Genomic DNA, 54,386 nt, shown 5'->3' with positions numbered 1-54,386 from the left:
CTTATTCTGGAATTGATGTATTGGTCAAAAATAACATCATTGTAAATTCCAAAGAACATCCTGCTTTACCGGGTTCGGGTTATGGAATTCAAAACTGGGAGCCTTCGACCCACAGTGTTGTTGCTGAGTATAACGATGTTTACAACAATGTTGGAGAATATAGTGGAGGAAGTATCACATATTCAAACAACATGAATATTGATCCTTTATTTGTGGATGGGGCAAACCATGATTATCATTTACAGGAGGGTTCAGGCAGCTGGTATGAACCTGGATGGGTAATTAGTGATAGCTTAAGCCAGCTCATGGACTCCGTATTCCCATTGTTAAGTCACAGTAATAATCAGGGGCTAAATTCTAAAAGGGTGAGCATCGGAGTATTTGGTAATACAGCCCAAGCATCCAAGGGCATTATTGACAAGTTCATCTCTCTTGCAAATAGTAATTTTATTATGAATATATTTGGAAAAGAAGATGTTCCTGAGAAAATCGGTGTTTCAGATAAAGCTGCTGTTTCTGATACTTTCTGTGATGGCATGAATATCACTTACGGAACGGTTTCTATTGATGGGGATCTAAGCGATTGGCAAAGCACGGCAGGTGTTACAGTCTCTGGCAAAGGCTCAGAAGATGATACTTCAGCAACAATAAAGGCAATGTACGATGATACATATCTTTACCTTGTCTACGATGTTTCTGATTCTGATTTCCAGGCAAAAAGAGTGCTTAGTCAGGGTGGTTTACATTTAGATGACAGCGTTGAGCTATATATCGATACCCTGAATAATGGTGGAACCTCAATGCAGACAGATGATTACCACTTCATAATAAACTTAAATGATGGGGTAATAGATGATGTAGGTACTGGCAACGGAAAAGATTATGATTATGTCATTAATATGATAAAAAAGGTGAATTTACAGGGCACGGTTAATAATGCCAGTGATGTAGATACAGGCTATATCATCGAGGTTGCGGTACCCTGGAGCGATATCGGCGGGAGATCTACAAATGACATTGTTGGTATGCTTATTGCTGTAAATGATATGGATATTGAAGATAGTTTAAATAAGTTCAATTATTGCAATATCCCACTGGATTCCTATGCCAAACCAGATAACTGGTTTGAAGCAACAATTGTCGTCCCGGTAAAGTGAAATTGCTCAGGCGGTTATTGCTGTTAAATCAAAAAGAAAATTGTAAATTGAGGCGCATATTTTGCGCCATCTTTTTTTATGGTTTGGTTCTCTCAATATCCTTATATATTCATGCGCATTTTACCTATGACCATGCCTTATCCAATTGCACATGTTACGTTCTTTGACTATAAAATTGCATACTAATAACCCTATATATTTTCGTTCAGTTTCTTTTTTTAGATCTGCACAGGTTACATTCTCTATTCATATATTATCTATTAAACAAAGAATTCATTTAAATATTAATAGTGTTGAATGTTTATTATAATAATATGGTAATTGATGAGTGATACAATGAATGAAGAAAAAAGAAAACTCACATATGTGTTATTGGCAGTTTTTGTATTGATTTTAGTTAGTGTATCCTGGGTATATGCAAGTTTTTCATTACTTGGACCTAAAGATCTCGGGGTTGAATATACTACAGAGGATTATTTGAGCGCTCTGGAAAAAACCGGTATGCAAATAGAATTTGAAGGTATGAATGGTGTAGAACTGGAAGAATACATGGAAAATGTGGGAAAAGAATCAATCGATGATTATAATTTTGAATTCTCAGAATATGAGAGAAGACAGTTTGCTTTAAATGCAGCAGAGTCAACAGCTTTGTTGAATGAAATTGCACCTGCATTTTGGTGGTTTGATGACCTTCAGGTAAAAGTTTCACCAGATGGAACCATGGAAGGATCAAGCACAGCTGACATAAAAAGACTCAAAGAAGATCTGTATTCAGATGTTGCAGGTGATGTGCCTATTCCACTGCCAGATACTCTAAATATTTACAGTAAGGGAAAGATCAGCATTACGAACAATCAATTGAACGGAGAACCGGAAGAATTTAAGCTAGGGGCCGTTTCACTTCCTGGTAAATATATGGAAGAAGAAAGTGTAGATATAATGGAAGATTATTTCCCTCGGATCTATACAGTTGTTCCAGGACTTGAAATAACCAGCCTGACCTCTAATTCAGATGGTGAGTTTGTTTTTGATGGAATTATTCCGCAAAAAGTATCTGTGACTAAAAAACAGGTTTGAGGTTTTGCAATTGAAATACCTAATGATCAACGGGAAGAAGGAGCAAATACCTTCCTTCCCGCATCATAAAGCTTACATCTACAGGAGCAAGCAATTTTTTTCAGCTAAAGGAATAGCAACTCATCTGACAATGGGTGATTTCATCACTTTGAAAGAACTGTATAATGGATTTAAGAATAAATGCTCTCTCCCCAGGGTCCTTCTTGTCGATCCTACCAGTAACTGTAATTTGAGGTGTAAAGGATGCTGGTCCCAGGATTATGAAAGCGGTCACAACATTTCATATGAAAAGTTTGACGATATTTTAAACCAGGCTGAAGAATTAGGAATTATGGATTGCCTGATGACCGGTGGCGAACCTTTACTCAGGAAAGAAGATATTCTTAAATTATGCAAAAAGCATAATAAAATGACATTCGGTGCATTTACCAATGCCACTTTGATCGATGAAGAATTCGCCGATGCGATGGCTGAATTGGGAAATTTGAATGTTTTCATTAGTATTGAAGGGACAGCTGAAGAAACTGATTTTAGAAGAGGGGCGGGCGTTTACGATAAAGCTATTCGAGCCATGGATATTTTAAGATCCAGGGATATTGGTTTTGCTTTTTCAGCCTGCTATCATTCAAGAAATTACAGAACCATAGCCAGCGATGACTTCCTTGATAAAATGCGTGAACAGGGTGCCTGGTTTGGATGGATGTTCCAGTATATCCCGGTGGGAAGCGATGCCGATACTTCCATGGTATGTACTGCCGAGCAGAGGGCATACGTTCTGGAAAAGATCAGGGATTACTGTGTAAAACACGACTATGTTATCGTTGATTTCTGGAACAACGGACATCTGTCTTTCGGTTGCATTGGTGCAGGTGTTGGTTTTGCTCATATCAATGCGAAAGGTGACGTTGAACCATGTGCATTCTGCCACTATTCAGATTCAAATATATATGATGTGTCGCTTGCCGAAGCCCTCAGGTCTAAATTCTTCACTGCTTTTAGGGATGCCCAGCCTTTTTCAGATAATCCCCTGAGACCCTGTCCTTTAATCGATAATCCACAGGCAATTATTGATGTAGTAAATGCCGGAGGGGCAAAATCAACCCATTTAGCAAATCCTGAATCACCTGAAGATCTTGCCAGGAAAAGCTTTGACCGGGCCAAAGAATGGGAAGCATTGGCAGGAGAGCTATTTCAGAAAATGCCAGAACATAACAGGAAGAACTTTCCTCTGTTTTTAAAGTATCTTTCTTTCAAGAAAGGAATAACCGATGGCAGAAGAAAAAAGATTTAGTGCTGAAGTTCACCATAAAAACGATTATGTCGATTGGATTGTATTTGTTCATGGTTTTGGAGGCAGTGCCAGAACCTGGAAAAAACAGACAGAGTTCTTTTCAAAACATTATAATCTGCTTGTGCTGGAAATGCACAAGGATAAAGTAAATGGAGATATTGACCTGAATAAAGTCTGTAAGCTTATTTATAATACGTTAAATTTCTATAATATCGAAAAAGCCCATTTCCTGGGTTTTTCCTTCAGTTCTCTAATTTGCCTGCGATTTGCTGTATTATTTCCTAAAAAAGTAACTTCATTAATTATGGGTGGAGGAATTGTTAAGTTCAATCTGAGAACAAAATTCCTGCTTTTTTTAGCGATTAATTTCAAACAAATGATAAATTACATGATCCTTTACAGGTTTTTTGCCTACATTATACTTCCAAGGAAAAACCACAGGAGATCACGGAGTATTTTCGTGAATGAAGCAAAAAAAATGGGTTATAATGAGTTTTGTAAGTGGGTGGATCTCATCCCACAAACAAAGAATAGTTTAACATGGCTGGATGAACTAAATGATGATATCAAAATCCTGTTTGTTTCAGGAAATGAGGATCATCTGTTTTTAAAAGACACTTTAAGGCACACTAAGAAAAGAAGTAATTCCAGGGTTGAAATAATTGATAACTGCGGTCATGTATGCTCGATCGAGCAATATGACAAGTTCAACGATATCGTTTTTGGGTATTTGAATTCAACATTTGTTTAATTTTATTTTTTAATGACAATATTTTCCCGGTTTATTACTTTGAATATCAGGAACTTATTTAAGCAAGTGAGTTTCAAATATTGATAATTAAGGTCAAGTTGGGAGTGAGTAAGATGACTATACGAACATACATAAATTTTAACGGGAACTGTCGTGAAGCTGTAGAATTCTATGCTGATGTTTTTGAGACTGAGAAACCTGAGTTCATGCTGTACAGGGATATGCCGGATGATGACGACTCTTTTTCTGTTACAGAGGACAATGCGGACTTCATATTGCATACCTCTCTTGACATAGAGGGAAGCACCGTGATGTTCTCTGACATTCCACCTGGCATGCCTTTTACTGTCGGGAACAATGTCAGTCTTGTGATAATTGGCAACGATATGGAAAAGATAAAGAAGATGTACAACAGGATCAGGAAAGATGGTGGCACCGTGGGCATGGAACTTGAGGAAACGTTCTGGGCCAAACTATATGGTTATGTGACTGATAAATTCGGGGTTGGCTGGCAGTTCAACTATGATGAAGAAGTAGAATGACCCATTGTCAGATGAAAAATGGATAATTGGTTAATAGGTTAATGCTTGATATTCAAGCTTCTTCAGGGAACATGTCCGCAAGATAACATGCAAGAACCTGCTGCACATTTGTATCCTTAGCTGGCATCTTGCCACATTCCATGTATTCCATGATAAATTTAGGGAACACATAGACCCATCCACCGCCTATGCTATCCATAATCGCACGGAGCTTACTTCCTCCGGCCATGAGAGCAAATCTGAGTTGGGACAGGCTGGTCATGCTATCAGGTACTATCATTACGATGGAACCTGAGAAGAAATTGTATATGAGGGATTCTTTTATTGCAGGGTCATACTCAAGGGTGAATTTTGCATTGGCGGATGTGTTTTTCCTGATGTAATCAAGGCATTCATTATAAAGGCTGGAGGTTCGGGTAAAAGGTGAAATGAACTGCAAGTTTTCCAGATCATCACTGTATGAAAGCGAACCTTCATTGTCAATAACTGTGGTTTGAATGTCTGATCTGGTCATACCAAAGTCTTCTGCACCTTCCAGTATCTTCGTTACGGGGATTGAGAATGTAACAGGTTCTTTGCTGATCATTGAAGAGGATTGATATTCGGTATACTGTTTGATGACCGCTTCAATGAGTGCGTGCTTTATAGGTACAGGTAATTTCATTGTGGAGGCTCCTTAACGAGGATTGATGGTTGATATTAGTAGACAGAAGTCATATACCGAAGTTCTATTATTTATATATTTGGAACAATTAAATAGATCCTGTTCTCTATTTATACCAGTATATTCCAGTTCGTATCGAAAAACATCATTTGTCAAGGGTTATTACGACATTTCCCTTTTTATGTCCAGTTTCAACATATCTTTAGGCTTCTACTATCTGCTCCAGCGAATATTTCCTATCAATGACTGTTTCTACGTTCCCTTCCTCAATAAGCTCTTTGAAAAAGAGAATATCCTTTTTGAGAGGATATCTAATTAGCTCCCAAATCCACCCATTCTAATTAGACTAAACATTTTCAATAAAATCTCCCAAATGAATTCCTTTTCTTAAACCCATGATGGACTTCTGCAAGTACAAGCAACTGATACGATACAAAACTCAGTAGAGAGTAGAGTTTTCTACTCTTTACTCTAACTCTTCTTATATCGAACCTAACCACATATTTATTTTATTTGAGTGAGTTTAAGAAGCCTTTCAGCAACCAATATCATTATTTCATTTAGTCCTTCATCACCTAGTCGGTATTTGACAAAGTGATGTAATGTCTTTAGTGAAGGAAGTCTTATGATATCATTGTCATCAAAAAATGCGAGCAGTATTGCTTCATCTTCTGTTAGTGGAGCAACTATTTTTTCATAGGATAGCTGCCTAAAACACATCACAATGAAGAGTTTTATCATTGAAGAAATGCTATATTTTTAATGCCAACGGTTGTTGGCATACACAGTACGTTCTCTAAGTACTGTGAAATATCGTCTCTGCAGAGGAAGTGCAGGAATTGGCAAATTGAGGTGCGTTCTCTGTTCAGATAGTTTTCAATTAAATCCTCAAAGCAGACTCCTCTATACATAATAGATTTTTTAACCATGAAGTGGGCCATATTTATGTTATATATAGCTACTGCCCCTACAAAAAAATGTGTTGATGTTAACAAAAAAAAGGATAAGCTTTTATGCAAAAATTCTAACTAGACGGCCCCTATATATGTGTATGTTCAGAAACACATTTGACATTTGAGCCTATCAAATTAGGTCATAATTCCCTCCATTCTAATTTGGTGATTCTTTTGTTTGAAAGTATCTGGCTAAGTCAATCTTCTTGATAATATTTTGCAAATTTGCTAGTGTCATAAACTGGTATACCACAAATCTTACAACTGAATAAAGTTCCCTGCTATTCTTCTATCTTTTTCTCACATCAAATGTTACCCTGCTTTTGCTGTGTCTATTTGATTATTCGATAGCTTGTCACGTCTTTATCTTTTCCTCCAAATTATCATCTCCCTATCCCTTTCTCAATCTCCAGCACCTTCAGCGTGATCTTCATCACCGAATCAGGATTCAGTGAAATAGAATCTATTCCCTCTCTCACCAGAAACTCAGCGAACTCCGGGTAATCACTGGGAGCCTGACCACAAAGACCACTGTGCTTATTGTTCCTTTTAGCGCCTTGTATCGCCATTGAAACTATCTTCTTTACGGCCTCATCACGTTCATCAAAAGATGATGCAAGGATTTCGGAATCTCTATCAATACCAAGAGTTAGTTGTGTCAGGTCGTTGGAGCCGATGGAGAAGCCATCGAAGTACTGGCTGAACTCGTCTATCAGCAGGACGTTGCTTGGAATCTCGGTCATCATGTAGACCTGGAGGCCGTTCTCTCCTCTGACGAGACCGTTCTTTTTCATTTCTTCGAGGACTTTTTCGGCTTCTTCTACTCGGCGGCAGAACGGAATCATAAGTATGAGATTGGTCAGGCCCATTTCATCTCTCACTTTTTTCATGGCTTTGCACTCAAGAGCGAAGCCTTCCCTGTAACGCTCGTCATAGTACCGGGATGCTCCCCTGAAACCAATCATGGGGTTGCTCTCCTTAAACTCGAAGTACTCACCGCCCAGAAGAGTCTCATACTCGTTGGACTTGAAATCGCTCATACGCACTACTACCGGCTTCGGGTGGAATGCTGCTGTAATGGTTGCCACTCCTTCTGAGAGCTTCTCCACGAAAAAGTCTGCTTTATTCTCGTACCTGCCTGTGAGTTCCTCTATCTGTTTTAGTACTTCTGCATCCTTCACCTTTTCAGGATGCACAAGCGCCATAGGATGCACTTTGATATAGCTGGTAATGATGAACTCAAGTCTTGCAAGTCCTATACCGTCATTTGGTATCATGGACATCGTAAAGGCTTCCTCGGGATTGCCCAGGTTCATCATAATCTCAGTTTTTGCCTTCTCCAGGCCCTTGAGATCAACCGTTTCAATGTGGAACGGAAGGATACCTTCATGCACTTTACCTGCATCCCCTTCTGCACAATTCACCGTGACTTCCATACCATCTCTCAGTTTTTCCGTTGCATCCCCTGTACCTACAACCGCCGGGATTCCAAGTTCACGACTCACAATAGCTGCATGGCAGGTCCTTCCACCTTTATTGGTTATGATGGCAGCAGCCCGCTTCATCACAGGCTCCCAGTCCGGTGTTGTGGTATCAGCAACAAGTATTTCCCCTGTCTTGAAATCAGGAAGTTTTGAGACATCGGTGATGACATGGACGTTGCCGGCAGCTATCTTCGAACCCACACTTCTTCCCATGACAATGACATCCGTACTCTCATCAAGGTAATAAGTCTCAAGAACATCCTTTCTTTTCTGGGACTGCACGGTTTCCGGTCTTGCCTGGACTATGAACAACTCTCCGGTTTCGCCATCCTTGGCCCACTCCACATCCATAGGCACATGTTTCTTTCTCTTTTTAGAATAATGGTCCTCGATGGTCACTGCAAATTTTGCCAGCGTCAGGGCTTCATCATCCGTAATACAATAACGCTTCCTGTCTGCCTCCGGCACGTCTACGTTACGGGTCATCACACGGGAATCGCCCCGGCCGTAGATCATCTTTATCTCTTTACTGCCCCTCGTTTTCTTAATGATAGGCTTGAAGCCTTCTTTCAGAGTAGGTTTGAACACATAGAACTCATCAGGATTGACAAGTCCCTGCACTACATTCTCTCCAAGACCGTAAGCTCCGGTTATGAATACTACATTCTCAAAACCCGATTCGGTGTCGATGGTAAATATCACACCGCTTGATGCTAGGTCCGAGCGCACCATCTTCATCACGCCTATTGAAAGGCCGACTGTAAAGTGATCGAATCCGTTGTTCACTCTGTATGATATCGCCCTGTCGGTGAAAAGTGATGCAAAACACCTGTTGCAGGCATCTTTTAATGAATGGTAACCATGAATGTTCAGGTAAGTCTCCTGCTGACCTGCAAAGGATGCATTAGGAAGGTCCTCTGCGGTTGCAGAACTGCGCACTGCCACGTCCGTATCCTCTCCATACTGCTGGCAAAGTTTGTCATATGCCGTCTTTATTTCATCCCAGAGATCATCAGGGATGCCTGCATCAAGTACGATATTCCTCGCTTTCTTGCCTCTCAGTGAAAGGTCGGTGATATCATCGATATCAAGTCCTTCAAGTGACGTTTTAAGATCATCAAGTACGCCTGCAGACTTCAGGACATGCCAGTATGCATCTGCAGTAATCGCAAAACCATTAGGTATCTTGATATCTTTATCTGTCAGTTCCCTGTACATCTCTCCAAGGGATGCATTCTTTCCTCCCACAGAAGGAATGTCATCTATACTTATTTCGTCAAACCACCGGGTATACTTACTATTTCCTGTCATAGTCCCACTCCATTTATATTTTAATTAATTTAAATTCAATTGTGTAATTCAACATTATTTTTATTCATCATTTCCAATGGCACCAACCGGACAAATACTCAATGCTTTTTCGCAAACATCTTTTTCTGCATCAGTTTTTGGCTGTTTGAAAACAAAGGCATTCGAATTAATATCAGTCATTTTAAAGTGTTTTGGAGCCTCATCTGTACAGATTTGGCATGAAATACAACTTTCATCAACATAATATGGACCTGGAACATTTTTCGGCAGTTTGCTATTTTTGTCTGCTATACTTTACTCCCCCTTAAATGAACAATAATGATAATATTTAATTTCCATAGTACATAAGACATTAGTCTTGAAAGTAAAATCAAATAATAGTGCTTTTTGGATACTACTATAAACCAGAATGACCATTGAAAACAAAATACCAATGTATAAAAGGAATACTAAAAAAGGAAAATCATCATGGGCACACAAATAGGAATATTACTCACAAAAAACCCTATAACTTACGAAGAACTCGGTGGTAAAGTGATAGCTATCGATGCTTACAATACTATTTACCAGTTCCTGAGTGCCATTCGCCAGCGTGATGGTTCATTGCTCACGGATTCTTCGGGGAATCCTGTATCTCATCTTACCGGTCTGTTCTCAAGGACCAGCAAACTCCGGGAATCTAACATCAAACCCGTCTTTATCTTTGATGGTAAGCCACCAGAGATGAAAAGAGACACACTGGAAAAGCGCAAGGAATGCAAAGAGAATGCAGCCCTCAATTATGAGATAGCTAAGGATGAAGGCAATCTTGAGGATATGAAAAAATACGCACAGGGAACTTCCAGGATAACACCTGATATCCTTGCCAGCTCAAAGAAGCTTCTTGAGATCATGGGCATCCCGTGGATACAGGCAGAGTCAGAAGCAGAGGCTCAGGCAGCTTTCATGGTCTCCAATGGGGATGCCGACCTTGTTGGTTCACAGGATTATGATGTTTTCCTTTTTGGTGCAGAGGATGTTGTCCGCAATCTTGGAAGTACCGGAAAACGGAAGGTCCCGGGACAGAACAAGTATGTGGCAAAGACACCAGAGCACATCTCTCTTTCTGGCAGTCTTGCAGAACTTGACCTGAGCAGGGACCAGCTCATTGATCTTGCTATTTGTATAGGTACAGATTTCAACGAAGGAATGCACCGGGTAGGTGCAAAAACAGCTTTGAAATTTATTCGCCAACACGGTGATATTGCTACTGTGATAAAGGAAGAAAATAAGGATATTCGAGCTTGCACTTCAGTTGAAGAGATCAGGGATTTCTTCCTGAACCCTCCTGTTACCACTGATTATAATCTCAAATGGTGCAAACCATGTTCTGATAAATTATTTGATTTCCTTGTCACTGAAAAGGGATTCTCTGAAAAGCAGGTCATGAAAAACACTCAAATACTTGATGAAAGGGCTGCTTCTGAGTGTCAGTCGTGTCTTGGTGACTGGTGAAAAAGCTTATATTAAATATTATAAAAGGCAGCTTTCCTTCTGATTGATATTTACATTTTTCGATATTTTCTTTTTTTCTGTTACCCTATTATTTACATAGTTAAAAAAATATCAGTTCATATTAAGAAATAATGTATGTGTCTCTTTGGAGGAGTAAGTCTTTTAAACTCATGAACAAAGCATCTGAGTGAATGTTGTAAATATAACCTCAATAAGTAAGTTTGGATTAAGCATGTTAACAGCGTTAACACTGTACTATAATTCGTGTTGTTTTAACTGTGTTATATATACTAAGAAACAGGCGGATAATCAGTCCAAACGGGCACAAAAATTTATACTAGCAAAACAAAATAATAATAGGGAAGTTACAATGAAGGCCGAATTAATAAGTACGGTGTTTCTGTCGGAAAAGAGAAAGAACACTCTTCTAATGTTAATGGACGGACCAGCTTCCGTTGATGAGATAAAAGATTCTCTGACAGGAACTACCAGTGCTATAATGGCCCAGGTGAAGATACTCTTTGAACAGGGACTTATTGAACAGAAGGATGATCAATGCAGGCTGACAAGCATTGGAAAGCTGATCATGAAAAAGATAAGACCTCTGATCGAGACCCTGAATGTCGTGGAGGATAACAAGGATTACTGGGACAGCAGAAACCTTGACCCTATACCTGAGTTCCTTCTTGACAGGATTGGGAACCTTGGTGAGATTCTGATACATGAACCTGACCTCAACCACCTTTTCGAGCCTCCAAAAGCGCTGCTGACCAGCCTTAAGCAAACAAGGAATGTTTGCACCTTTTACTCCTATTTTTGCCCGACATGCCCTTATAATTATTCTGAACTGGCAAAGAATGAGGTCAACTATAATCTCATCCTGACACGCCCTGTCTACGAAAGACTGAGGGATGAATATACCGAACAACACGATGCAATGATTAACTCGAAGAACTCTCATATGTATATCTGTGATGATGAATCCATGAAATTAGGTGCTCTCTCGGTAACCGATGATCTGATGCTCATAGCTTTCTTCAACAAGGATGGTTTCTTTGATCACAAGAAGGTCCTGAGCTTCGAGGAAAGTGCCCGTAACTGGGGACAGGATCTTTTCCAGTATTATAAGGAGAGATCTGAGAAGATAAAGTAGAATTTTGTTGTCTCGAAAAAGATTGTCATTTTAAGAATTAATGATTTGGTTCAAATCTTATCTATCTCATAGCAAATTGGGGATATCGGTAAGCAGAAAATGCCATTCTTTGCATGAACGACACAATTTAAGTGATAATCGGTAAAATATTCGATAATAGGTGCATAGGAAAGCACGAAAATCCTATGCTACCCACACAAAATTAAAATTATATCAATCCATAAACGATTTTGATAGCCATTATCCACAAAACCACACCAAACATCTGTTTGATTGTTTCTGATTTCATTTTGCTGTGCATTAGATGAGAACCTACCTGTCCTCCTGCGAATGCAGCTACAGCTGTATAGATCATGAGAGTCATGTCTAAATGTCCTGTGGTCAGATGACCAAAGAACCCTGAGAAAGAGGAGAACAATACAATAAAAGCTGATGTGGCAGAAGCACGTTTTGTCTCATACCCAAGTGCTATTAAAATGGGGACAATGAATACGCCACCGCCAAGTCCGAGAAGTCCTGCAAAAAAACCTATCAAAAATCCAAGAACGATACCAATGATGGATCTGTTTTTTTTATTCGTGACACTAGTAGATACATCCTTTTCTCCTTTTTTTCCAAAAAATAACATGCGTGATCCGGCAAAAATCAACACAATGCTGAGTATCCATAGTAGTATCTCAGTTGAAATGAACTTAGTAAAGTAAGCACCGAGTGGAGCCCCTATGATGGAAGTCAATACAAAAGGAGCGGCCACTTGTAAGTCTATCATTTTTTTTCTGTAATACGTGATTGCTGCTGAGCTGGCAGTTATACCATTGAGAAGCAATGCTGTAGGTATTGCTATGAGCATATCAATACCAAGCCAGTAAAATAAAGGCACATATACCAAGGAACCACCTAGGCCAAGCATTGAAAATATAACAGCTAAAAAAAAGATAATAACAGCAATTATGATAATATCCATATAATCAATTCCAGACTTTGTAGCAGTATATTATGTAAATTATGTAAAAATGGTTGGTGCAATTGCACCTAAAGCTTATACACTTTTTCCAAATACGGATGGCAGACTATCTTGTCATCGAGCATACATGCATATTTTTTGATTACCATTTCTTCGCATTTGGAAAATTGTACTCAAATATGAATTCGGCAAACAATTCGATCATAACACCAACTGCTCCAGTTTATCTACTACTTATTTGTCAGCACAGGGTTTGCAAAGCATTTTGCCATTAACATCCTGCAATTTATGAGCAAATGTACGTTCACCGCATTCCTCACACAATGCTGTATCAAAAACCCCTTTTTTCTTTTCAAAAGGATAATCGAAAACTGGGCTGATAACGAGGAAGTTTTCTTCCGGTATGCTTAGTATTTTGTTAACCAATGGCTCAGCGATCTCAGAATTAATGTCCTGTGGCGGTACACCCATTTTCCTCTGTTCAACAAAAGGAGATTTTAGCATATTTCCAAAGAATTCAGGCTTTATATATGCTCTGACTGCCTTTTGATTAATGGTATCGATGAGTGTAAAAGCCATTTTACCATAGTAGGTCTTCTCAATATTGCTTTTTCCATAAGTACAGCCAGTAATAGCCATAAGGCCATCAACAAAACACCCAGCTGCATGATCATTTCCGGTCTCTGCAATCAGATGGAGTTCCTTATCTTTCGATCTGTCAACCCCTAGTGCATTCATAGCAGCAGCTCCGATTCTCATTCCAAGTGGCATAGCAGGGCACCTATGGCCGTGAAAAATAAATCCTGTTTCAAGATAGTCATTTACGTCAATCATTTTAGCATCCTCTTTTTGCTCTTAATATGCCAAGATTTTCCATGGCTTTCCAAGCTAGTCTCAATTCAAGTAGCATTCCTGGACAACGGTATCCGTGGGATTTGAATCCAAGTTCAAGCATTTTCTATTTTCCACATTTAATATCTCCAGAAACTCATTTGCACGGTATTGGATTCTACCTACAAAACCGATATTATACAATTTATTTGTCTATATTTAAAGATAACGGTTTCAAAAAGATTTGAAATACAGTGATGTTCAATATATGCTGTCGTAAAACATAAAACTCAATTATTTGCCAATTATTGTGGAGGAATTCAAGGCTATGTAATTAATGACGAAATATTGCATTTAACGAATGTACGAATTTTCATCAATGAACACCTGAGCAAATTCTACATTTAATTCCTGTTCATCAATATTGTTAGCTTCCTTGCCGATATAAACGATAGAATTAGTCTGAATATGCCTCTTTTCCAATACTCCTATCTCTCCATCAAACTTAGCTTCAGGATGATTAGCATAGTTCATTATTGTCCTACTCAATGGCTTGAAATACTGAGAACCTTGCTTTATCGCCCCCTTTCTGTCAATATCCAAGCCCTTGATAATATCAAAGGTCCTTTTTTTTTCTCTATCAAAGTCTTCCTGCATGGTATCGTTCTGGAGTATGGTGTTTGTTATAATCATTATTTGAACGTGGAATATACTATTGATAATAATCCTAATGTTGATTAATTACCTGAAGTTATTATATATAACTCCAGCTTGCTATTTCTCTTTAGTCAGTAATTGCGGACCTTGGTCTGTTTTACCGACCATCAGTAATTAATAATTAAACCGGAGGCAGTAACCGGAAATGTGTTATTTTCGTTGTCTGCCGACCAAACAAGAACATGGGTGATCAAATCATGCCAGCAAAAGATTATGCACCAATAGATCAAAATTGGCTCGAAGATGCAGGAAATTTGTGGACAACACCTTGGGTTGACAAGCCTTCTGAAAGAGTTATCGTAGACCCGATCATCTTGTCCCATGCTGCAAGCTTGTTTAGGAAAAATGCAGGATATTTTTATCAGAATCCCGATGAAGCGATACGAATGGTATGCCATGCATGTGAACTCTATGATGTCACTCCTGTTGGCCATTATTTGTATGCTGACTACTGGGGACAGGACTATGGAGCTGAAATAAAGATCCAGACCAACTCACCACCAGGTATCACAAAGCGTCCTATCAAGACAGCCGAAGATGTAGACAACTTCGAGGTCCTTGATGTTGATGAACTGACCAAAGGTCCAACTCTCACAACACACTACAAGGCACTAGATACATGCAAAGAAGAATTTCCTCATATGTTCGCTCCTATCACACAGTTAGGAGGAACAATGGAAGTAGCAACCAACTGGGCTGCTATCGAGGACGTCTTCATGTGGATGATAACAGAGCCGGAACTCGTTGACAAGCTCTGTGTAAAGGCCGGTGACCACATGGTGAATGCCTGTAAAGCAACATCAGAGAGGTACGGTGCCAACGTAATGATCACAGGATCAGTAATTGCCAGTGGTGACCTCATGGACACAGAACAGATCAAAAGGTTCAGTTTCCAGCCCGTTTCCCGTGCAGTGAGGAAAGTCTTGAATTCCGGAGCAGGACCCGGTGTCTACTACCACCTTTGTGGAAATCACACTGATGACTTCCAGATGTGGAAGAACGCTCCAATGAGTCCTTTCACCATTGTGCAGATCGGATATGACGGACAGAACATCTTCCCTACCTCCAAACTGGTAGAACATTTCGGTGACAGATGCACCTGTTTCGGTACAGTTGATACTAAACTTGTAGACCGTGGAACCCCTGCACAGGTATACGAACAGGCCAAAGAACAGGTACTTGCCGGAAAGGACAGTCCAAGAGGATTCATCCTGGGTACTGCATGTGAATGTCCGACCAACGCACCACCTGTAAATGTCCATGCACTGGTAAAGGCTGCAAAAGACCACGGAAAGTATGAGAAGTTCTAAGGATGGGGATCGCAGCAAATAAGTAAAATTAAAGGAGTGTTTCAAAATGGATATCAAGATAACTGAAGAACTTGACAACACACTGAAGGACAACGGTTTCAAAAAGGAAGAAATCCAGGAGCTCATCGCAAATGCAGAGGCCAGCGGTACAAAGCTAAAAGCCAGAGATGGCGATATAGCTATTGCAAAGGGCGTCTCTGACAACCTTACTGTCTATGCGGTCTACTCACCTACCGAACTCTTAGACGTGTACGCCCACAAAATGAACATCATCGGTCTTACAGGCGGAGAGCTTAATGACATCGACTATGACGATGCAAGTGAATGGGCATGTGCAAAATGCGGTGAGATCGCACTGGAGAGGAACGTGGACATGACATACATGGGTGTCACAAGACCGGGACCTGGTCTTGTATGTCCAAAGTGTGATGAATTCTACGTATCCGATGGTGTAGCAAAGACACTGAAAACCGCAGAATCGATTCTGGAAGAAAAGAGAGCTTAAATTATAACCCAAGTCTCAGGATTCCTGAGATAAATACCATCTTTGAGAGGGATAAAAATGGAAACTATCGAAAAAGTACAGAGTCTGTGTCCGGAGTGTCTTGCTAAGATCGAAGGCATCAAATATGTTGAGAATGGCAAGGTCTACATAATGAAGAACTGTGCTGACCATGGCAACTTCATAACCCTTGTCTCAGAAGACATTGACCATTATCGTCAGATGGATGAATGCTTCGATGTTGACAGAGCAAAGGCAAGAGCGCCTTTAACGGATACACAACGAGGCTGTCCTTTCGATTGTGGCCTGTGTCCCTCTCACAAACAGGATACATGCCTGGCAGTGGTCGAGGTCACTGACAGGTGTAATATGAAATGTACATATTGTTTTGCAAATTCATCTATGGATGAGAGCCTTGATCCTGATATGGATACCATCAGGCAGATGTTTGAGACTGTAAAGAAATGCCAGAACGAACCCACATGCATCCAGATATCCGGCGGAGAACCAACCCTTAGAAATGACCTCCCGGAAATCATCAAAATGGGAAAGGAAATAGGTATCAGCCACATTGAGCTGAACACTAATGGTGTCAGGATAGCTAGCGACCAGAAGTATTTTGACAGGATTGCTGCTGCAGGTATTGATGCAGTCTATCTCGGATTTGATGGAGTATCGGACGAGGTCTACATGCAGAGGACCGGAAGGAAGATGCTTGATGTTAAGACTGAGGTCATTAACAGATGCGAGAAGGCCGGTATTGGAGTTGTGCTCGTTCCGCTTGTGGCCAAGGGCTACAACCTTCATGAGGTTGGCAAGATCATAGACTTTGCAGCAAGCAGAGTCCCAGCTGTCAGAGGTGTACACTTCCAGCCAGTATTCCACTCAGGAAGATCACCATCGGACAGGGCAGATAAGGTAACTATACTGGAGCTTCTTCGGGAGATCGAGACGCAGACAGAAGGACAGCTTAAGGTCAGCAATTTCACACCTTCGCTAATGCCACATGCACATTGCGGAGCTACATGTCTCACACTGATCGATAATGGCGGATACCTGCCACTGACAAACGTTTCCATGGGTTCTGTAAAATCCGCATCCGACGTGGCAAGCAAGACCAAGAAGTCAATCATGGGCAGATGGAAGGGTTTTGAGAAGGATCCAAAGCCAGCATCTTCATGTGGTGATCTGCTGATAAAGGGCTCGTGCTGTGAAAAGCCTCTCCGCGAACTGACCGTGAAGGGATCTTGTTGCGAGAAACCACTTATCGATGTCCTTTCAAAGAACTCTGGCTCTAACAAGGATAAGAGTGGGGGCTGGGCTGATTTCATCGAGATGAGCAAGAACAATTATCTAACCATTTCAACCATGGCATTTCAGGATGTCTGGTCATATGAACAGGACCGTGTTGAGAACTGCTGTATACATGTTGTCACACGTGACGGACGATTTATCCCGTTCTGCAATTACAATATGACAGACTGTAATGGCAATTTTCTCTACAGGGATGCTGCCTGATATATCAAATTCATTCGTTTTTATTTTTATTATTTTACTTCTGGTACGGGACAGGATGTCCATAAAGATACAGGAGGCAAAAAAATGAGTATTCGAGCAAAGATCAATACGTCTGTTCGCATGAGTGTGGCAAAAAGGAAACTTGATTCAAGAAAGATAACTATCAAGCAAGGTAACCCGCTTGAGCAGTGGGGGCTTACCAAGATTCGAAGCGACATAAAGAATAATAAGGAAATGCGTGAGTTTTTTGGTAAAAAGGAACTTGACAGAGGATCGATTAAGGATTACAAGCTCTTAAAGTTCAGGGAACTTCTGGCATATGTACTTGAGAACAGTCCCTATTACCAGGACCTGTATGAGAATACTGGCATTGATGCTTCTACGATAAAAAGTTATGAGGATCTCGAAAAGTTACCACTTACCGAGCAGGAAGACCTTGCAAACAAACCCTATCATTTTCTTTGTATACCAAGAAAGGACATTATCAGAGAGTTCACAAGTTCCGGAACAACTAATATGCTAAAAAGAATGGCATACACCCAGGACGAACTGTTAGAGATCGTTGATTCGGTCATTTCCGGCTTGAAGATGGCAGGTATGAATTCAAAGGATGATATATTACAGATAATGTATCCGACGATAACAGCAACGTGGGATCCCGGACTTGTTCTTAGCAAAGCATGTGCTCTTGGAGGTTTTGATTCTGTTATCGAGGATTCACTTGACGTTAATGACCAGATCAGGACAATGAGAGAAAACGGTACTACTTTCATAATCGGAACATCATCTTTCCTCTATGATCTTTCAAAACAGGTACGCAGCTTTATTGAACCCGGAGAACTGGGTATCAAGAGGATTATTTGTTCATCTGAGCCACTGACTGAGGAGATGAGGGAAGAGATTGAAAGCGTGTGGGGATGCAAGGCCCTGCGGCAGTGGGGAATGACGGAAATTGGTCTGGCAAATGCCATTGAGTGTGAACAGCAAAAAGGTTTCCACCTGAACAATCCTGATTTCCTCGTAGAGGTCATTGACCCGAAGACAGGTAAGGTCTTACCGGCAGGGGAGAAGGGTGAGCTTGTGGTCACGACCCTGAGGAGAAAGTGCATGCCTCTTATCCGCTACAGGACACATGATATTACTTCTATCATCGATGAGCCATGTCGTTGTGGTGCCTGTGTGGACCAGAGAATAAGCGACATTGAAAGGTGGAAAGGTAATTGAGGTAATAGAATGTCAGGTCCGGCCCGAAAATATCTGGCAGAGTTCATAGGGACATTCGTACTGGTATTCATAGCCGTTGGTTCCAATGCCATCAACCACCTTTCCAACGGTTCCCTGGGTCTGACCGGTATGGCGATTGCCACCGGAACCATTGTCATGGTGTTGATATATGTCATCGGTCATATCTCAGGTGCCCACATCAATTCCGCTGTAACGATTGCAATGACAGCAACCCGAAAGATAGATGTCGGGGATTGTCTGGCCTACATCATATCACAGGTATCCGGTGCCTGCGCTGCAAGTATAATGCTTCTGGAACTGTTCCCCTCTGCAGTGATGAGTGTGAATCTTGGTGCTACAAGTCTTGGAACAAATATTGTACCTAAAACGGGAATACTCATTGAGGCCATCCTCACTTTTCTGCTGGTCTTCGTAATCTTCGGTGTTGCAGTTGACAGTCGTTCCCCTCCTTGTCGCAGGCTACTGGACAGATTATTTGGTCTACTGGATCGGTCCGATAATTGGTGGAATCGTTGCAGCATTGTTGTATGATAATGTATTCATTCGGGATGATGTATTCGAGGAATATGTGGATGCTGTCATCGAAGGAATCTGAGATTTTTGGATTTGGACTTTAAAAGGAAGAGTAGTCCATTTAATTTCAATCAGGCAGGATTTGAGACTACGGAAGAAAACAGAAAAGCTGCAAAGAAGCCAACAACATTGATGAAGAAGAATTAGAGCTTCTGAGAGCTCAGACTTTCACTGATGAGGAAATAAATTTCTGGATAAAAGAGGTGAGAAAATTGGTAAGTGCATTTTAGCACTTACAATTTTTAGTTCTGTCTTTTTCTACCTATTCGTGAGCATTAAAATGATTCTTAGTAAACTGGATTCTCAAGATATTGGACTATTTCATTCCCATAATCAGTGAGTCTGTTTTCAAGTGGATATATTCCCCTTCCCATAAGAGATACATTGATTTCTTTTGTTCGATGAATTCCTTTGTTATAAAAATCAACCCAAGTTCTTTTTATTTGACCAGAAGTCCAATTCGGTAATAATTTTTTAAGAATGTGTCCTATACTTGTACTTAAATGATTGCTAACAACATTACCCATCTCTTCATTTGCTTTGCTAGGATTTGCTAATATTTATAATATATCAATCCCCACATCCCCTCAATACTTCCTATAAATATCACTCCTATGCCCAACCTCAATAACGAAAAGTATCATCTTATCGCCTTCGATACTCATGATTACACGGGAATCTCGAATTTTAGTGAATACAGGGGAGATTTTTGAAATATTTTGAGCTTTTTGATGTGTACTTTCGGGTTCTCGTCGTTTTCCATAGTCTTAGGTAAGTATACTTTCATTAGCGACCGGTAAGAACGTCTGCATGGACTATAAGTACTACTGGGTATATTTTGATAGTAGAAGTAGAAGTTATGTGTCTCTACTTTTCAGGCCACCTTAACATTGTCGGGCTGAACTAAAAAACGTATACAACATCTTTAGAACAGGTCTCGATTGCAAAAATATAGCCCACTCAGGAGAGAAGATCATGAATAAGATCCTTATCATCTTTGCCCATCCGACAAAAACACGTTCGAAGATCAATAGTGCTCTTCGTGCTGCTGTTGAAGATCTTGAAAATGTGACCATCAATGATCTCTATTCGAACTACCCGGATTTTCTGATAGATATCAAAAGGGAGCAAAGTCTCTGTGAAGAACATGATGTCATTATTTTCCAGCACCCGTTATATTGGTATTCACCCCCTTCAATAATAAAGGAATGGCTTGATCTGGTGCTTGAGCATGGCTGGGCCTATGGTTCAAAGGGCAAGGCACTCGAAGGAAAGATCTTCCTGCAGGCTATCACAGCAGGTGGTGACGACAGTACCTATCAGAAAGATGGTTGTAACATTTTTACAATTGGAGAACTTACCTCTCCCTATTGTGCTATGGCAAATCTATGCAACATGAACTGGCTTCCTCCATTCGCAGTTCTTGGAATTCACCAGGGTTTGTCTGAGGATGAAGTTAAATTCCATGCAGAAGAATATCGCCGTGCAGTCATTGCCCTGCGGGATGGTACGCTGGATATTGAGAAAGCAAAGCACGGTCAATATCTGAACAGCGACCTGAATTCAATTATCAGGAGGTTGTAAAGGTGGAAAGTTTCCTATTTCAGCTCTTTATTTTCCTGGCTGCAGCAGCTATTGCCGTTCCTATTGCCAAGAAACTGGGTCTTGGTTCAGTGCTCGGCTATCTCATAGCAGGTATTATCATCGGACCCTTCGGCCTCTCTCTCATTGCTGACATTGAGGAAGTCATGCATTTCACGGAGTTTGGCGTAGTTATGATGCTTTTTCTGGTTGGACTAGAACTCAAACCATCACTGCTCTGGGAGATGCGTACACCTATATTGGGAATGGGGGGAATGCAGGTTCTTTTTTCGAGCATTATTATTACCGGTATAGCACTCATCTTTCTACCATGGCAACAAGCAGTAGCCGTTGGTCTTATCCTCTCTCTCTCCTCTACAGCCATAGTTTTACAGACTTTACGGGAAAAGGGACTGATGAATACATCTCCCGGAAGATCCATCTTTTCGGTTCTCCTTTTCCAGGATCTGGCAGTCATTCCTATGCTTGCTGTTCTACCATTTCTGGCAACTATCGCCATTCATGACGATGGCCACTATGCGTCCGTTCTGTTTGATATCAGTTCACTGCCTCAATACATGCAGATCATTGTCATACTACTTTCAATTCTATCAATTTTCTTCCTTGGTAAATTCGCAAGCAGACCAATATTCAGGATTATTGCAGCCACACGGGTCCGAGAAATCTTCGTTGCTGCTGCTTTGGCTCTTGTAGTTGGCATATCGATACTTATGACTTCAGTTGGTCTTTCTCCTGCCCTTGGGACCTTTCTTGCTGGTGTTGTCCTGGCAGACAGCGAATACCGACATGAACTTGAAAGTGATATAGAACCATTTAAGGGCCTGTTACTTGGTATCTTCTTCATTTCAATAGGGGCCAGTCTCAACTTTATATTGATAGGGGAGAAGATCCTGCTGATCGCAGGACTCACAGCAGCTCTGATAGGTTTCAAATGGCTGGTGCTCGTCGTTACTGGTTCCATCTTCAAAATGGAGAAAAAAGAACGTTCACTTTTTGCTATTGCCCTTGCCCAGGGAGGTGAATTTGCGTTTGTCCTTTTCCAGTTTTCCAGGACCAACGGCGTATTGCCAAATCAAACCATAGAACCCCTTATTTCCGCAGTTGCAATTTCCATGTTCCTTACTCCATTTCTCTTCCTGGCATACGAAAAATTCAGTTCAAGTGCTCAGGGAGATGAAGAATCCAGACGTGATTCTGACATAATCGACCATACTGGACACAAGGTCATACTTGCCGGATTTGGTCGTCTTGGGACTGATCTTGGTCGTTTCCTCATTTCTGCTGGAATCAAACCGGTCATTATCGATTATGATGCAGACAATGTGGATGTTCTTAAAAAATTCGGATTTGAGGTGTATTACGGTGACATTACACGACTTGACCTGCTTGAAGCCGCCGGAGCCGCTGAAGCTGAGCTCTTAATAATCGCCATCGGTGACATTGAGAAATCAAGAAAGCTGGTTGAATTAGCAGGTAAACACTATCCACATCTTAAAATAGCAGCCAATGCTTCAGACCGTACCTCTGCCCATGAACTCATGGATCTGGGAATTACACAAATAAGAAGGGAGACTTTCGGCAGCGCCCTGGCACTTGGACAGGATGCCTTGAAGCTTCTTGGGTTCGACCCTTATGAAGCACACAAATTGATGCGTATTTTCCGGAAAAAGGACGAAGATACGATGCCTGAATTACACAAAATGCGCCATAAAGATAAGAAAAGTTACATATCAATGTATCAGAAGCATAGTGAAGACCTTGAGAAATTAATGGCGCTCGATCTGAATCTGGACATGGAAGAGATCGACAAAGCCTGGACTGCTGCAAACACGGAAAAATAATGAACTATAATGAAATTTAGGATGGGGTATGTGGGTATCCTTCATTAAGCGAATTTCAATAACAATCGAGATACGTCCGTTTCCTTCGGAGCCGGATGCCTGCAAAAACTAGAAATCTGATGCACACAGATTTAATTTTACAGAGGTGTTCCAGTGAATAAAGAAGTCAGGACTTCAATAAAAGTATCAAAGAATGGACCATATATTGTGAAAGATCTTAAAACACTCAGGAATTCAAAGGGTGTTTTCATTGAGACAAAACCTGTTATGACACTTTGCAGGTGTGGAGGTTCGGCGAATATGCCATTCTGTGATGGAACACATGCAAAGAACGGTTTTTCCGGGGAAAAAGAAAAAGACCTTGTTGCCGACAGAGTTGAAACTTACATCGGGAAGCATATTAGCATCCACCGTAACAAAGATGTGTGTTGTCATGTAGGTCACTGTGTTCGCAATCTGCCTTCAGTTTTCAAAAAGGGTAAAGAACCCTGGGCAGACCCTGATGCTGTAAACCCGGAAAAAATAGCAGCTCTCATCAGGACCTGTCCGTCTGGTGCACTGAGTTATACTATCAACGGAGAACTGTATAAGGATTATATACATGAGCCGGAAATCTTTATTCTTAAGGATGGACCTTACAATGTTACAGGCATAAGGCTTGATGACCCCGATGGTTCAATGCCTGAAACCCAGGACCATTATTCTCTTTGCAGATGTGGAGCCTCTCAAAATAAACCATTCTGTGACGGCAGTCACTCCGATGTTAAATTCAAAGATGATAAGAATTGAATCCACTTGATTTTTTGATACGGTCTTCCACAGATAATTTGAAGAGCAATAAACAGTTTAGTTTGAATGATTATTTACAGGACAGGCTGGAGAGTTTGAGTTTTCAGAGAAACAAGTAGAGAAAATATCACGCTTTTTAAGGACAGGATATAAGAAGTAATAGTAATCGAAAATCGGATTTCTACAGAGCCCACAACCATAATATACATATATAAGTCATTAAAACCTAATATAATTTACTTAATGGGAGAGGGTAATATAGTACAAATAGAAGGCACATGCAAAGAAATTCTAGATAAAACAGAATGGGTTGCAATTGCAACCTGTGGAGACAGTGGTCCACATTTGGTGGCTACGTGGGGCGGATATATGAGAGCATTAAAAACTGAAGATAGTGGCATACTCGTAATTCCTGCCGGGTTTTATAATGTAACCGAGGAGAACCTTAAAAAGAATCCTCAAGTAGAGTTACTGATAGCTTCAAAGAAAGTCCAGGGGACCAATACTCTTGGGCAGGGGTGCTGTATTTCTGGGAAGGGGGAAGTTCAAACTTCAGGGAAATATGCAGATCTGGCAAAATCAAAATTTTCTTGGGCAAGAGGGGCATTGGTCATTACAATGGACAAAATCAATACGCAACTATGAATATAATTTATTAGTATGACGACCTACGTTTCTTTTGTATGCGTCATATGCGTCCTGTAGAAATGGCTTTGTAGAAAACCTATTTCCTATTTTATTTCAAGATAACAATTTAAAAAGGATTAATCCCCTTAGCATTATCTGCTACCGAAAAGACATAGGGGATGATTGTGTTTGTTCCAGATTGAAAATCTGGAACTCCCATTAAATCTTTGATTAAATGGCTAGTCTAATAAGTACTTAAAGTTTGTTGATACAGCGCTAGCTGTATCAGGAAACTCACATATTCAGATTTATAGTTGTAAATATTCTAAAAGGAAATACACTCAACACCAGCTGCTAGTCCTTGTTTTGTTGAAGGAATACCTCAATGAGGATTATCGAGATATAGTTGAAATTGTAGAATTAATGGATAAAGTAAAGGAGAAAATTGGACTTAAACAGGTACCACACTTTACTACACTTCACAAATTCATTACAAGATTGAACTCGATATATTTCAGTGGATTGTTACAACAAACACTAAAACTGTTCTATTCCCGTGGAGAGCGAATCGAGATCACTGCCATCGATTCAAGTGGGTTTACTAGTGGTCATTGCAGCTATTATTATTCCTGGAGAACTGGAAAGAAACGAAGATCGTTCCTGAAAACAAGTATCTCTGTTGATACTGCAAAGTTCATTGTTACTGGTTTCAAGATATCAGGTAAACTTATTGTCAAAGTGAGAATTTCTACAGAGCTGATTTTCTGGTTTTTGCATGAGAGGCTTCCTTAAATTACGTTTAAAGCTATGCTTTAAAGTATGTTTATACGGAAGAAATTTACTGATTTTATAGGCCTTAATGCATTTTATTATTGGTCAAGCGCTTTATGTATTTATCAAAAAATTATTTACATTAAAAATCATGGTTTTGCAGAACGTAATACAAAACATACGTAAATTATAAATAACATAAACTCAGTACATGATTGCTGACTGCCGGGCAAATGCAAGGCAAAAAGAAGCTAAAAGCGATCAACTAAAAAGGAGAAACGACTATGTCTGAAAAAAATGAAGAACGAGTATTCACTCCCTCACCATTGCCACCTGTTTTACATGGGGTCAAACTGAGAGATGTCAAAAATAGAAACAAGTGATATGATTATGTATTTTATGCAACCATTGCTGAATGATAGTTGTTTTTCTATCTGTCGATACTCATTATCGATGTCGTGCGAACTCTCTTTCATTCAATGATTGGTTAAGGTCAAAATTAATAGCAAAAGGATGTTTGTGAGATATGTTCTCTCACAATATCTTTTTCAAATGGCACGTCGTGAATTTTGATCGGTTATTCAAGTACTTTACTTCCATTTTATTCTCATACGTGACCAATGAAAGTACTAAGAAGTAGGAAATCTCATCGTTTTCCAGTTATAGTTAAAATTAAGAGACATTAACTTGAGGTTTGGATGTTCATCCTCAAATAATTAACAGTTACCTGACCGCTAGTTGCTTATATTATAACGTACATATTTACACTTGGTCATGAGGGAGTAAGCTCTAAAATGAGGCAACATTCTGGAAGGGGACGAAAGTGAAACCGTACCACAACAAACTTCATTTACGCATGATTTGAATGAAGCAAAATTCAATTAGGAACGAGATAAAGCTCGTTCATCAAGACGCTTCATCACCGCTAGCTGAAATGAAGTGAAATTCAGGACGGGATAAAACCCGATCCCGTAATAACCTTCAACACCTTGTGACCACCTTTCTAACTATTCTAATCAACTTAGAGTGTATCATGTCATTTTTCGTTCTTCATGAGCACGATTTCAACAATATGGACCTATATTTTTTATTTATCCTTTAAAAACACTATATTTAGCCGTTTTGACTCAAAGCTTGATAGAGATGCAGGAATACTTGAAAGTTTTGAAGCTGAGTGCTTACGAGCAATCAATGCGTTTGGTCTTGATGCTCATATCGGGTTCTTGCATGAGATGAATCCAAGCAAGAACAGTTTAGCCTATGATTTGCAAGAGACTTTCAGATTCCTTGTTGATTTATCGGTTATCAGTCTGATTGAAGCACCCGGGACCATTTTATCTCAACCCCTGTGTATGATAAAAAGGGTATAAGTTACATAAATAACCAAGAAAATTAGGGCTTCCCATCTTTCAAATTTATGCTTCTTTCCTGTAAACATGAAGACAAAGAACAACAATGTTGCAATTGCTAAAACAATTAAGTCTACATTGATACCGATTGGTACTGTCAGAGGAGATATTGTTGCGGAAACTCCCATAATGAAAAATATATTGAAAATATTTGAGCCAAGGATATTGCCAACAGATATATCCATCTCTTTTTTGAGAGCTGCAGTGATTGATGTAACTAACTCCGGAAGTGAGGTACCTGCAGCAACGATTGTTGACGATATGAGAAACTCGCTTATTCCCATTTGTCTTGCAATGGACACTGCACCATCAACAGTCAGCTTCCCTCCTATAACTAAAAAGATAAATCCGGCAATAAGCATAAATGAAATTTTTGCAACGGAATGTTCCTTAATGGAATCAGATGATTCATTTGTGCTATTTTTAATCGTTTCAAATATGTAATACAGAAAAATTGAAAAGAAAAAGAGTAATAGTATTCCGTCAGCTCTCGTAAGGATATTTCCTGAGTCACTTGCCAGCAACATTTTGTTAGACATTGTTGCTAAGACAAGGACAGCAAGTAAAGCAAATGGTATTTCTTTCCAAACGCTTGACTTTTGAACAAGTATGGGAGTAATTACTCCTGTCAAGCCAAGAATTAGCAACATATTGATAATATTGCTTCCAACGATATTACCAAACGCTACGTCACTGTTTCCTTGAATTGAAGCAAAGAAATTAACGACGAGTTCGGGCATCGAAGTTCCGAATGCAACAACAGTTAATCCGATTACCAATGAGGATATTCCGAAATACTTAGCAAGAGCTGATGCACCTTCAACAAACCAGTCTGCTCCTTTGTATAGCAATGCAAGACCTATCAAAACAAATATGTAATCGATCATGAGTTCAAGGTATATATGCATCAATGATTATAAAATGATCTAATCACCCACTAACAGTTAGAATTGCATTTAGAATTATGCTTATAGGGCTGGGTGTTAATCAAGAAGAAATATTTTTATCAAGTTGTAAATACCTTATTTGATTGGTATTTGCCCGAAACGCACATTAAGGGAACGGCTGGAGTTGTGGGAAGATCTCTTTAAGTTGCACTATGGGGTTTATCTCAGAGCTTGATATTGAAGAGAAGTATTCTAATGTGTATGTTATCACTAAGCGTGCTGTCAGTACTCCTAATGTGTTACATAGGTTTGATAAGATCAATAAAGGGAAATCATGGGGAGATCAAGCAGGAATCTTACTATTTCAAGCAACTGAGCAAGACAATTATAGAATACGCTAATCATCCTGAATCAAAGTTTGATGGGGATATTGGAATACTTGAAAGAAAGCATGTTCATGCTTATTCTGTTGTTTACATAGGCAAGGAAGCCAATAACATAGATGAGTAGGCTCTTGATGTGAAGAAGGCTCAGGAATTTGACAATAAGCAAGAGATAATGAGTAAGATTCTCAATATGGCACAATCAAGGGCTGAAGCTCTGGGAGTTTTTAGGAGTAGGTTTTCAGGAGATTAAGCAGCGAATAAGAAAGAATGGAAATCTTAATTTGAACATTCTTGCTGTGAGGAGGTTGATATAATGTATCTATTCAAATAATAAATGTGCAAAAGACACTTTCCTAATAAATCAGCATCGGTTAACACTGTTACTAAAAAAATATATATGCTATTAGTATTATATTGAGAAAATAATATTATTTAACAAATGGTGATTAAAATGACAGAATGTGAATTACTTTCGAAATGTGGGTTTTTTAAAAAACACCAGTCAAACAAAGAAAGTGCTTGTAAAGGTTTTATTGCAATGTATTGTAAAGGTACAAAAATGGAAGCGTGCAAAAGAAAAATTTACAGAAAAGAGAATGGCGTTGCACCTTCAGATGACATGCTACCTACAGGTCATATGATGAAAGCCTGATGTTTATAGAAGTTTTTATTTTTTGGCTCTTTGACATCAGCTTTAAGGAGAGCCTGACCATAATTAATTAGCACATTAGTCTTATTTCCTGCTCCTGCTGCGTTTTTGTATTGGGCTATCCTAGCACAAAAATCATGTTCTTCAGGAATAGCCTTGTTAACCTTATTCCAGTACTTGTAGGCAGCACCACCTTCAACACCCATTATTTTCTTAATGGTCTTTGCCTTCTTCAGTTTTTCAAAATCCTCTGTAAGTCTATTGCAAGCGCAGGCTTTCCAAATACAGTAACCTTTTAACGGCCTGTAAAACCAATTACGTACTCCACATATGTAAATAACAAGTAATCTCAATAGTAACAGGTAGTTTATCCATATCACTGTTGGTGGTTAATAAGAAAGGGCGGCGTTTCAGATCGTATTGAAACGCCTTGCTCATATGTATTGATAGCCTCCGCGAGCACTCAAAATATGCTTTAAAAGCCCTCGGAGACGTTGATGCCACAATCAGGCTAGCTCGAAGCGGTCAAGGTTCATTATCTTGTTCCACGCAGCTACAAAGTCGTTCACGAACTTCTCTTGGGAGTCCTTACATCCGTAGACTTCCGCGATTGCCCGGAGCTGGGAGTTCGAACCGAAGATGAGGTCGATACGTGTGCCTGTCCACTTGAGTTTGCCTGTCACGCGATCATAACCCTCGAACACATCGTCTGAAGTTGCCTTCCACTCCGTGCTCATATCAAGCAGATTCACGAAGAAGTCATTGGTGAGCGTCCCCGGGTTATTGGTGAAAACGCCGTTCTGTGACTGTCCGAAGTTGGTATTCAATACACGCATACCGCCTACGAGAGCCGTCATCTCAGGAGCGGTCAGTGTCAGCAGTTGTGCCCGATCCACCAGCATTTTCTCTGCCGGTACAGCGTATTTGGTTTTCTGATAATTCCGGAACCCGTCTGCTTTCGGTTCGAGCACACCGAATGCCACAACGTCGGTTTGCTCAGCTAACGCATCCGTGCGTCCCGGTGTGAAGGGAACGGTCACATCATGGCCGGCATTCTTTGCCGCTTGCTCGATACCTGCACATCCACCTAGGACTATCAGGTCGGCAAGTGAAACCTTCTTCCCGCCTGCCTGAGCATTGTTGAACTCCTTTTGGATACCCTCAAGGGTCTCAAGCACAGTTGCAAGTTGTTCTGGCTGGTTGACCTCCCAATCCTTTTGCGGAGCAAGGCGAATGCGTGCCCCGTTAGCCCCGCCACGTTTGTCGGAGCCACGGAACGTGGACGCCGATGCCCAGGCAGTGGAGGCCAGTTGAGAGACAGACAGTCCAGAGGCAAGGATCTTGCTCTTGAGGCTTGCGATATCCTGTGCGTCGATCATATCATGATCCACAGCAGGAATCGGGTCCTGCCAGATAAGTTCCTCTTGCGGAACCTCCGGGCCGAGATAGCGGGAGCGGGGCCCCATGTCACGATGGGTCAGCTTGAACCATGCTCGGGAGAAAGCATCCGCAAATTCTTCGGGATTTTCCAGATAGTGTTGTGTAATTGGCTTATAGATCTGATCGAACTTTAACGAAAGGTCCGCAGTGGTCATCATGGGTCGATGCTTTTTGGATGGGTCGTGGGCGTCGATGACCATATCCTCTTCTTCAACGTCCTTGGCCAGCCACTGGTTCGCACCGGCCGGACTTTTGACCAACTCATACTCGTATTTAAGCAGGACCTTCAGATAGCCCATGTCCCATCTGGTAGGGTTTGGCTTCCATGCTCCCTCAATACCGCTGGAGATCGTATCGCCAGCTTTGCCTCTGCCATGGCTGCACTTCCAGCCAAGGCCCTGTTCCTCGAGGGGAGCAGCTTCAGGTTCCGGACCTACCAGTGCTGCATCGCCTGCGCCATGGCATTTGCCGAAGGTATGCCCGCCGGCGACAAGCGCGACGGTCTCTTCGTCGTTCATGGCCATGCGCGCAAAGGTATCTCGTACATCTTTGCCGGAGGCGAGCGGATCCGGATTGCCGTCCGGGCCTTCCGGATTTACATAGATAAGGCCCATCTGCACGGCTGCGAGGGGATTCTCCAGGTCACGATTACCGCTGTAACGACTCTTGGGCATATCACTCGTAGCCAGCCATTCCTCTTCTGAACCCCAGTAAACGTCTTCTTCCGGCTCCCATATGTCCTCGCGGCCGCCGCCATAACCGAATGTCTTGAACCCCATAGATTCTAAAGCACTGTTGCCGGCCAGGATCAGGAGATCAGCCCAGGAGATCTTTCTTCCATATTTTTGCTTGATAGGCCATAGCAGCCGGCGGGCCTTGTCAAGGTTCACGTTATCCGGCCAGCTGTTGAGGGGGGCAAAGCGCTGGTTTCCGGAACCTCCTCCACCACGGCCGTCGCCCATGCGGTAGGTTCCTGCGCTGTGCCATGCCATTCGAATTAAAAGCCCTCCATAGTGACCATAATCTGCTGGCCACCATTCCTGGGAGTCGTTCATCAGTTTATAAAGGTCTTCCTTCACGGCCTTAAAGTCGAGTTTCTTGAATTCCTCAGCATAATTAAACTCTTCACCCATCGGATTAGACTTGAAAGAATGCTGATGCAAGATTTTAAGATTCAACTGATTCGGCCACCATTCCTGAATCGACATGCCACCGCGGGCAGTTGACCCCGTTGTCAGGTTCTTGATATCTTCATTCATATTGTTTTCTCCTTTTGTTGTTTGAATTTATATCGGTCAATCTTTGTGGCAATGGGGACTTAAAAGAACACTGGAAGAACGTCGCACTTTTTGAGTGTGAAATATGGTGCTGACTGTCAGAGAATTCTGTTCATCAGCGACCATAATCCCTAATGCAGTAGCTAAGGATGAACTATTTTCACTCATTATTCCACTCCCCTATTTTGTTAATTGAGCACATTTAAATAAATCGAAGTCCAAATACTCAAGCTAAACTAAATTACTAATTACGCCACCCCTGATTACCATATAATTTATTTTTACCTCTATAAATATATTCTCACATCTTTTTGAGGTTAAGCGATCAAAGGCGTACAAAAAATTACAGTTACCTATATCCCAAAATAGCATTGCTGGGATATAGGTAAGCAGAAAAAACAGAACTTTTAATAATAAAGCTAAATTTGTTATGAAAAGAACTAATTGAAAGTAAATAGTATATGTTTAAATTATATATTAAACCAAGTTTGACAGTTTTCACTCCTTGATGAAGAAAATGTCTTCTCTTGAAACCCAAATTTTTCATTTTTTTGTCAGGAAAAACCATGTGACAGTTTAAATAATTTCAAGCCAATTTCTACGATTTTACCTTTTTTGCCTTAAAATCAGTGTATTTATAGAATCAAAGTTGGCGTAAATGTCCTTTTTCGACCTATCTTTCATCAAATCTACGGTAACTGTCAAATTCAATAAGCTTTTTTTTATGAATTTTGTGGACTTATGCTTGAGTTCATTGAACCGATATCGCATCAGCAATATGAACAACTGTGCAATGACCCGATACTAATAGCACCATAAATGCTAGCATCTGACCATATCTTAACGGTTTGATTTCTATCTTTTAGATAAGAATATCCATCTTTTATGTTTTCTCTTGTCAATAAAGTTCAAAAACTTATTACTCAACTTTCGTCTAAAAATTAAAAACAAATCCACGATTTCTACAAATTCACACTACATCAATAAAAAAAGAAAAATAGGTAGTTTAAACCTATTCCTTTGTCATAGAAGGTGGTAGTATAACCTTGTCTATGACGTGAATTACCCCATTACTTGTTTCTATATCTGCCTGAACTACATTTGCGTCATTGACCATTACATTTCCATCGGTTATGTATATTACAACCTCTTCACCCTGTACTGTTTTTAGGGCCATCATATCTGACAAATCACCTGACATTGCTTCTCCTGCAACTACGTGGTATGTAAGTACGGATGTAAGTGCTTCCTTATCTTCCAGCAAGCCTTCAAGTGTGCCTTCTGGTAATGCCTCAAATGCTTCATCGGTTGGTGCAAATACGGTAAATGGTCCTTCGCCGCTTAAGGTCTCATCAAGTCCTGTTGCCTGAAGTGCAGTCACCAGTGTATTAAATGAACCTGCAGCTACTGCAGTCTCTACAATGTCCATTTCCTCTTCTTCCATCATTGAAGGTGGTAATATGACCTTGTCAATTGCATGAATCACTCCATTACTGGCTTCAATATCCGCCTGTACTACGTTTGCATCATCAACCATTACATTTCCGTCGGTTATATGTACGATAATCTCTTCGCCTTGTACTGTTTTAAGCGCCATCATATCTGACAGATTAGTTGACATTACTTCTCCTTCAACTACATGGTAGGTAAGTATAGCTGTAAGTGCTTCCTTATCATTTAACAATGCTTCAAGTGTGCCTTCTGGTAATGCCTCAAATGCTTCATCAGTTGGTGCAAATACGGTAAATGGTCCTTCACCGATTAAGGTCTCATCAAGTCCTGTTGCCTGAAGTGCAGTCACCAGCGTATTAAATGAACCTGCAGCTACTGCAGTCTCTACAATGTCCATTTCTTCATTGACCATATCCTCTTCGGGTTTTTGCTCTGCGCAACCTGATATAAGTAAAGTTGTTGCAATAAGCAAACATACTAAAATCTTAAACAATTTCATTTACTCCACTCCTTATGTTTCTATTGAAATTTGATCGCTTTTTGCTAATCAATAACTAATGTGTTCTTCTATAGAATATATATATTTCTAATAGTTACTAGTTTGTCTATTAATTTTACCCAATATATATTGCAAGTATATATCTTATATATAAAATATAATATTGATTATATAACTAAGGATAGGTTACTATAAGGAATCTGATTTCAAGTTAGTTTTAAGGTCACTATATGAAAAAGAAAATTGATTTTGATCAATTACTAAAATAGAATTTTTAACTTACTAGCATTTTAATTATGTTATTATTAATTGTTCTATACTTGAAAAAAATGTTAGTTTCTCCATCGACTGCATAAATTTTAAATGAATGTAGTCATTTAATATCTTTAATGTTTTTAAAACAAATATTGCAAATAATAATTTCTATCAATAACTCAGATTTTTGTAGTAAATATTTTTGTATATTTAGACATACATATACTTTTTATTAAGGAGGTTCCGTTTTTTCTTGTTACCTATATCCCAAAATAGTATTGCTACTATAATACGAACCAAATAACTGTGTTTATCAAAATGGAATTTTATCACTCTCTCATTCTCCCACCATAAACAAAGGATCACAATAAAAAAAGATAAATGAAATCTTCTGAAAAAAGACAGAATTCAGACATCACTCCGATACCTGCAACTCCTGTCACATTCCTTGTTATACTGAGTATAATTACACTTCACATGGAAATCTGCCTTCTCGTACCAGCTGAGATTGAACATGTCTGACAGGTACTTCATTCCTTCTTCCAGGGATATACGGGTCGCTTTCTTACAGCATCGAGCTCCTCCAGCATAGGCTATGGAGTTCAGGGTCCTTGAAGTAGCCCGGTTGGCATGTGCCCTTTCCTCAGGTTTCAGGGGGGTGGCTTCAAGTACCACGCACATGGCAATTCCAATTCCAACTCCTGCACCACATGCACCGTACAGTCCGCAGTATCCTCCGGGGACCTTACTTCCTCGTTTGATGGCTTCTATTATGGGTTTCTTATCCCTTTCACCGATGTAGTTCTGGTAGGCAGCCACAAGGGCAGCCGGAACAAGAACATGGTGTTCCGGTCCGTGCATATGGATACAGGGATGCTCCATAATCGTCTCAGCGATTGCCAGGGGGTTGGCAAGGTCTGTGGTCCTGCAAATATTCTCGATGATTTCGATGGCATCTCTGGTATGGCATCTATTGCACACGTAATGTCCATCCTTGCACACGAAATATGTCCTCTCTTCAACTCCGCAGTAATGACATATGGCATTCACCGGCTCTCTCATGTAATCCACCTCGTTACCACAGATAAGACAATCGGTCTTGCACCCATTCTTAATACCTGTATTCGAAACCGGTATCAGAGAAACATTAATATCATTTCTCCCGCAGACATCATTTTTTGTATTTTCCTTACATCCAATATCCATTTAAATCACCTCAAACACATCATTGATCAGCTCCCTTCTCAGGGGAGCAAATGAACATCTCTCTCGAAAGGAACCTGCTGTTCTCTCTTAGTTCGGAACGTGATATCCTCATCAGCCAGCTCACAGGCAAACGGCAGGCGATACGCTGCAACAGACCAAGCCCTCTGCCCGGTATCACAATATCTCTGTCACAGTCAAGCGCAAGATAGGTATCATGTGCAACAACACCGGCATTCACAGACATCCATGAACGGAACGCCTTTGTGTGTTCCATTCCTGCAGCTGCTTTGAATCCCGTATCCCTCACAGCAGTGGGACATACAGCCAGGACTCTCACATTCAGTCCCTTCTCTTTCAATTCATAATTCAGTGCTCTGCTAAAGTTCAGCACAAAACTCTTGCTGGCACCATAAGTAGCAAAATAAGGATTCGGCTGGAAAGCCGACATTGATGACACGTTGATAACCCTTCCATCATTGCGCTTTACCATCTCCTTCAGGTAGAGCCGTGTCATCCGATAGAGCGCGATAACATGCAGTTGCAGCATGTCAAGCTCCCTATCCTCATCAATATCATTGACAAAACCATAGGTCCCAAAACCGGCACAGTTGACCAGCACATCAATCCGCAAGGAATGGTCACAGGTAAATTCATGGACCTTGCTGGCAGCATCCGTTTCCGTAAGGTCCTGCTCCAGCAGCAGTATACGCATTTTCAGGTCGATACCCTGTAATGCATCCCTAACCTGCTTCAGCTCTTCCTTCACTCTGTCAACTAAGACAAGGTCGTAGCCATCACGTGCAAAGAGCTTTGCAAGTTCCTGACCGATACCTCCTGCACCCCCGGTGATAAGAACAGTCTTTCTTAACTTTTCAGTACCATGATCATTTTCGCTGTTTATCTCTTTCATGTTCACATCCACCTGTACAGTGCTTTTACCATCCACAGTACACGGTCGTTGTATGGTGGATATATCAGACCCAGTGATCCCCACTTGCGATGAATGACACTTCGTTTGTTGGAGAACTCCATAAAGCAATGGAAACCAAGTGACTTACCCATACCACTGTTATTTATTCCACCAAAGGGAAGGTTCGGGTTGCTGTAGCCGAGCATGTAGTCGTTTATAATAGTACCACCGGCAGGATTTCCATCCATGAAAAATTTGATGTTTTTCCCGTCACGACTGGCAATATAGAGCATCAGAGGATTCGGATGTCTGTGGATGATATCCTTCACTTCTGACCTGTCATTATAGGTTATGACCGGAAGTAAAGGACCGAATATCTCTTCCTGCATAATGCTCATATCTTCTGAGATATTGTCCAGCAACGTTGGGGAAATGAACAGTTCCTCCTCTTCAAAATTCCCTCCTGTAAGCAGGTGTGCATTCTTTTCAATTGCATCCTGATACAGGGAATTAAGCCTCTTGAAATGACGGTGATTTATGATCCTGCAGTAATCAGGTGACTTTTCCGTACCTGTACCTGAACTGTTGTAAAGTTCTGTGATCGATGACCTGAACTCTTCAATGAATTCCCTTTTTTTAGAATCATGGATAATTACATAGTCAGGTGTAACACATGTCTGACCGCAGTTGATTGATTTTGCCCATGCAAGGCGTCTTGCTATCTGTGGAATATTCGCAGTCTCATCTATGATAGCAGGTGACTTTCCTCCAAGCTCCAGGGTTAAACTGGTAAGATGTTCTGCAGCTTTACTCATGATAACTTTTCCAACATGGGGACTGCCTGTGAAAAATATATGATCGAACGGCAGTTCCAGTAATTTTGTCGCTACCGTTGCATCACCTTCAACAACAGCCACCTCATTCCACCTGAACAGTTCTGTGATCATCTTTCTGATATAGGCTGAAGTATGGGATGACATTTCACTTGGCTTTAGGACAACTGCATTGCCTGCTGCTATGGCATAGACCAGAGGTACAAGGGAGAGGTTGAGGGGAAAGTTCCACGGAGACATAATGAGAACCACTCCCTTTGGTTCATAACGAATGTAGGACCGGGTCCCAAGCAATGGCAGCGGTGTGGAGACTTTATGGTCCCGGTCCCATTTGTGCAGATTCTTTTTGATATAGGATATCTGGGACTGGATAATGCCCACTTCTGTCGCTATGACCTCTACCTCTGGTTTTCGCAGATCATTGTAAAGGGCCTCATAAAGACCTTGCAGGTTTTTTTCATTCCTGAGGTAATTATCGATACGAAGCACACGCTCAAGTCTTTCCTTTGTATCAAGTGACCCCAGTATGGAAGCTTCTTCTCTCTGTGATCCGAGTATGGTTCTGATGTCAGGTTGCATCGTGTGTATCACTTCTTTTCTTTGTACCTTATACTGAAATGAATCCAAGTAACAGGAATATGTAGAAGGTTGTAAGGACAGATCCTGCAAGGACCTCCTTTCTACTTCTTGATATTCTCCCATTTGAAAGGTCATTTATCGTCAGGCAGACCCATAGCAGGAACACATAACCTGCCATGAGTGATATGAGTGAGAACTCCGGGTGTGACCATGTACCTATTATCTCTCCTGTGAGTTCTGTAAGTACTGTGAAGAAAGCTACGAAATATGCAAGTCTTATTTCCTGGAAGTTCCTGAATAGCATGAATGCAAGTGTGAACTTTGCCAGTATACTGACCGGTTTTAATGCCAGATCGAACACCATGTGATCAACGGTTATCAATACAGCAAGACTGACAGGGATGAATATGTTCGTAGAACGGAACCATTTCTTCTCAGAATATGTTTTCTCGAAGATCTCCCACAGATTATAGGATGACCAGAATATCGTTCCATAACCCGGAATGAGCCAGATAGGAGATCCGCCTATGGCTCCACCAAGATATGTGAAATATCCGTATCTCACACCCAGAAGTTCATGCACATAGCCAAAGAGCGATGCTATAATAAGGAATATTCTGCCCTTCTGGTCGGTGTTCTTCCAGAAAAGCATCCATAGCAATGAAAGTACTATAGTTGGCATGTTCTCGTTAACAGTAGCCCTGTAATATATCAGGACACCGAATATTGTCGAGAGCATAAAGATGAAGAAATAATGTGGATCATTGAGAAGCATCCTGCTCTTCTCTTCAATCGAGCCCTTAATATATTGAAGTGGCAAAGGATTTGTAAGGTCCTGAGTATCTAAGAATATCTTTAATTGAGATATCATATCGATCACTATATTTTTCATATATTGTGGAGGGAATTAGAGTTACAACTCCTGTTTTGATCAAATGTGAAGGTTCCCTGATAAAAAATTAAAAAAGCCAGTGTTGATTAGTCACTGGCCAGGGAAGTGTGGAGGTAGATTTCCGGATTAAACCTGATATGCTTAATATCCAGGTTCCACCATACCAAAGGAATAATCTCTCCTGACAGAAGGTCATTGAACATGAAAGATACGATCTGGAGAAATTATCTTTGATCTAGATTTTTGAATTTCTAATACTTGTGGCTCTTGGCCATTTCGACCATAGCCTGCAAATTAGCGTTAGGTGTTTTGCTCACGATACCACAGCCGGGTCCCAAAAGTCCTACACCTGCGTCCAGTATGCTCTTTGATACCGCTTTGATATCTTCCGGAGACTTTTTCCACAGGGCACTTACAGGGTCTAGATTACCAACGATTACTGCTTTATCGACCTTGCTAAGAGCTGTAGCAACATCCACATTCTGGTCAACACTTATGGCATCAACTCCTGAGGACTCCATCAGTCCAAGGCTTGGTGTTGTATCACCACAGATATGCAGTACGGTTGCAACGTTTAGTTCACGCATTGCATCAACTATTCTTTTGTGTGCAGGGACGACGAATTTTTGGTAGAACTCGTCACCGATGAGCATTGCACTTGCAGTAGGGTCGATGATGACCATTGTGTCTGCTCCGTTCTCCACCATCTTCTTTGCATATTCAATGTTGAACTCGGTAGCGAGTTCCATAAGAGCGAATCCGAATTCCTCGTCTGTCATGATAGCCATGAACCAGTCATCACCGTTCATGTGTTGTGCAAGGGAGAAAGGACCAAGCATACTACCCATAATTGGTAGTTCATCACCGTACTTCTCTGCAAGTATCTTGATAGCATCACATACAACGCCAATCCTTCCATGGTTGAGATCGTAGTCTTTGAGCTTTTCGACATCATCTATTGACTTTACTATATGACCGACGACGGATGGCTGCTGTTCTTTTGTACCTGCTTTGATGTCACAACCAAAGAACTCAGCTTCTGCTGTAATATCGAAAGGAACACGTACAGCTTCAAAGCCTATTACGGTGTGGGCTGCTTCGGCGAGTGCTGCCATTTTCTCTGCATCCTCATTAGCTTCCGGCCAAAATGCACCACAGGCTTCCATTTGTTCTACAGTTCCGGTTTGTGTAACGGATATAACTGGCATTCTGTCAACAGTTTCTCCTCTTAATGCACGTGCTAATCTCTCTTTAGGTGTGTATTCATCCATTGAACTGAACTCCTATAATCATTTGTAATTGTAATCATAATCTAAGATCCGCACTAGGGGTCTTAACACATAATTCTTGTAGCAATCGTTTTTATTGAAGTGGATGTAGGATAACCGGGGTTTTTAATATTCTTAATTCCTCTATTAAGTATGTCATAAACCCGGTCATCATACTGCAGGGTTCTGGCAGGATCCTGTTCACATATAAACTGCCACGTGAGTCTGTTAATATATTTTGGCAGCAATTCTTGATGGTTGGTTTGTGTGGCTTATCATGATTCATGAACCATGGCTTTGTCATGAATTTTAATAAGGGTGAACATGTTTGTTCAAACCAGATATTGCAGTCGTTTAATCTTTAAGCCCATCTGTCAGATGGAAGTGCTGCTGCTGCTTCCTGTGCCCATCTTGCAGCTTCCATGGCATCGGTTTTGGTTGCATCTGCTCCAATTTCGTCTGCAAAGTCAGCAGTTATTGGTGCACCGCCAATGATAACTTTCAGGTTGTTCCTGATTCCCTTGCTCTGAAGGCTGTCCATAACCCTCTGCATGTTATCCATTGTTGATGTCATAAGTGTGCTCATGGATACGACGTCTGCCTTGTGCTCAGCAGCAGCCTCAGCGAACTGCTCCACAGGTACGTCTTTTCCTAGGTCGATAGCTTCAAAGCCAACAGCACTCATCATTGTCTTTACCAGATTCTTTCCAATATCATGCACATCTCCTTCGACACTGCCTATGATAAGGACCTTCCTTGCGCCTTTTCCTTCAGTCTTGATGTGTGGTACGAGTATGTCCATACCTCCGTACATTGCGTTGGAAGCCATCAGAAGATGTGGCATGAATGCCTGCTTTTTCTCGTATTTCTCGCTCATGATCTCCATGCCCTTTGCCAGCCCGTTGATCACTGCTATGTAAGGGTCAATACCTTCGTCCAGTGCTTTCTGTGCTAATTCAATTGCCTGATCTTTTTTTCCATTGACCACAGAATCGGTCAGTCTGTTGATGATCTCATTTTCTTCCATAGAATACCTCCGATTTTTCTTGTCAACGTCCAGGAATGGGGTATTTCAGTTCTCTACATTCCTGACCATTGATTCCACGAATGATTTCTCAGGTCAACAGAACAGATATTGGATCTGTAATAGTTGACACTCTACCATTACCCATACGAATATATATAATAACTTAGAGTAATTAATCAAAGAACTAATTATTATCAATACTATATTCTCAATTCAAAATGTGGATATTGCATATCAGGTCTTCTGGATTTATGCCTTGCAGAAAAACTCCAGTACGCAAAAAAAGAACACCTTTGATAATATCAAAAGCATGAATAATATCATTCGTTAAGTGAAAAGCTCATTTTTTAAGTCTCAAATCTCTGATTTCGATCCTTCAATTCAGACAAAGATCAAATATTCCTGGCTATCTCGTTAGCTCCTGAGATAGCTTCCCAAACCCTTCCGGGGTCTCTTGCATCTCCTATCGAATATATCTCAGGTGCAGCATCTATTTTTAGTAGTTCATAGTAAAGCGTGTCATCTGCTTCTCCTCCAGTAGCGAAGATTACGAGGTCGGTATTGATGACGGTATCTTCCACATCATCAGGGTCAAGTTTCTTTTCAAAAGGATCCTTTACATTCTCAGGGATCAATGGCTTCCAGGGTGTATAAGGGTTCTTTCTTTCCCTGTTAGCTTTGATATGGACTTTTCCGTCTGAGAATCGCACTATATTAGAAGAATTAAAAACCCTTACAGGTCTTTCAAGGACATCATCCTCTTTACCTGATGGCGAACCTTTACCCATCATCATCCAGAGCATCTGTGCCCTGTTGGCATGGGTGGTTCTGGGCATGAGTTCCTTATTCCTTCCAACCAGTGTGACATTGCTTCTCTTTTCATAAGCAAGAGAATAGGCTATCTCACAGCCGAGTATACCACCACCGACCACTGTTATATTTTTAGTATCGGCTGGCAGTTCTAGATCCTTATTCAGGAACTCCCTTGCTTCGATATGGTTGATCCTATCGATACCATCAATATCAGGTAATGATGTTCTCAGACCGTTGCAACAGATGATGACATCATATTCACCAGCAATATCATCGGTCTTTATCTCCCGATAGAACTCGATCATCAAGCCTTGTTTTTTCATAAGTTCTACCTGATATTGCAGGTTATCGAGATATCTTCTTATATCATGCTTTATTGCCATCTTACCGGCAGTGAACAATTGTCCTCCTATCCTGCCAGTACTTTCAAAGAGGATGACATTATGTCCTCGCTTGCAGGCGGTCATGGCTGCTTCACAACCGGCAGGACCAGCGCCGATGACAGCTACTTTTTTTACAATATCTGTTCTGATCAGTTTTTTTGTATCCTCAAAACCGGTGTAAGGATTCACTGAACAACAGTGATGTCCTCCTTTTTTGAATGATTCCATACAGCCTTCGTGGTCGCCTATACAATGAATGATTTCTGATGTCCTGTTCTCCTTCACCTTGACAGGCCAGTATGGATCAGCAAGAAGTGGTCTTCCAAGCATTACGAAGTCTGCCCATCCATTTTCAAGTACTTCTTCAGCCATTTCAGGCTTGCCAAGTTTACCGACAGCTATCACTTTTGCATCGATGTTCTCCCGTTCGAAGAATCCCTTCAGTCTGCCTGCCATTTCTTTGACGTAGATAGCATCATCGAAATAGGAAGGAGGATGTGGCCAGAACCAATTATCATAGCAGCCTTTGTCAACATCAAAAGCATCCACTCCGGCTTCATAAAGACTTTTACAGAACTGTAAACCTTCCTCAATGTTCCTTTCTTTTCCATGAAAGCGTTTCCTGAAAACCTCATTTCCGTAGCTTTCCTGTAATGCCTGTGTCAGGTCTATCCTGTATATGATAGGAAAATCTTCACCACATCGTTTCTTTATCTCTCTGACAACATCTATGCCGAACCGGAATTTATTTCTGTACCTGCCAAACTTCCGCCTGTTCCAGGGTGCTGAGGTCAACTGGTCCATCAGGTATCCTTCATGACCATGCAGATGTACACCGTCAAATCCTGATATCTTTGCGTTGGCTGCACTTTGTCCCATCATTGTTACGATTTTTTTGATCTTATGGTCTGAAAGTGGAAGATGGGGTACCTGAGGAATATAAAAATTCCTGTTCCATGATGCGGACCTAAGTATTTTACCTTTTAATGCAGGTTCAGGGGATCCAACTCTCCCAAGACCGGCGGAAAGCTGGATGAAGATCTTTGCTCCATATGGTTTTACACCACTTGTAAGGTCCATCCAGCCACAGAGACGCGTTCGGGATGAACCATCGATACGCGGAAAGTAGGTAGTGTTATTTTCTTCAGAAAGGGTTGGGTCAATGCCGTAGGAAACAGGAACCAGGCCGGTGATCAACAAACCGGCTCCTCCCTTTGCCCTTTCAATGAAATATTCGATCATCTTATTAAGGGGACGGCCGCTGGGATCTGCCATATTGATGTTACCGACGGGAGCCATTATTATTTTGTTTTTCAGTCTGCATTTTCCTATGAAATCAGACTCAAACAATTTTTCAAATACCATCAATTCCTCACAATAGTATGCTATTATTTATTAGTCACTTTTTTATCATCCCAGCAGTAAAAGAGTTATATCTGGAAAGCACGGATCTATTTTTAAGATTAGATTTTTCCAGTGTTCTATATGTATCAAAAATATGGACGAAACTGATTATTATATCTAATCCAGGCGTGAAGTTCAAGGCTTTGATTTTATCGATGTCATTGTTTTATTGTCGGTTGAAGATTTTTTATGACTATTTGATTTTCCAACATAATTCGTTATATATAGGTCTGAAAGTTAAATCATCTATAGCAGTCAGAAAGGTGAAAAAGAGATGTCCGATGAGAAAAGATACATTGATGATCTGAAGCGCGATGAAAGGTATTCTTTTGAACTGCAAAGAAAAGGAGTTAATAAGAGCTTCTATGATGCAAACAAACAGCTCCTTTGCCCGGAGTGTGGGAAATCTTTTAATTTATTCTACTCAAGAGCAAAACTATGTGCAGGATGCCCAAGTCTGGTTAGGGGATGTGAACTTGCCAGGTGTACACATTGCCATACTGAATTCCCGTTGAGAGATTTCATGTCTAAACAATCTACGAGGATGACCTCCAATTACATTGAATCAGTAATTAAACGTTATCATCATACTTTTGGAGAGAGGCCGGGGCAGTAAAAATTCAAATTATCTCGATTGTATAGTTACGGGTGTTAAAAAATGTCATCGTTATACCATTTACAGATTATTTGTGTTCATGTAATAAAAATGGCTTCTTTTTACAAGAAAAGGAGAGTAATCTGATCATGAAAACTGAATTGATAAGTACAGTATTCCTATCCGAAAAAAGAAAAAATACCCTTATCATGCTAATGAACGGGCCGGCAACCATTGACGAGATAAAAACATCTATCAATGGCACGACCAGCGCAATTATGGCTCAGGTAAAAATACTTATTGAACAGGGCATGATCGAACAAAAGGACGATGAATACAGGCTAACGTATATTGGCCAGATTATTTTGAAAAAAATAAAGCCCTTAATAGAGGCATTAAATGTTGTTGAGGGAAATAAGGATTATTGGGAGAGCAGGGATCTGGGTGCAGTACCTGACCCACTACTTGACAGGATTGGTGATCTTGGAGATGTTCTGATACATGAGCCTGATCTGAATCATCTTTTTGAACCACCAAGAGAGTTACTTACAAGCCTTAAACAGACAAAGAACGTATGTACATTCTATTCGTATTTCTGTCCAACATGCCCCTATAATTATGCAGAGCTGGCAAAAAAGGAAGTAAACTATAATCTCATCCTGACAAAACCTGTTTATGAAAGATTAAGGGATGAGTACACTGAGCAGTATAATGCAATTATGCAATCGAATAATTCGCATTTGTTCGTATGTGATGAACACATAATTAAACCAGGTGCAATTTCTATTACTGATAACCTACTGCTGCTATCTTTCTTTAATAAGAAGGGTTTTTTCGATCACAAGAAAGTCATCAGTTTCGAAGATAGTGCACGACAATGGGGTCAGGAGTTCTTTTTGCATTACAGGGATCTTGCAGAGCAGGTAAAATAGATATTACAACTGTTCCTCTGTATCATATTTCGTATTTTGGGTCTTGCTAATCCCAGAATTCATGCTTTCGATATTATCAAAGGTTTTAATTGTTCTTCTGTCTCTGTTTTCACGTATGTCTAAGTTCAGAACTACTTACCTGTAAAATCAATTGCTTGAATCATAAACGCGGTTTTGATAATCTTCTAATGGTTGATTGATTACTACAAATTATTATATATGCTTTTACTGGATAGCATGAATTGTAAGTCCATCATGTTGATGGATAAAAAAAGAGGATAAAGAAAATAATTGTACAGTTTAAGGGTCTATTTAGTCTACTTCCAGTCTAAACTTAAATTTCAGAAATCCAATTATGCATTATTTCTGTACAACTGTGTGATATTTTCATTTCAGTATCCTCAAGCTTTGCAGGGTCTCTCCACAATATAATAATGACCCTGCAAATGCATTTGACTCATAGATTATTCAGCTACTTTTTAAGTATTCCCGCCTGGAGCCGGAAACATAGTTTTGATAAAATCAATCCTGTTATTTTTCATGATAGTGTGTTTTTTATCAATCATACTATCTTCATTTGTGTCATTGATTATATCGCTAGCTCTTATTTTTTGTTCGAAGTCGTTATTTATACTTATCTGACAGATTGTTTGCATACACTATTGAATGGCTTGGCCAGCTGTTCTGCTTTGAACAATACACGGAGGATTTTGTATGTATGGAATTGCATTAGATCTTGGAACAAGCGGATTCAGATTGCAGCTTTTGGACCTTAGAAACGGGAATATTATTAAAACAGTAATGACGATGAGACATCCCATGCCAGGAGGAAACGTAATTGATCATCTTGGTTTTGCAATTCAGGTGGGAGGAGATAGTGCAAACAAAATTATAACTCATACAATTCGTAAAATGTTTGACGAATTGGAGATTCCTCTTGACTTGATCCATAAAATAGCCGTTTGTGGTAATCCTATCCAGCTTTCCCTTTTTCAGAATATAGAAATAAGAGACCTTGCCTATGCCGGTAAAAATATGCAAAAAAGGCTTGGTATTGAAAACGTGAAAAGAGGTCTTAAGATCTATGCAGGCAGTGAGATTTTTGGTATTAATACCGACCTGGATGAATGTGAAGTTATTGTACTGCCTTCAATTGAACACGAGATAGGTGCTGATGCCCTTGCTATGATGGTCAAGACCGATTTTATTGAACAGAATGATGTCGCTATTGTAACTGATTATGGAACTAATGCAGAAATGGCTCTTAAAGTAGGTGACCGTATTGTCACCTGCAGTGCCGCAGCAGGCCCTTCAATAGAAGGACAGGGTATTAAATGCGGTATGCTTGCCAGTCCCGGTGCCATTTCCGATGTGAATGAAGAAGACGGTTTCTGGAGGATAACTGTACTGGACGAAAACATGGGACCCGGGAAGGGTGACCTGATAGATCCGATAACGGGGGTTATTGTAGAAAAGGGTGAAGTGTCTGCCAGGGGAATCACTGGGACTGGTGTGATCTCAGCAATATCATTGGCGATTAGTTCAGGCCTGATCAGCAAATTGCCTGAACTTCCAGAAGGACGACTTATTCTTGGTGACAGGGTCATCCTTACTGAAGAAGACATTGCTGAGGCTGGAAAAGCAATAGGGGCTATAAGGGCAGCACATCTTACATTACTGATAGAATCAGGAGTAAAATATGAGGACCTGAAATACATGTACATGTCAGGTGCATCCGGAACCTATGTTGATGCTGAAAAGGGTAGAAAGATAGGTCTTGTGCCAGCATTTTCCAGAAAGATAGTACAGTTTGGAAACACATCCCTGGAACTTGCAAAGGATGTTGTTCTTGGAAACTATGCACTGGAAGAGATAGTAAGTCTTGCTGACAGGATAAAAGCAGATCACATTATGCTGGCTTCCAATGAGACCTTCAAGAACATCTATGCATGTGAACTGGCTTACTGGACCGAGGGTATGTCAGAAGATCTGTATAATCATTTCCTTGAATCGTATGGCATGCCAAAGTTGCCTGAAATTACTTTTGTCCCATCTGTTGAAAAGAGAGTTACCCGGGATATTGAAGATGCAGGATATCAGGGACTGAAAATAATCAAAGATCTTGACATGCTCATCGAAGAAGAATCAAGTGGTTGTATGCAGTGCCTGATGTGTGAACGTGAATGTCCTGAGCAGGCCATACATGTTGTCCCAAAGAATGGGCATGTATATGTGGACTATACCGCTCACCTTTGTCTGGGCATGAGTTGTAAGAGATGTGTAGGAATCTGTCCTGTAAAGGCTATAAGCTACAGGGAAATAAGGCCTGTATCTCCGGGGGATCTTTCTGTAGTATGATCCTCTAACATTTTTACTGTGAAATTGAACTTAGTTTAACGAACAATGACATAACAAAAAGTATCACGGTCAAAAACATGATTGGACAATCAAATCTGAACATAAGCATGGAGTCAATAATCAATAATAGTCCTATTATTGTGATTTCCAGGAAGACTGAGAAAGAGTATCCGGTAGAGTACATCTCCAACAATGTGAGGCAATTCGGATACATCCCTGAAGATTTCTATTCGGGTAAAATCAAATATGCAGACCTGATCCATCCTGATGATCGTAAAGTTGTTTTAAAAGCTTTCAAGTACCTGAATAAACAACTGACAGAATTCATTCAGGAGTACAGGATAATTAGCCGTTTTGGTGAAGTTCGTTACGTTGAGGATAGGGTACGTATAAACTCCCGCGGTGATCAAAATGTGCACCTTGAAGGTACAATTATTGATATCACTGAATGCAAGCACAATGAAATGATCACCCATCAACAGAAAGCACATAACGGGAAGCCACTTACAGAAATCTCTCTCGAGGATGTTCTGGGGCTCCTTGTTACCAATGCCGAAAGAATTCGAAGTGGTCTGACATGTGCCGTTATGCTTCTTGATAAAAAGAAACATCATATATGTCGTGTCATTGCACCCAATCTACCCACTTATTTTAAGGAAGCAATAGAGGGTCTTGATATTGGATATGGAGTTGGTTCTGGTGGCACAGCGCTTTATATGGGAGAAAGGGTGATCGTTGAAAATATAGAAACACACCCATACTGGGCAAAACATAGGGAACTTGCAAAGAAAGCAGGACTTAAAGCCAGCTGGGCCGAACTTATAGTATCTTCAACTGGTGAGATACTTGGTGTTTTCCTAATGTATTTCAATTTTCCAAATAAACCCAAGAAGACATGTTACGAGTACCTTAAAGCAAACTCGGATCTTGCAGCAATTGAGATAGAACACAGAGTAGTCAATGAAACTTTTAGGGAATCCGATCACAGATTCAAGACTATTTTTAATAATATCAACGACCAGATCTACGTAAGTGAGTTGAATGGAAATCTTATAGATGTAAATAAGGTTGTTGTTGATAGTCTTGGATACTCAAAGGATTATATTTTAAGTTCGTCACCTATGGATATTGTGCCTTCATGGTATGTACAGCGAGCTTCTGAATTAATCAAAGTAATAGAAAAAGATCATAAAGCCATGTATGAGGCTGCAGCAATCCGGAAAGATGGAAGCGTTATTCCTTTGGAAATAAATGCCCGGATGATCAATTATAATGGGAAGAAGACTGTTCTGTCAGTTGCACGTGACATCACAGAACGCAAAAGAGCTGAAAAGGCTAAACAACTGAACGAATCACGCCTAGAGACATTGATAAAGCTAAATGAAATGACAGCTGCTTCCCTGGATGAGATCGCAGAATTTGTTAAAGAAGAGGCAGTTCGCCTTACTGAAAGTAAACTTGGTTATCTTGCGTTCATGAATGCTGATGAAACAGACCTTATAATGGATTCATGGTCAAATACAGCAATGAATGAGTGTGGTATAAGCGACAAACAATTCATTTATCCTGTAAAGACTACCGGATTATGGGGAGAGGCCGTTAAGCAGAGAAAAGCAATCATTACAAATGATTATTCTGCTCCAAATACCATGAAAAAAGGATATCCAAAAGGACATGTAGAATTAACAAGACATATGAATGTTCCAATATTTGATGGAGATCATATAGTTGCAGTTGTGGGTGTTGGAAATAAAGAGGAAGAATATGATGAATCCGATGTCCGCCAACTCACCCTTTTGATGCAGGGTATGTGGAAACTGATCCAGAGAAAACAGTTGATAGGTGCATTAAGTAAGTACTCTGAGGAACTCCTGAAAGCCAATACAAAGCTCAGATCTGTCAATATGATAAAAACAGAATTCATTGAAGACAGTATTAAAAACGGACATGATCTTTTGCATGGATTTGATGTACTTGATGATGAAACATTGAACCTGCTAGATGATTCACAGAAAGAGGCTATTTCTATATTGCTGAATAACTCCGAGAGGTTAAAACTCCTTATTGATGCAATTTTGTATAGTGATTTACAACAATCCGGCAGGATAGAGTACTCATTTGAGCCGGTCAGTATTGGAACTGTTCTATCTGATGTGCTACTTAACCAGATATTGTTGATAGATGAAAAAGAACTGGCACTGGAAAAGGAAATTCCGGCAGGCCTTCCTCCTGTAAAGGGAGATAAGGAAAAACTGAAGGAAATGTTTGTATACCTGATCCATAATGCTATCAATCTCACACCAAAAGGAAACAGTATCGGCGTCGAAGTATCAGAGGAAAATGGCCATCTACATGTGACTATAACTGATACCGGTGAAGGTATAGCTAAAGATCTCATACCCCGTCTGTTTTATAAAATGTATCAGGCGGATGATTCAATAGCACGGATGTTCCAGGGTTTTGAATCAAGTCTCTATATCTGCAAGGATACTGTAGCTGCACATCAGGGAAATATCTGGATTGAAAGTGAGATAGGACAGGGGAGCTCATTTCATGTGAAGATTCCAAAATGGATAGAGGCGGAGAACTCATAGTCCGTGTATATAAAATCGTGAAAAAAGGATTTTTTAGGCTGATGGAATTATCATTATGAAAAAAGATTCATATGGCCGACTAAAAAAAGAGGCATTTGTTTTTCCAAATACTTACACAAATTCGATTGGTATGGAATTCATATTGATTCCTGCAGGTAAATTTGAAATGGGTTCACTTGAAGATGAAAATAACTGGTATAAGAACGAAAAACCTGTTCACAAAGTCAATATAGAAAAAACATTTTATCTTGGCAAATTTTTGGTAACGCAGAAACAGTGGGTCGAGGTAATGGGCAGTAATACTTCTAAGTTTGTTGGAGACAGCAGGCCTGTTGACAGAGTTTCATGGAATGATGCACAGGAGTTTATCAATAAGTTAAATGAAAAAGATAGTACTGGTAAGTATCGTCTTCCCTCTGAAGCTGAATGGGAATATGCCTGCAGGGCGGGTACTGGCACGAGGTATTCGTTTGGTGACAATGAATCCGAACTGGATGAGTATTGTTATTGCGGGAATTTGGAGATTGGTTCTCATCCTGTGGGCCAGAAGAAAACCAATCCCTGGGGATTGTATGATATGCATGGAAATCTGTGGGAATGGGTGCAGGACATGTATCATGATAGTTACGCAGATGCTCCTGCAGACGGTAGTGCCAGGGAGGATGCTGATGTTTCTTCCAAGATCATGAGGGTACTAAGAGGAGGTAGCTGGCAAACTTCAGCCGTAGGATGCCGATCAGCAAGTCGTTACTATTACCCTCCGGTTGCTCGGCGTAACAGCAGTCGTCTTGGTTTGCGCCTCCTTAGAGAAACATAAAGATTAAAGAGTGATTCTATGATGCAGGGAGATTCATGCATAGATAAGGAAATTCTTAGAAAACAGCAGAATCACTGGGAAAAGGTGTTTTCAAATAATAGTTCGAAGTTCGGTGAAAAGCCCAGTTCTCCTGCTCTATGGGCGGCTGAAACCTTTAAGGAAGAGGGGAAAATAAAGATTCTTGAACTTGGAGCTGGTCAGGGAAGAGATACTTTATTTTTTGTGCAAAATGGATTTCAGGTATATTCCCTGGATTATTCCAAAAAAGGGATTCAGGTTATCGAACAGAAAGTCCGGGAGAATGGACTGTCTGAGCATGTAACAACTTTGCAGCACGATGTCAGAAAACCTCTTCCATTTGTAAATGAATCCTTTGATGCATGTTATTCACATATGCTCTACTGTATGCCACTAACCATTTCTGAACTCGAATCTGTATCAAAAGAGATCCAAAGAGTCCTTAGACCAGGTGGACTGAACATATTCACAACACGACATACAGGAGACCCTCAATATAGAACAGGAATCCATAGATGTGAAGACATGTGGGAGATAGAGGGTGGGTTTATCGTGCATTTCCTGAGCAAAGAAAAGGTAGAACACCTTTCAAAAGGGTATGATCTCGTTGATAGAAAGGAATTTGACGAAGGACCTCTTCCAAGAAAGCTCTTCAGGGTAACTCTTCAAAAAAGAAAAAATTAATTAAAAAATGAATTAACAAGGAGATCCTTCACATTATAAGTACAAAAAAGTTATTTATACATTACATTCAGAAGCTTTAACGGGTCTTTACTCACATCAAATAGATGATAAGCTAAAGGATATGCAAAGGGTCCCATCATTTCAAAAACAACCCTGTTCCTTTTTGAATGCTTGAGTTTCTTGTGCAATTCTTCATTTATAGTTCATCATAGGACTCACCGCACATTATACTCCTTGCAGCAAAATAGGCGCTCTGGAATGTATATCTCATACCAAACCCTCACAGATAGTCCTGAAGTCCTCCCGCTTCGCCTATAAACATTACACCATCTTAAGTGCATAAGGATTTACAAATATTAAAATACCTATAGCCTCCAAATTTTATACCGGATTCAATCTCTTCTTTATTGGTATATTGGGAAAAAAAATCAATAGTGTTGTAAAGGAACTTTTCGGAATCAGTTGCATCTTTCTTATCAAAAATGGTTGCAATTGTTCCGTAGCCGTCTTTAATCAATAGATATGAGTAAAATCCTTTTGCAATATCATCCCCAAGTGCCATGCGATAAGTGTCATTACTGTTTGTGATGAATTTGATTCCCTTTGCAAGGATGTTTCCTTTTTTAAGACCAGTTGTGATTACATGTATGGGGACAATTTTATCAGATTCCTATCCAAAATGGATATTCACTCACAGATATTTTGCTTGCTAAAATAGATTGTGTCCATAAGTCATTATCAGAACCACGTTTCACAAGATAACAGGCATTTTTCCCTTGGTGGATAAGTATTTTATTAGAGCAATGAAGTTTGAGTTCATAAAGTGGCACATATTTAAAGGACAGGTTAATACCAAAAGAGCCGATATCATCAAGCCCATTTGTTTTTTCAGACTAGTTTTCTATTGCCTGCTAGTCACTGTTGAATCTTGTACCAATAGCATTTATTTCGTAAACATTGACATATATCCATTTTTACGAAGGATGATTGTGCATGCCAGACCACTTATTCCTCCGCCCAGGATATTGATTTCCGAATCCATATAAACACCCATCAAGTAATGTTTTTTCAGATGATGGTTATGAACAGCCTTCCTGCTAAAGTTTTCAGTAAACAGCTGGCATATTATCCTGCCATTATGTTAAAAGTATTTAAAAATATTTTGACTTAATCACCTTTTTTCCACTAGTTAATCTCTATTTTATAGTACGTGTTTTTCCCAATAATATAGAAAAGAGTTAAGGTATTAATTTGCGTACACAATGTTGTAGAGATTAAAAGAAAAAAGAGAAATGAGAGAGAATTACTCTCTCCATTCGTATATGTAGTTTGTTCCGTAGCTTCCACCATTACTGTATCCGTAAAGTAATCTGAATGAGCCAGCAAATGCGTTTGCTTCTGGTGCATTTGCTTTGAAGGTGCCTTCCTTGACGGTGCCTGTTGGATCATTCCATTCCATCCTAAAGTAAGTTCCATATGTTTCATCTTCCAGATAATAGTGGCTTGAGGTTCCTCTGTCAATTGGGATATCTGCACTGTCTATGTTTATAGTGCTTGTATCACCAAGTCCGAGACCATCAGTTGCTATAAATACAGCTTCTTTTCTGACTTTAATTACGATCTCTTCTTCAGCAGCGTAGAAGTCTTTTGGTTCTTCGCTGATTGTTCTTACCTGTGCTGTCTCACCTTTGCTTCCGGTGTCACTGGTCCAGACATTACCTCTTTTGTAATCGACATCGTATGTGTAGTAATCGTGTGTCTTTTCTGGTTTGTCGCCGTAGTCTTCAACTGTTGTAAGATACCAGCCAGGTTCTACGCCTGATGATGTTGTTGTTGATTGTTCTACTCTGGTTCCTGTCCAGCCACCGCTCCAGGATGAATCATCAGAGCCATATCTCCAGTTTCCTTCAAATGAGTTACCGTCTTTACTCAGTTTAAGTTCTACATCACCTGCATCGTTTGGTTCTGCGTATGAAGGGCTTTCGGACCAGGTTCCTATGAATACATCGCCGTTTACAACACCTTCAATCTTACCCTTATCGTGTGTGTATTCACCGATTAGCTTATCACCTGATTGTGTGATTGTCATATCTCCCCAATTTGAATCCCATTCTCCTATGAAGCTGCCTGTTGTACTTTCTGCTTCAAATCCGCTTTGTGGAGTTGGTAGTGCTTCTGTTGTTTCTGTGTTTCCAAATTCTGCTTTCTGGCTGCCTATTGATGTGCCGGCTAGCAGATCAAGTGGTATAGATACAGTATCTCCGTCTATTATTTCAAATTCTACGGATTCTTCGACTCCTGCACCGCTTATGATTACTTTGTAATCTCCAAGTGGCCAGCCGTCATCTGGCTTTTCAAGTATGAATGTTCCACGACCAAAGTCTTCGCCAGTTTCTGATTCAAAGGTATAGATAGAGTAATCGTTGTCAAGGTATATCCATTCTACACTTATAATGTCGTAATCAAAGTTGTCGTAGATGAACCATGCGTACAATTCTTCTGAGTCCTTTGAATATTTCAGTACTTTATCGACTGGTATGAAGTTTTCTGTTGATGATGTCATCATTACTTCAAGAAGTCGTGGTTCGCCTGTGGCTGTCATATCACCATATTTGTCTGTTACTGCATCTACAATCTGCATTTCTTCTTCGGTTGTTCCGAAGCTTCCAGGTTTGTATGAGTCACTTATATCTGTACATCCTGAAAGTGCAATTATGCCTATCAAGAGCAATGTTAATATTATTTTTGATTTCATTTTTACCATCCAGTCTTTTTAATTGGTAATTTGTTGCTGTTTTATATTACTTTATTTATTTATTAACTTTTTGATTTTACTCGATTATGAACACTATCTTTAAATTCAATTTATTAAGGCGGTTTCAAATTTTTCAATAGATACCATGTAGCTTATTAACACTATAAAAATGTAAATTTTAATGTTATCATTGATTCTGAAAGAAACACTGTTTTCAGGATTTTTGTTCACATGTATGAGTTTGATGATAGCTTTTCTATTAACATGTGTATGCATTTGACTCCACAAAACAAGAAAGCATTGCAGGGTTATGTAGTTCCTTCAGTATGCATTAATTTATCCCGTTTTGAGATTATGATAACTAGACAGATATTTGAATGGTTTCAGATATCATTCCAAATGAAAACAATATGTGGATAACAGATTTTGTGACTATATTAATAATAAGTTTCAGGTAATATGTTCAACTTTTATAAGTTCATCTGTACATTCAAAAGATATATATGCACGCGCACATAAATTCTAATTTACACAAAAGACTGTAATTACAGTAAATCAAGTAAATAAAGAGGATAATATGGAAACGGCCAGAAAAGAATTCGAAGATATTGTGCATCAGGGGATGAAATCCTACGGACTCGATGACCTTTCCTCTAAATTGCTTTCAGTACTTTATTCTGAACCAGATCCAATAACTCTAGAAGAGCTCTCTACAAGGACCGGATATAGTTTTTCAGCTGTCAGTGCCGCAATGAAACTTCTTAGTGGACTCACTCTTGTAGAAAAAACAAAAAAAGCCGGTTCAAAAAAATTGTACTTCTCAATTCAAAAAGATATGCTGGAAATGACCATTAATGCTGCAAAAACCAAAAAAGAAGTTATTTTAAATCCAGCACT

General features: G+C 40.2%; 47 protein-coding genes and 3 pseudogenes (1 of these 50 only partly in view). 27 read left to right on the top strand and 23 right to left on the bottom strand.

Features of this window, described 5'->3' with window-relative positions; all coding sequences use genetic code 11:
- From QZZ23_RS12780 to QZZ23_RS12760, 5 genes are all read left to right on the top strand, one after another.
- Positions 1 to 1,157, top strand: a 1,157-nt coding sequence (locus tag QZZ23_RS12780; protein WP_292470796.1) for a sugar-binding protein, incomplete at its 5' end; no start/stop codon positions are given.
- Positions 1,158 to 1,493: 336 nt separating this feature from the next.
- A complete protein-coding gene (locus tag QZZ23_RS12775) occupies positions 1,494 to 2,234 on the top strand; it encodes a hypothetical protein (RefSeq protein WP_292470794.1) in 741 nt (246 codons plus the stop codon).
- Positions 2,235 to 2,244: 10 nt separating this feature from the next.
- The gene (locus QZZ23_RS12770; RefSeq protein WP_292470793.1) at positions 2,245 to 3,525 is read left to right on the top strand and encodes a radical SAM protein; all 1,281 of its coding nucleotides are present in this window, start codon (positions 2,245 to 2,247) and stop codon (positions 3,523 to 3,525) included.
- A complete protein-coding gene (locus QZZ23_RS12765) occupies positions 3,503 to 4,276 on the top strand; it encodes an alpha/beta hydrolase (protein WP_292470791.1) in 774 nt (257 codons plus the stop codon). Before QZZ23_RS12770 ends, QZZ23_RS12765 begins: the two co-directional genes overlap by 23 nt.
- A gap of 113 nt (positions 4,277 to 4,389) precedes the next feature.
- Positions 4,390 to 4,818, top strand: a complete 429-nt coding sequence (locus tag QZZ23_RS12760) for a VOC family protein (protein ID WP_292470789.1) — start codon at positions 4,390 to 4,392, stop codon at positions 4,816 to 4,818.
- Between the two features lie 52 nt (positions 4,819 to 4,870).
- On the opposite strand, the gene QZZ23_RS12755 is transcribed toward QZZ23_RS12760, so the two are convergent.
- The 4 genes from QZZ23_RS12755 to QZZ23_RS12740 form a co-directional block, all read right to left on the bottom strand.
- Complete coding sequence (locus tag QZZ23_RS12755; protein WP_292470787.1) at positions 4,871 to 5,482, bottom strand: hypothetical protein; 612 nt, start codon at positions 5,480 to 5,482, stop codon at positions 4,871 to 4,873.
- A gap of 504 nt (positions 5,483 to 5,986) precedes the next feature.
- A complete protein-coding gene (locus QZZ23_RS12750; protein WP_292470784.1) occupies positions 5,987 to 6,223 on the bottom strand; it encodes a hypothetical protein in 237 nt (78 codons plus the stop codon).
- Between the two features lie 595 nt (positions 6,224 to 6,818).
- On the bottom strand, positions 6,819 to 9,230 hold the full coding sequence (gene ppsA / locus QZZ23_RS12745; protein ID WP_292470781.1) for a phosphoenolpyruvate synthase: 2,412 nt from the start codon (positions 9,228 to 9,230) through the stop codon (positions 6,819 to 6,821).
- Positions 9,231 to 9,290: 60 nt separating this feature from the next.
- Positions 9,291 to 9,500 (bottom strand): ferredoxin, encoded by a 210-nt coding sequence (locus QZZ23_RS12740; RefSeq protein ID WP_366931356.1) that lies wholly within the window; start codon positions 9,498 to 9,500, stop codon positions 9,291 to 9,293.
- 198 nt (positions 9,501 to 9,698) lie between these two features.
- Here QZZ23_RS12740 and fen point away from each other — a divergent pair, with 198 nt between their 5' ends.
- Entirely contained in the window at positions 9,699 to 10,724 is a 1,026-nt protein-coding gene (fen, locus tag QZZ23_RS12735) for a flap endonuclease-1 (protein WP_292470780.1), read from the top strand.
- Positions 10,725 to 11,094: 370 nt separating this feature from the next.
- On the top strand, positions 11,095 to 11,877 hold the full coding sequence (locus tag QZZ23_RS12730) for a winged helix-turn-helix domain-containing protein (protein WP_292470778.1): 783 nt from the start codon (positions 11,095 to 11,097) through the stop codon (positions 11,875 to 11,877).
- 208 nt (positions 11,878 to 12,085) lie between these two features.
- On the opposite strand, the gene QZZ23_RS12725 is transcribed toward QZZ23_RS12730, so the two are convergent.
- From QZZ23_RS12725 to QZZ23_RS12715, 3 genes are all read right to left on the bottom strand, one after another.
- The gene (locus tag QZZ23_RS12725) at positions 12,086 to 12,841 is read right to left on the bottom strand and encodes a sulfite exporter TauE/SafE family protein (protein WP_292470776.1); all 756 of its coding nucleotides are present in this window, start codon (positions 12,839 to 12,841) and stop codon (positions 12,086 to 12,088) included.
- 234 nt (positions 12,842 to 13,075) lie between these two features.
- On the bottom strand, positions 13,076 to 13,675 hold the full coding sequence (locus tag QZZ23_RS12720) for an FmdE family protein (RefSeq protein ID WP_292470775.1): 600 nt from the start codon (positions 13,673 to 13,675) through the stop codon (positions 13,076 to 13,078).
- A 351-nt stretch (positions 13,676 to 14,026) separates the two neighbouring features.
- Complete coding sequence (locus QZZ23_RS12715) at positions 14,027 to 14,365, bottom strand: hypothetical protein (protein ID WP_292470773.1); 339 nt, start codon at positions 14,363 to 14,365, stop codon at positions 14,027 to 14,029.
- Between the two features lie 221 nt (positions 14,366 to 14,586).
- Here QZZ23_RS12715 and QZZ23_RS12710 point away from each other — a divergent pair, with 221 nt between their 5' ends.
- From QZZ23_RS12710 to QZZ23_RS12690, 5 genes and pseudogenes are all read left to right on the top strand, one after another.
- On the top strand, positions 14,587 to 15,699 hold the full coding sequence (locus QZZ23_RS12710; RefSeq protein ID WP_292470771.1) for a uroporphyrinogen decarboxylase family protein: 1,113 nt from the start codon (positions 14,587 to 14,589) through the stop codon (positions 15,697 to 15,699).
- A gap of 46 nt (positions 15,700 to 15,745) precedes the next feature.
- Positions 15,746 to 16,204 (top strand): hypothetical protein, encoded by a 459-nt coding sequence (locus tag QZZ23_RS12705; protein ID WP_292470769.1) that lies wholly within the window; start codon positions 15,746 to 15,748, stop codon positions 16,202 to 16,204.
- 57 nt (positions 16,205 to 16,261) lie between these two features.
- Positions 16,262 to 17,719, top strand: a complete 1,458-nt coding sequence (locus tag QZZ23_RS12700; protein WP_292470767.1) for a radical SAM protein — start codon at positions 16,262 to 16,264, stop codon at positions 17,717 to 17,719.
- 84 nt (positions 17,720 to 17,803) lie between these two features.
- Entirely contained in the window at positions 17,804 to 18,943 is a 1,140-nt protein-coding gene (locus QZZ23_RS12695) for an AMP-binding protein (RefSeq protein ID WP_292470765.1), read from the top strand.
- A 9-nt stretch (positions 18,944 to 18,952) separates the two neighbouring features.
- Positions 18,953 to 19,559, top strand: a pseudogene (locus tag QZZ23_RS12690) (MIP/aquaporin family protein).
- A 265-nt stretch (positions 19,560 to 19,824) separates the two neighbouring features.
- Here the strand turns inward: QZZ23_RS12690 and QZZ23_RS12685 are convergent.
- A complete protein-coding gene (locus QZZ23_RS12685; protein ID WP_292470761.1) occupies positions 19,825 to 20,064 on the bottom strand; it encodes a hypothetical protein in 240 nt (79 codons plus the stop codon).
- A 448-nt stretch (positions 20,065 to 20,512) separates the two neighbouring features.
- Between QZZ23_RS12685 and QZZ23_RS12680 the strand changes: the two genes are divergently transcribed.
- The 6 genes and pseudogenes from QZZ23_RS12680 to QZZ23_RS12655 form a co-directional block, all read left to right on the top strand.
- On the top strand, positions 20,513 to 21,121 hold the full coding sequence (locus tag QZZ23_RS12680) for an NAD(P)H-dependent oxidoreductase (RefSeq protein ID WP_292470759.1): 609 nt from the start codon (positions 20,513 to 20,515) through the stop codon (positions 21,119 to 21,121).
- Between the two features lie 2 nt (positions 21,122 to 21,123).
- Positions 21,124 to 22,980, top strand: coding sequence for a monovalent cation:proton antiporter-2 (CPA2) family protein (locus QZZ23_RS12675; RefSeq protein WP_292470757.1), 1,857 nt, complete (start codon positions 21,124 to 21,126; stop codon positions 22,978 to 22,980).
- A 153-nt stretch (positions 22,981 to 23,133) separates the two neighbouring features.
- The gene (locus tag QZZ23_RS12670; RefSeq protein WP_292470755.1) at positions 23,134 to 23,769 is read left to right on the top strand and encodes a CDGSH iron-sulfur domain-containing protein; all 636 of its coding nucleotides are present in this window, start codon (positions 23,134 to 23,136) and stop codon (positions 23,767 to 23,769) included.
- A 243-nt stretch (positions 23,770 to 24,012) separates the two neighbouring features.
- A complete protein-coding gene (locus QZZ23_RS12665; protein WP_292470753.1) occupies positions 24,013 to 24,414 on the top strand; it encodes a pyridoxamine 5'-phosphate oxidase family protein in 402 nt (133 codons plus the stop codon).
- Between the two features lie 282 nt (positions 24,415 to 24,696).
- Positions 24,697 to 25,128 (top strand): annotated as a pseudogene (locus tag QZZ23_RS12660) (IS5/IS1182 family transposase); the annotation flags it as partial.
- 1,205 nt (positions 25,129 to 26,333) lie between these two features.
- Positions 26,334 to 26,486: pseudogene (locus QZZ23_RS12655) on the top strand (CRISPR-associated endonuclease Cas1); the annotation flags it as partial.
- 20 nt (positions 26,487 to 26,506) lie between these two features.
- Here the strand turns inward: QZZ23_RS12655 and QZZ23_RS12650 are convergent.
- The gene (locus QZZ23_RS12650; RefSeq protein WP_292470750.1) at positions 26,507 to 27,463 is read right to left on the bottom strand and encodes a calcium/sodium antiporter; all 957 of its coding nucleotides are present in this window, start codon (positions 27,461 to 27,463) and stop codon (positions 26,507 to 26,509) included.
- Between the two features lie 309 nt (positions 27,464 to 27,772).
- Here QZZ23_RS12650 and QZZ23_RS12645 point away from each other — a divergent pair, with 309 nt between their 5' ends.
- Together QZZ23_RS12645 and QZZ23_RS12640 are read left to right on the top strand one after the other, a co-directional pair.
- Entirely contained in the window at positions 27,773 to 27,973 is a 201-nt protein-coding gene (locus QZZ23_RS12645) for a hypothetical protein (protein ID WP_292470746.1), read from the top strand.
- A gap of 327 nt (positions 27,974 to 28,300) precedes the next feature.
- Positions 28,301 to 28,501 carry a hypothetical protein gene (locus QZZ23_RS12640; RefSeq protein ID WP_292470745.1) on the top strand — a complete coding sequence of 67 codons (201 nt, stop codon included), beginning with the start codon at positions 28,301 to 28,303 and terminating at the stop codon, positions 28,499 to 28,501.
- Here the strand turns inward: QZZ23_RS12640 and QZZ23_RS12635 are convergent.
- The 11 genes from QZZ23_RS12635 to QZZ23_RS12585 form a co-directional block, all read right to left on the bottom strand.
- The gene (locus QZZ23_RS12635) at positions 28,483 to 28,851 is read right to left on the bottom strand and encodes a CRISPR-associated endonuclease Cas1 (protein WP_292470743.1); all 369 of its coding nucleotides are present in this window, start codon (positions 28,849 to 28,851) and stop codon (positions 28,483 to 28,485) included. The genes QZZ23_RS12640 and QZZ23_RS12635 overlap by 19 nt on opposite strands.
- A gap of 153 nt (positions 28,852 to 29,004) precedes the next feature.
- Complete coding sequence (gene katG / locus QZZ23_RS12630; RefSeq protein WP_292470740.1) at positions 29,005 to 31,197, bottom strand: catalase/peroxidase HPI; 2,193 nt, start codon at positions 31,195 to 31,197, stop codon at positions 29,005 to 29,007.
- A gap of 36 nt (positions 31,198 to 31,233) precedes the next feature.
- Positions 31,234 to 31,383, bottom strand: coding sequence for a hypothetical protein (locus QZZ23_RS12625; RefSeq protein WP_292470738.1), 150 nt, complete (start codon positions 31,381 to 31,383; stop codon positions 31,234 to 31,236).
- Positions 31,384 to 32,227: 844 nt separating this feature from the next.
- Positions 32,228 to 33,166 (bottom strand): fasciclin domain-containing protein, encoded by a 939-nt coding sequence (locus QZZ23_RS12620; RefSeq protein ID WP_292470735.1) that lies wholly within the window; start codon positions 33,164 to 33,166, stop codon positions 32,228 to 32,230.
- A gap of 663 nt (positions 33,167 to 33,829) precedes the next feature.
- Complete coding sequence (locus QZZ23_RS12615) at positions 33,830 to 34,627, bottom strand: DUF5714 domain-containing protein (protein WP_292470732.1); 798 nt, start codon at positions 34,625 to 34,627, stop codon at positions 33,830 to 33,832.
- A 19-nt stretch (positions 34,628 to 34,646) separates the two neighbouring features.
- Positions 34,647 to 35,537, bottom strand: a complete 891-nt coding sequence (locus QZZ23_RS12610; RefSeq protein ID WP_292470731.1) for an SDR family oxidoreductase — start codon at positions 35,535 to 35,537, stop codon at positions 34,647 to 34,649.
- A 2-nt stretch (positions 35,538 to 35,539) separates the two neighbouring features.
- Positions 35,540 to 36,949, bottom strand: coding sequence for an aldehyde dehydrogenase family protein (locus QZZ23_RS12605; RefSeq protein ID WP_292470729.1), 1,410 nt, complete (start codon positions 36,947 to 36,949; stop codon positions 35,540 to 35,542).
- Positions 36,950 to 36,977: 28 nt separating this feature from the next.
- Positions 36,978 to 37,841, bottom strand: a complete 864-nt coding sequence (locus QZZ23_RS12600; RefSeq protein WP_292470727.1) for a hypothetical protein — start codon at positions 37,839 to 37,841, stop codon at positions 36,978 to 36,980.
- Between the two features lie 251 nt (positions 37,842 to 38,092).
- Positions 38,093 to 39,112 (bottom strand): methylcobamide:CoM methyltransferase MtbA, encoded by a 1,020-nt coding sequence (mtbA, locus tag QZZ23_RS12595; protein WP_292470726.1) that lies wholly within the window; start codon positions 39,110 to 39,112, stop codon positions 38,093 to 38,095.
- A gap of 358 nt (positions 39,113 to 39,470) precedes the next feature.
- On the bottom strand, positions 39,471 to 40,136 hold the full coding sequence (locus tag QZZ23_RS12590) for a corrinoid protein (protein ID WP_292470725.1): 666 nt from the start codon (positions 40,134 to 40,136) through the stop codon (positions 39,471 to 39,473).
- A 392-nt stretch (positions 40,137 to 40,528) separates the two neighbouring features.
- The gene (locus QZZ23_RS12585) at positions 40,529 to 42,697 is read right to left on the bottom strand and encodes an FAD-dependent oxidoreductase (protein ID WP_292470722.1); all 2,169 of its coding nucleotides are present in this window, start codon (positions 42,695 to 42,697) and stop codon (positions 40,529 to 40,531) included.
- Positions 42,698 to 43,010: 313 nt separating this feature from the next.
- On the opposite strand from QZZ23_RS12585, the gene QZZ23_RS12580 reads away from it, so the two are divergent.
- The 6 genes from QZZ23_RS12580 to QZZ23_RS12555 all read left to right on the top strand — a co-directional run bounded on the left by QZZ23_RS12580 (position 43,011) and on the right by QZZ23_RS12555 (position 50,734).
- Positions 43,011 to 43,352 (top strand): hypothetical protein, encoded by a 342-nt coding sequence (locus tag QZZ23_RS12580; RefSeq protein WP_292470720.1) that lies wholly within the window; start codon positions 43,011 to 43,013, stop codon positions 43,350 to 43,352.
- Positions 43,353 to 43,480: 128 nt separating this feature from the next.
- Entirely contained in the window at positions 43,481 to 44,263 is a 783-nt protein-coding gene (locus tag QZZ23_RS12575) for a winged helix-turn-helix domain-containing protein (protein ID WP_292470717.1), read from the top strand.
- Between the two features lie 714 nt (positions 44,264 to 44,977).
- A complete protein-coding gene (locus QZZ23_RS12570; protein WP_292470715.1) occupies positions 44,978 to 46,621 on the top strand; it encodes a methylamine methyltransferase corrinoid protein reductive activase in 1,644 nt (547 codons plus the stop codon).
- A 107-nt stretch (positions 46,622 to 46,728) separates the two neighbouring features.
- Complete coding sequence (locus QZZ23_RS12565; RefSeq protein WP_292470713.1) at positions 46,729 to 49,215, top strand: GAF domain-containing protein; 2,487 nt, start codon at positions 46,729 to 46,731, stop codon at positions 49,213 to 49,215.
- Positions 49,216 to 49,270: 55 nt separating this feature from the next.
- Positions 49,271 to 50,032, top strand: coding sequence for a formylglycine-generating enzyme family protein (locus tag QZZ23_RS12560; protein WP_292470711.1), 762 nt, complete (start codon positions 49,271 to 49,273; stop codon positions 50,030 to 50,032).
- Between the two features lie 18 nt (positions 50,033 to 50,050).
- Positions 50,051 to 50,734, top strand: a complete 684-nt coding sequence (locus QZZ23_RS12555; RefSeq protein WP_292470708.1) for a class I SAM-dependent methyltransferase — start codon at positions 50,051 to 50,053, stop codon at positions 50,732 to 50,734.
- Positions 50,735 to 51,065: 331 nt separating this feature from the next.
- Here the strand turns inward: QZZ23_RS12555 and QZZ23_RS12550 are convergent, their stop codons facing one another.
- The 3 genes from QZZ23_RS12550 to QZZ23_RS12540 form a co-directional block, all read right to left on the bottom strand.
- Positions 51,066 to 51,296 (bottom strand): hypothetical protein, encoded by a 231-nt coding sequence (locus tag QZZ23_RS12550; RefSeq protein ID WP_292470706.1) that lies wholly within the window; start codon positions 51,294 to 51,296, stop codon positions 51,066 to 51,068.
- A gap of 381 nt (positions 51,297 to 51,677) precedes the next feature.
- On the bottom strand, positions 51,678 to 51,776 hold the full coding sequence (locus tag QZZ23_RS12545; protein ID WP_292470704.1) for an FAD/NAD(P)-binding protein: 99 nt from the start codon (positions 51,774 to 51,776) through the stop codon (positions 51,678 to 51,680).
- Positions 51,777 to 52,037: 261 nt separating this feature from the next.
- Complete coding sequence (locus tag QZZ23_RS12540; protein ID WP_292470701.1) at positions 52,038 to 53,489, bottom strand: hypothetical protein; 1,452 nt, start codon at positions 53,487 to 53,489, stop codon at positions 52,038 to 52,040.
- Between the two features lie 577 nt (positions 53,490 to 54,066).
- Between QZZ23_RS12540 and QZZ23_RS12535 the strand changes: the two genes are divergently transcribed.
- Positions 54,067 to 54,386, top strand: the 5' portion of a protein-coding gene (locus QZZ23_RS12535; protein ID WP_292470699.1) for a hypothetical protein. The gene runs 178 nt beyond the window's last position; the window shows 320 of its 498 coding nt (coding positions 1–320); the start codon lies at positions 54,067 to 54,069; its stop codon lies off the right edge, out of view.

Source organism: Methanolobus sp. (genome assembly GCF_016278385.1).
Lineage (GTDB): Archaea > Halobacteriota > Methanosarcinia > Methanosarcinales > Methanosarcinaceae > Methanolobus.
The sequence above is the reverse complement of the archived record's forward strand: the minus strand, read 5'-3'. Positions and strand labels throughout refer to the sequence as shown.

Bases quoted from the DNA above. Each gene is read 5' to 3' on its own strand.
- QZZ23_RS12775 (WP_292470794.1), top strand. From the start codon at position 1,494: ATGAATGAAGAAAAAAGAAAACTCACATATGTGTTATTGGCAGTTTTT.
- QZZ23_RS12765 (WP_292470791.1), top strand. From the start codon at position 3,503: ATGGCAGAAGAAAAAAGATTTAGTGCTGAAGTTCACCATAAAAACGAT.
- QZZ23_RS12760 (WP_292470789.1), top strand. From the start codon at position 4,390: ATGACTATACGAACATACATAAATTTTAACGGGAACTGTCGTGAAGCT.
- QZZ23_RS12755 (WP_292470787.1), bottom strand. From the start codon at position 5,482: ATGAAATTACCTGTACCTATAAAGCACGCACTCATTGAAGCGGTCATC.
- QZZ23_RS12750 (WP_292470784.1), bottom strand. From the start codon at position 6,223: ATGATAAAACTCTTCATTGTGATGTGTTTTAGGCAGCTATCCTATGAA.
- ppsA (WP_292470781.1), bottom strand. From the start codon at position 9,230: ATGACAGGAAATAGTAAGTATACCCGGTGGTTTGACGAAATAAGTATA.
- fen (WP_292470780.1), top strand. From the start codon at position 9,699: ATGGGCACACAAATAGGAATATTACTCACAAAAAACCCTATAACTTAC.
- QZZ23_RS12730 (WP_292470778.1), top strand. From the start codon at position 11,095: ATGAAGGCCGAATTAATAAGTACGGTGTTTCTGTCGGAAAAGAGAAAG.
- QZZ23_RS12725 (WP_292470776.1), bottom strand. From the start codon at position 12,841: ATGGATATTATCATAATTGCTGTTATTATCTTTTTTTTAGCTGTTATA.
- QZZ23_RS12720 (WP_292470775.1), bottom strand. From the start codon at position 13,675: ATGATTGACGTAAATGACTATCTTGAAACAGGATTTATTTTTCACGGC.
- QZZ23_RS12715 (WP_292470773.1), bottom strand. From the start codon at position 14,365: ATGATTATAACAAACACCATACTCCAGAACGATACCATGCAGGAAGAC.
- QZZ23_RS12710 (WP_292470771.1), top strand. From the start codon at position 14,587: ATGCCAGCAAAAGATTATGCACCAATAGATCAAAATTGGCTCGAAGAT.
- QZZ23_RS12705 (WP_292470769.1), top strand. From the start codon at position 15,746: ATGGATATCAAGATAACTGAAGAACTTGACAACACACTGAAGGACAAC.
- QZZ23_RS12700 (WP_292470767.1), top strand. From the start codon at position 16,262: ATGGAAACTATCGAAAAAGTACAGAGTCTGTGTCCGGAGTGTCTTGCT.
- QZZ23_RS12695 (WP_292470765.1), top strand. From the start codon at position 17,804: ATGAGTATTCGAGCAAAGATCAATACGTCTGTTCGCATGAGTGTGGCA.
- QZZ23_RS12685 (WP_292470761.1), bottom strand. From the start codon at position 20,064: ATGGGTAATGTTGTTAGCAATCATTTAAGTACAAGTATAGGACACATT.
- QZZ23_RS12680 (WP_292470759.1), top strand. From the start codon at position 20,513: ATGAATAAGATCCTTATCATCTTTGCCCATCCGACAAAAACACGTTCG.
- QZZ23_RS12665 (WP_292470753.1), top strand. From the start codon at position 24,013: ATGGGAGAGGGTAATATAGTACAAATAGAAGGCACATGCAAAGAAATT.
- QZZ23_RS12650 (WP_292470750.1), bottom strand. From the start codon at position 27,463: ATGATCGATTACATATTTGTTTTGATAGGTCTTGCATTGCTATACAAA.
- QZZ23_RS12640 (WP_292470745.1), top strand. From the start codon at position 28,301: ATGACAGAATGTGAATTACTTTCGAAATGTGGGTTTTTTAAAAAACAC.
- katG (WP_292470740.1), bottom strand. From the start codon at position 31,197: ATGAATGAAGATATCAAGAACCTGACAACGGGGTCAACTGCCCGCGGT.
- QZZ23_RS12625 (WP_292470738.1), bottom strand. From the start codon at position 31,383: ATGAGTGAAAATAGTTCATCCTTAGCTACTGCATTAGGGATTATGGTC.
- QZZ23_RS12620 (WP_292470735.1), bottom strand. From the start codon at position 33,166: ATGAAATTGTTTAAGATTTTAGTATGTTTGCTTATTGCAACAACTTTA.
- QZZ23_RS12615 (WP_292470732.1), bottom strand. From the start codon at position 34,627: ATGGATATTGGATGTAAGGAAAATACAAAAAATGATGTCTGCGGGAGA.
- QZZ23_RS12610 (WP_292470731.1), bottom strand. From the start codon at position 35,537: ATGAAAGAGATAAACAGCGAAAATGATCATGGTACTGAAAAGTTAAGA.
- QZZ23_RS12605 (WP_292470729.1), bottom strand. From the start codon at position 36,949: ATGCAACCTGACATCAGAACCATACTCGGATCACAGAGAGAAGAAGCT.
- QZZ23_RS12600 (WP_292470727.1), bottom strand. From the start codon at position 37,841: ATGAAAAATATAGTGATCGATATGATATCTCAATTAAAGATATTCTTA.
- mtbA (WP_292470726.1), bottom strand. From the start codon at position 39,112: ATGGATGAATACACACCTAAAGAGAGATTAGCACGTGCATTAAGAGGA.
- QZZ23_RS12590 (WP_292470725.1), bottom strand. From the start codon at position 40,136: ATGGAAGAAAATGAGATCATCAACAGACTGACCGATTCTGTGGTCAAT.
- QZZ23_RS12585 (WP_292470722.1), bottom strand. From the start codon at position 42,697: ATGGTATTTGAAAAATTGTTTGAGTCTGATTTCATAGGAAAATGCAGA.
- QZZ23_RS12580 (WP_292470720.1), top strand. From the start codon at position 43,011: ATGTCCGATGAGAAAAGATACATTGATGATCTGAAGCGCGATGAAAGG.
- QZZ23_RS12575 (WP_292470717.1), top strand. From the start codon at position 43,481: ATGAAAACTGAATTGATAAGTACAGTATTCCTATCCGAAAAAAGAAAA.
- QZZ23_RS12570 (WP_292470715.1), top strand. From the start codon at position 44,978: ATGTATGGAATTGCATTAGATCTTGGAACAAGCGGATTCAGATTGCAG.
- QZZ23_RS12565 (WP_292470713.1), top strand. From the start codon at position 46,729: ATGGAGTCAATAATCAATAATAGTCCTATTATTGTGATTTCCAGGAAG.
- QZZ23_RS12560 (WP_292470711.1), top strand. From the start codon at position 49,271: ATGAAAAAAGATTCATATGGCCGACTAAAAAAAGAGGCATTTGTTTTT.
- QZZ23_RS12555 (WP_292470708.1), top strand. From the start codon at position 50,051: ATGATGCAGGGAGATTCATGCATAGATAAGGAAATTCTTAGAAAACAG.
- QZZ23_RS12550 (WP_292470706.1), bottom strand. From the start codon at position 51,296: ATGGCACTTGGGGATGATATTGCAAAAGGATTTTACTCATATCTATTG.
- QZZ23_RS12545 (WP_292470704.1), bottom strand. From the start codon at position 51,776: ATGGATTCGGAAATCAATATCCTGGGCGGAGGAATAAGTGGTCTGGCA.
- QZZ23_RS12540 (WP_292470701.1), bottom strand. From the start codon at position 53,489: ATGAAATCAAAAATAATATTAACATTGCTCTTGATAGGCATAATTGCA.